The sequence below is a fragment of the Streptomyces sp. NBC_00669 genome (assembly GCF_036226785.1).
GTDB lineage: Bacteria > Actinomycetota > Actinomycetes > Streptomycetales > Streptomycetaceae > Actinacidiphila.
In genome coordinates this window covers 7,417,945-7,472,500 of sequence record NZ_CP109018.1, presented here as the reverse complement: position 1 = coordinate 7,472,500, position 54,556 = coordinate 7,417,945, and the positions used below count along the sequence as shown (strand labels likewise).

55 protein-coding genes, 1 pseudogene and 1 riboswitch (2 of these 57 running past the window's edge) are annotated in these 54,556 nt (G+C 73.3%); of the genes and pseudogenes, 24 read left to right on the top strand and 32 right to left on the bottom strand.

Annotated elements, in window-relative coordinates; translation table 11 throughout:
- Positions 1-612, bottom strand: the 5' portion of a protein-coding gene (locus OG896_RS31515) for a DNA-3-methyladenine glycosylase (protein ID WP_329370768.1). It extends 27 nt beyond the left edge of the window; only the first 612 of its 639 coding nucleotides appear in the window; the start codon lies at positions 610-612; the stop codon falls past the left edge of the window.
- A gap of 206 nt (positions 613-818) precedes the next feature.
- Between OG896_RS31515 and OG896_RS31510 the strand changes: the two genes are divergently transcribed.
- Together OG896_RS31510 and OG896_RS31505 are read left to right on the top strand one after the other, a co-directional pair.
- On the top strand, positions 819-1,361 hold the full coding sequence (locus OG896_RS31510; protein WP_329370766.1) for a YbhB/YbcL family Raf kinase inhibitor-like protein: 543 nt from the start codon (positions 819-821) through the stop codon (positions 1,359-1,361).
- Between the two features lie 113 nt (positions 1,362-1,474).
- On the top strand, positions 1,475-1,978 hold the full coding sequence (locus OG896_RS31505) for an HNH endonuclease (RefSeq protein WP_328462540.1): 504 nt from the start codon (positions 1,475-1,477) through the stop codon (positions 1,976-1,978).
- A gap of 15 nt (positions 1,979-1,993) precedes the next feature.
- On the opposite strand, the gene OG896_RS31500 is transcribed toward OG896_RS31505, so the two are convergent.
- The 4 genes from OG896_RS31500 to OG896_RS31485 form a co-directional block, all read right to left on the bottom strand.
- Positions 1,994-2,761 carry a sulfite exporter TauE/SafE family protein gene (locus OG896_RS31500; protein WP_329370764.1) on the bottom strand — a complete coding sequence of 256 codons (768 nt, stop codon included), beginning with the start codon at positions 2,759-2,761 and terminating at the stop codon, positions 1,994-1,996.
- 146 nt (positions 2,762-2,907) lie between these two features.
- Positions 2,908-3,906 carry an SPFH domain-containing protein gene (locus OG896_RS31495; RefSeq protein WP_328462544.1) on the bottom strand — a complete coding sequence of 333 codons (999 nt, stop codon included), beginning with the start codon at positions 3,904-3,906 and terminating at the stop codon, positions 2,908-2,910.
- A 266-nt stretch (positions 3,907-4,172) separates the two neighbouring features.
- On the bottom strand, positions 4,173-4,604 hold the full coding sequence (locus OG896_RS31490) for an NfeD family protein (RefSeq protein ID WP_328473944.1): 432 nt from the start codon (positions 4,602-4,604) through the stop codon (positions 4,173-4,175).
- A gap of 71 nt (positions 4,605-4,675) precedes the next feature.
- Entirely contained in the window at positions 4,676-5,467 is a 792-nt protein-coding gene (locus OG896_RS31485; protein WP_328462546.1) for an ABC transporter ATP-binding protein, read from the bottom strand.
- A 133-nt stretch (positions 5,468-5,600) separates the two neighbouring features.
- Here OG896_RS31485 and OG896_RS31480 point away from each other — a divergent pair, with 133 nt between their 5' ends.
- On the top strand, positions 5,601-6,389 hold the full coding sequence (locus tag OG896_RS31480) for a hypothetical protein (RefSeq protein ID WP_329370761.1): 789 nt from the start codon (positions 5,601-5,603) through the stop codon (positions 6,387-6,389).
- Positions 6,390-6,550: 161 nt separating this feature from the next.
- On the opposite strand, the gene OG896_RS31475 is transcribed toward OG896_RS31480, so the two are convergent.
- The 3 genes from OG896_RS31475 to OG896_RS31465 all read right to left on the bottom strand — a co-directional run bounded on the left by OG896_RS31475 (position 6,551) and on the right by OG896_RS31465 (position 8,996).
- Positions 6,551-6,790 carry a chaplin family protein gene (locus tag OG896_RS31475; protein WP_328462550.1) on the bottom strand — a complete coding sequence of 80 codons (240 nt, stop codon included), beginning with the start codon at positions 6,788-6,790 and terminating at the stop codon, positions 6,551-6,553.
- Between the two features lie 297 nt (positions 6,791-7,087).
- Positions 7,088-7,732 carry a response regulator transcription factor gene (locus tag OG896_RS31470; RefSeq protein WP_329370756.1) on the bottom strand — a complete coding sequence of 215 codons (645 nt, stop codon included), beginning with the start codon at positions 7,730-7,732 and terminating at the stop codon, positions 7,088-7,090.
- Positions 7,725-8,996 carry a GAF domain-containing sensor histidine kinase gene (locus tag OG896_RS31465; protein ID WP_329370754.1) on the bottom strand — a complete coding sequence of 424 codons (1,272 nt, stop codon included), beginning with the start codon at positions 8,994-8,996 and terminating at the stop codon, positions 7,725-7,727. The genes OG896_RS31470 and OG896_RS31465 overlap by 8 nt, the downstream gene beginning before the upstream one ends.
- A gap of 191 nt (positions 8,997-9,187) precedes the next feature.
- On the opposite strand from OG896_RS31465, the gene OG896_RS31460 reads away from it, so the two are divergent.
- From OG896_RS31460 to OG896_RS31450, 3 genes are all read left to right on the top strand, one after another.
- Entirely contained in the window at positions 9,188-10,018 is an 831-nt protein-coding gene (locus tag OG896_RS31460) for an SDR family NAD(P)-dependent oxidoreductase (protein WP_329370752.1), read from the top strand.
- Complete coding sequence (locus OG896_RS31455; protein ID WP_329370750.1) at positions 10,015-11,163, top strand: S-adenosylmethionine:tRNA ribosyltransferase-isomerase; 1,149 nt, start codon at positions 10,015-10,017, stop codon at positions 11,161-11,163. Before OG896_RS31460 ends, OG896_RS31455 begins: the two co-directional genes overlap by 4 nt.
- A gap of 274 nt (positions 11,164-11,437) precedes the next feature.
- Positions 11,438-12,289: a transglycosylase SLT domain-containing protein gene (locus tag OG896_RS31450; RefSeq protein ID WP_329370748.1), complete on the top strand. Its 852-nt coding sequence runs from the start codon at positions 11,438-11,440 to the stop codon at positions 12,287-12,289.
- Between the two features lie 104 nt (positions 12,290-12,393).
- Here the strand turns inward: OG896_RS31450 and OG896_RS31445 are convergent, their stop codons facing one another.
- Positions 12,394-15,153, bottom strand: a complete 2,760-nt coding sequence (locus OG896_RS31445; RefSeq protein WP_329370746.1) for an FHA domain-containing protein — start codon at positions 15,151-15,153, stop codon at positions 12,394-12,396.
- Positions 15,154-15,543: 390 nt separating this feature from the next.
- Between OG896_RS31445 and serB the strand changes: the two genes are divergently transcribed.
- Entirely contained in the window at positions 15,544-16,812 is a 1,269-nt protein-coding gene (gene serB, locus OG896_RS31440) for a phosphoserine phosphatase SerB (protein WP_328462564.1), read from the top strand.
- Positions 16,813-16,966: 154 nt separating this feature from the next.
- Here serB and OG896_RS31435 read toward each other — a convergent pair whose 3' ends face one another.
- The 4 genes from OG896_RS31435 to OG896_RS31420 form a co-directional block, all read right to left on the bottom strand.
- Positions 16,967-17,488, bottom strand: a complete 522-nt coding sequence (locus OG896_RS31435; RefSeq protein WP_328462566.1) for a SixA phosphatase family protein — start codon at positions 17,486-17,488, stop codon at positions 16,967-16,969.
- 235 nt (positions 17,489-17,723) lie between these two features.
- Positions 17,724-17,984, bottom strand: a complete 261-nt coding sequence (locus OG896_RS31430) for a hypothetical protein (protein WP_329370744.1) — start codon at positions 17,982-17,984, stop codon at positions 17,724-17,726.
- Between the two features lie 197 nt (positions 17,985-18,181).
- The gene (locus tag OG896_RS31425) at positions 18,182-18,304 is read right to left on the bottom strand and encodes an SGM_5486 family transporter-associated protein (RefSeq protein WP_328462570.1); all 123 of its coding nucleotides are present in this window, start codon (positions 18,302-18,304) and stop codon (positions 18,182-18,184) included.
- Positions 18,305-18,347: 43 nt separating this feature from the next.
- Entirely contained in the window at positions 18,348-19,706 is a 1,359-nt protein-coding gene (locus tag OG896_RS31420) for a CynX/NimT family MFS transporter (RefSeq protein WP_329370742.1), read from the bottom strand.
- Between the two features lie 22 nt (positions 19,707-19,728).
- Here OG896_RS31420 and OG896_RS31415 point away from each other — a divergent pair, with 22 nt between their 5' ends.
- Positions 19,729-20,412, top strand: coding sequence for a FadR/GntR family transcriptional regulator (locus OG896_RS31415; protein ID WP_329370740.1), 684 nt, complete (start codon positions 19,729-19,731; stop codon positions 20,410-20,412).
- A gap of 93 nt (positions 20,413-20,505) precedes the next feature.
- Here the strand turns inward: OG896_RS31415 and fabI are convergent, their stop codons facing one another.
- From fabI to OG896_RS31390, 5 genes are all read right to left on the bottom strand, one after another.
- Positions 20,506-21,294, bottom strand: coding sequence for an enoyl-ACP reductase FabI (gene fabI, locus OG896_RS31410; RefSeq protein ID WP_328462576.1), 789 nt, complete (start codon positions 21,292-21,294; stop codon positions 20,506-20,508).
- 5 nt (positions 21,295-21,299) lie between these two features.
- Positions 21,300-22,019, bottom strand: a complete 720-nt coding sequence (fabG, locus tag OG896_RS31405; RefSeq protein WP_328462578.1) for a 3-oxoacyl-[acyl-carrier-protein] reductase — start codon at positions 22,017-22,019, stop codon at positions 21,300-21,302.
- Positions 22,020-22,193: 174 nt separating this feature from the next.
- The gene (locus tag OG896_RS31400) at positions 22,194-22,709 is read right to left on the bottom strand and encodes a DivIVA domain-containing protein (protein ID WP_328462580.1); all 516 of its coding nucleotides are present in this window, start codon (positions 22,707-22,709) and stop codon (positions 22,194-22,196) included.
- 49 nt (positions 22,710-22,758) lie between these two features.
- A complete protein-coding gene (locus tag OG896_RS31395) occupies positions 22,759-23,865 on the bottom strand; it encodes a globin domain-containing protein (protein ID WP_329370737.1) in 1,107 nt (368 codons plus the stop codon).
- A 90-nt stretch (positions 23,866-23,955) separates the two neighbouring features.
- Positions 23,956-24,369, bottom strand: coding sequence for a globin family protein (locus OG896_RS31390; protein ID WP_328462584.1), 414 nt, complete (start codon positions 24,367-24,369; stop codon positions 23,956-23,958).
- 491 nt (positions 24,370-24,860) lie between these two features.
- On the opposite strand from OG896_RS31390, the gene OG896_RS31385 reads away from it, so the two are divergent.
- The 3 genes from OG896_RS31385 to OG896_RS31375 are packed head-to-tail and all read left to right on the top strand — an operon-like array spanning position 24,861 to position 28,391.
- Entirely contained in the window at positions 24,861-26,384 is a 1,524-nt protein-coding gene (locus OG896_RS31385) for a TldD/PmbA family protein (RefSeq protein WP_329374391.1), read from the top strand.
- Positions 26,381-27,787 (top strand): metallopeptidase TldD-related protein, encoded by a 1,407-nt coding sequence (locus OG896_RS31380; protein ID WP_329370735.1) that lies wholly within the window; start codon positions 26,381-26,383, stop codon positions 27,785-27,787. The genes OG896_RS31385 and OG896_RS31380 overlap by 4 nt, the downstream gene beginning before the upstream one ends.
- Positions 27,788-27,839: 52 nt before the next feature.
- Complete coding sequence (locus tag OG896_RS31375) at positions 27,840-28,391, top strand: RNA 2'-phosphotransferase (protein WP_329370733.1); 552 nt, start codon at positions 27,840-27,842, stop codon at positions 28,389-28,391.
- Positions 28,392-28,458: 67 nt separating this feature from the next.
- On the opposite strand, the gene OG896_RS31370 is transcribed toward OG896_RS31375, so the two are convergent.
- Positions 28,459-28,740, bottom strand: coding sequence for a GlsB/YeaQ/YmgE family stress response membrane protein (locus tag OG896_RS31370; protein WP_329370731.1), 282 nt, complete (start codon positions 28,738-28,740; stop codon positions 28,459-28,461).
- A gap of 245 nt (positions 28,741-28,985) precedes the next feature.
- Between OG896_RS31370 and OG896_RS31365 the strand changes: the two genes are divergently transcribed.
- Together OG896_RS31365 and OG896_RS31360 are read left to right on the top strand one after the other, a co-directional pair.
- Positions 28,986-29,360, top strand: coding sequence for a DUF3099 domain-containing protein (locus OG896_RS31365; protein ID WP_329370729.1), 375 nt, complete (start codon positions 28,986-28,988; stop codon positions 29,358-29,360).
- A 213-nt stretch (positions 29,361-29,573) separates the two neighbouring features.
- Complete coding sequence (locus OG896_RS31360; protein ID WP_328462595.1) at positions 29,574-29,798, top strand: hypothetical protein; 225 nt, start codon at positions 29,574-29,576, stop codon at positions 29,796-29,798.
- Here OG896_RS31360 and moaA read toward each other — a convergent pair.
- The gene (moaA, locus tag OG896_RS31355; RefSeq protein WP_329370727.1) at positions 29,781-30,770 is read right to left on the bottom strand and encodes a GTP 3',8-cyclase MoaA; all 990 of its coding nucleotides are present in this window, start codon (positions 30,768-30,770) and stop codon (positions 29,781-29,783) included. The two genes, OG896_RS31360 and moaA, sit on opposite strands and share 18 nt — an antisense overlap.
- Before the next feature lie 108 nt (positions 30,771-30,878).
- Positions 30,879-31,871 carry a sterol desaturase family protein gene (locus OG896_RS31350; protein WP_329370725.1) on the bottom strand — a complete coding sequence of 331 codons (993 nt, stop codon included), beginning with the start codon at positions 31,869-31,871 and terminating at the stop codon, positions 30,879-30,881.
- Positions 31,872-31,990: 119 nt separating this feature from the next.
- Between OG896_RS31350 and OG896_RS31345 the strand changes: the two genes are divergently transcribed.
- The 4 genes and pseudogenes from OG896_RS31345 (at position 31,991) to OG896_RS31330 (ending at position 35,785) form a co-directional block, all read left to right on the top strand.
- The gene (locus OG896_RS31345; RefSeq protein WP_443057182.1) at positions 31,991-33,067 is read left to right on the top strand and encodes a DEDDh family exonuclease; all 1,077 of its coding nucleotides are present in this window, start codon (positions 31,991-31,993) and stop codon (positions 33,065-33,067) included.
- A 106-nt stretch (positions 33,068-33,173) separates the two neighbouring features.
- Positions 33,174-33,425, top strand: coding sequence for a hypothetical protein (locus OG896_RS31340; RefSeq protein WP_328462599.1), 252 nt, complete (start codon positions 33,174-33,176; stop codon positions 33,423-33,425).
- A gap of 245 nt (positions 33,426-33,670) precedes the next feature.
- Positions 33,671-35,473, top strand: a pseudogene (locus OG896_RS31335) (glycoside hydrolase family 15 protein); the annotation flags it as partial.
- A gap of 45 nt (positions 35,474-35,518) precedes the next feature.
- A complete protein-coding gene (locus OG896_RS31330; protein WP_329370722.1) occupies positions 35,519-35,785 on the top strand; it encodes a hypothetical protein in 267 nt (88 codons plus the stop codon).
- A 5-nt stretch (positions 35,786-35,790) separates the two neighbouring features.
- On the opposite strand, the gene amaP is transcribed toward OG896_RS31330, so the two are convergent.
- The 5 genes from amaP to OG896_RS31305 form a co-directional block, all read right to left on the bottom strand.
- The gene (gene amaP, locus OG896_RS31325) at positions 35,791-36,387 is read right to left on the bottom strand and encodes an alkaline shock response membrane anchor protein AmaP (protein ID WP_328462603.1); all 597 of its coding nucleotides are present in this window, start codon (positions 36,385-36,387) and stop codon (positions 35,791-35,793) included.
- Positions 36,388-36,398: 11 nt separating this feature from the next.
- Positions 36,399-37,265 carry a DUF6286 domain-containing protein gene (locus tag OG896_RS31320; RefSeq protein ID WP_443057181.1) on the bottom strand — a complete coding sequence of 289 codons (867 nt, stop codon included), beginning with the start codon at positions 37,263-37,265 and terminating at the stop codon, positions 36,399-36,401.
- On the bottom strand, positions 37,262-37,633 hold the full coding sequence (locus tag OG896_RS31315; RefSeq protein ID WP_329370720.1) for an Asp23/Gls24 family envelope stress response protein: 372 nt from the start codon (positions 37,631-37,633) through the stop codon (positions 37,262-37,264). Before OG896_RS31315 ends, OG896_RS31320 begins: the two co-directional genes overlap by 4 nt.
- Positions 37,633-37,827 carry a hypothetical protein gene (locus OG896_RS31310; RefSeq protein WP_328462609.1) on the bottom strand — a complete coding sequence of 65 codons (195 nt, stop codon included), beginning with the start codon at positions 37,825-37,827 and terminating at the stop codon, positions 37,633-37,635. The genes OG896_RS31315 and OG896_RS31310 overlap by 1 nt, the downstream gene beginning before the upstream one ends.
- Positions 37,828-37,899: 72 nt before the next feature.
- Positions 37,900-38,397 carry an Asp23/Gls24 family envelope stress response protein gene (locus OG896_RS31305; protein WP_329370717.1) on the bottom strand — a complete coding sequence of 166 codons (498 nt, stop codon included), beginning with the start codon at positions 38,395-38,397 and terminating at the stop codon, positions 37,900-37,902.
- A gap of 132 nt (positions 38,398-38,529) precedes the next feature.
- Here OG896_RS31305 and OG896_RS31300 point away from each other — a divergent pair, with 132 nt between their 5' ends.
- A complete protein-coding gene (locus OG896_RS31300; RefSeq protein WP_329370716.1) occupies positions 38,530-39,321 on the top strand; it encodes a nucleopolyhedrovirus P10 family protein in 792 nt (263 codons plus the stop codon).
- Positions 39,322-39,447: 126 nt separating this feature from the next.
- On the opposite strand, the gene OG896_RS31295 is transcribed toward OG896_RS31300, so the two are convergent.
- The 6 genes from OG896_RS31295 to OG896_RS31270 all read right to left on the bottom strand — a co-directional run bounded on the left by OG896_RS31295 (position 39,448) and on the right by OG896_RS31270 (position 46,857).
- Positions 39,448-40,239: an enoyl-CoA hydratase/isomerase family protein gene (locus OG896_RS31295; protein WP_329370714.1), complete on the bottom strand. Its 792-nt coding sequence runs from the start codon at positions 40,237-40,239 to the stop codon at positions 39,448-39,450.
- A gap of 152 nt (positions 40,240-40,391) precedes the next feature.
- Positions 40,392-40,613 carry a helix-turn-helix domain-containing protein gene (locus OG896_RS31290; RefSeq protein WP_202232978.1) on the bottom strand — a complete coding sequence of 74 codons (222 nt, stop codon included), beginning with the start codon at positions 40,611-40,613 and terminating at the stop codon, positions 40,392-40,394.
- A gap of 390 nt (positions 40,614-41,003) precedes the next feature.
- Positions 41,004-42,602: an ABC-F family ATP-binding cassette domain-containing protein gene (locus OG896_RS31285; RefSeq protein WP_328462619.1), complete on the bottom strand. Its 1,599-nt coding sequence runs from the start codon at positions 42,600-42,602 to the stop codon at positions 41,004-41,006.
- Between the two features lie 517 nt (positions 42,603-43,119).
- Positions 43,120-44,559 (bottom strand): hypothetical protein, encoded by a 1,440-nt coding sequence (locus tag OG896_RS31280; RefSeq protein ID WP_329370711.1) that lies wholly within the window; start codon positions 44,557-44,559, stop codon positions 43,120-43,122.
- Positions 44,560-44,613: 54 nt separating this feature from the next.
- Positions 44,614-45,747 (bottom strand): alpha/beta hydrolase, encoded by a 1,134-nt coding sequence (locus tag OG896_RS31275; protein WP_329370709.1) that lies wholly within the window; start codon positions 45,745-45,747, stop codon positions 44,614-44,616.
- A gap of 426 nt (positions 45,748-46,173) precedes the next feature.
- A complete protein-coding gene (locus tag OG896_RS31270) occupies positions 46,174-46,857 on the bottom strand; it encodes a class II aldolase/adducin family protein (protein ID WP_402449793.1) in 684 nt (227 codons plus the stop codon).
- A 136-nt stretch (positions 46,858-46,993) separates the two neighbouring features.
- On the opposite strand from OG896_RS31270, the gene OG896_RS31265 reads away from it, so the two are divergent.
- The 6 genes from OG896_RS31265 to OG896_RS31240 form a co-directional block, all read left to right on the top strand.
- Positions 46,994-48,382 carry an NAD(P)/FAD-dependent oxidoreductase gene (locus OG896_RS31265; RefSeq protein WP_329370705.1) on the top strand — a complete coding sequence of 463 codons (1,389 nt, stop codon included), beginning with the start codon at positions 46,994-46,996 and terminating at the stop codon, positions 48,380-48,382.
- A gap of 201 nt (positions 48,383-48,583) precedes the next feature.
- Positions 48,584-49,915: an inorganic phosphate transporter gene (locus tag OG896_RS31260; RefSeq protein WP_329370702.1), complete on the top strand. Its 1,332-nt coding sequence runs from the start codon at positions 48,584-48,586 to the stop codon at positions 49,913-49,915.
- Positions 49,916-49,926: 11 nt separating this feature from the next.
- Complete coding sequence (locus tag OG896_RS31255; RefSeq protein ID WP_328462631.1) at positions 49,927-50,139, top strand: hypothetical protein; 213 nt, start codon at positions 49,927-49,929, stop codon at positions 50,137-50,139.
- Between the two features lie 444 nt (positions 50,140-50,583).
- A riboswitch (cobalamin riboswitch) is annotated at positions 50,584-50,714 on the top strand.
- Positions 50,715-50,816: 102 nt separating this feature from the next.
- Positions 50,817-51,794, top strand: a complete 978-nt coding sequence (locus OG896_RS31250) for a cobalamin biosynthesis protein (protein WP_329370699.1) — start codon at positions 50,817-50,819, stop codon at positions 51,792-51,794.
- Positions 51,791-53,296 carry a cobyric acid synthase gene (locus tag OG896_RS31245; protein WP_329370697.1) on the top strand — a complete coding sequence of 502 codons (1,506 nt, stop codon included), beginning with the start codon at positions 51,791-51,793 and terminating at the stop codon, positions 53,294-53,296. Before OG896_RS31250 ends, OG896_RS31245 begins: the two co-directional genes overlap by 4 nt.
- A 166-nt stretch (positions 53,297-53,462) precedes the next feature.
- Positions 53,463-54,556, top strand: the 5' portion of a protein-coding gene (locus tag OG896_RS31240; protein WP_329370695.1) for a putative cobaltochelatase. 1,030 nt of this gene lie beyond the right edge of the window; the window shows 1,094 of its 2,124 coding nt (coding positions 1-1,094); its start codon is at positions 53,463-53,465; its stop codon lies beyond the right edge, outside the window.

Sequence of the window (54,556 nt, the reverse complement as noted above, 5' to 3'; positions counted from 1 at the left end):
GCGGTAGGGGCTGACCGTGGGGTCGGCGTCGATCCAGTAGCGCCAGGGGTGGGCCGCCCCGTCGCCGCCGACTCCGGTGCGCGGGCCGCTGCGGATGGCCCCCGCGGCGGGCGGGGTGCCGGTGAGGACGCGGAACGGGCCGCCGTCGGCGGAACAGGCGTCGGCGCCGTTGAGCGTGCGGTCCACGCCGAGTGCGGTGGCGAGCCGGGCCGGGCCCTGGGCGAGGTCGGCGTCCTTGCGGGAGGTGGGGCGGCGGGGGCGGGCGAGGTCGGCGCCCGCGGTGATCCGGCCGGCTCTGAGCAGCACCCCGCTGGCGGTGCCCGCCGGGCCGCAGACCAGGTTCAGGCAGTGCCACATGCCGTAGGTGAAGTAGACGTAGGTGTGGCCGGGCGGGCCGAACATCACGGCGTTGCGGTCGGTGCGGCCGCGGTAGGCGTGGGAGCCGGCGTCGTTGGGGCCGTCGTACGCCTCGACCTCGGTGAGCCGCAGCTCGATCGGGCCGTCGTCGGTGGCGCGGACGAGGGTGCGGCCGAGCAGGTCGGGGGCGATCTCCAGGACCGGCCGGTCGAAGAACGAGCGCTTCAGCGGGGTCCGGTCCGGTGGAGTGGTCACGAGGCAGGAGCGTAGTGGACGAGCCGGAACCGGGTGGGCGGCGCGGACGCCGTGGAGATCCACTCGGCAGGCCCTAGGCTCGGAGCCAGTTCGCTCCGTTCCCGGCGGGGCCCGGTTCCTGGCAGGGGCCCGGTCCCGGCGGGGGCTTCGTTCCAACAGGAGCTTCGTTCCCAACAGGGGCTTCGTTCCCCACAGGAGGTGTCGAGGTGACCGAGCAAGCGCGACGGCCGCTCCCCCATGACTTCCACCCGCCGGTGCCGGCGTTCACGGTGGTCAGCGACGATGTGGCGCCGGGTGCGGCGCTCAAGGACGCCCAGGTGTTCGCGGGCGGGAACACCTCGCCGCAGCTGCGGTGGGAGGGGTTCCCGGCGGGGACCAAGAGCTTCGCGGTGTCCTGCTACGACCCGGACGCGCCGACCGGCAGCGGGTTCTGGCACTGGTCGGTGTTCGACATCCCGGCGTCGGTGACGGAGCTGCCCGCGGGCGCCGGGTCCGGGGACTTCGCCGGGCTGCCGGCGGGCGCGGTGCAGGTACGCAACGACTACGGCACCCGGGACTTCGGTGGCGCCGCGCCGCCGCCCGGGGACGGCCCGCACCGCTATGTGTTCACCGTGTACGCGGTGGACGCGGAGAAGCTGGGGCCGGACGCGGACGCGTCGCCCGCGGTGGTCGGTTTCAACCTCCGGTTCCACGCGCTGGCGCGGGCCCAGCTGATCGGCGTCTACGAGGTGCCGGCCGACGCGGCCTGAGGCGCGTCCCCGGCACCTGCGCAGGCACGTACCCCGGCGGAAAACTCCGTTGTCCGGCGCGGGCGTCGCGGGCACAGTGGTCCCACCTGAAAGACCCCGGGAGGTGGGCGGAAATGCGTGAGACGCTGGTGCTGAATGCGAGTTTCGAGCCGCTGTCGACGGTGTCGCTGCGGCGTGCGGTCGTGCTGGTGATGCAGGACAAGGCGGTCGTCGAGCAGGCCCACCCCGGTCTTCGGGTCCGTGCGGCGCGGGTGGAGATGCCGATGCCGCAGGTGATCAGGCTGTGCCGGTACGTCAGGGTGCCGTTTCGACAACGGGCGCCGTGGTCGCGGCGAGGGGTGCTGGTGCGTGACCGGCACCGCTGCGCGTACTGCGGGCGGCGGGCCACGACCGTGGACCACGTGCAGCCGAAGTCGCGCGGTGGCGGCGACACCTGGCTGAACACGGTGGCGGCGTGCGGTGAGGACAACCAGCGCAAGGCGGACCGTACGCCGGAGCAGGCCGGGATGCGGCTGCTGGTGCGGCCGTTCGAGCCCACTCCGGCCGACGCGCTGCTGCTGGCGCTGGGTGTCCGGGATCGTGCGGACCTGCCGGAGTGGCTGGCGGTGCCGGCCTGAGCCGGTCACCGGCGTTCACTTCAGCAGGAGTTGGACGATCGCCGCGACGCCGACCACGACGATGAGGCCGCGCAGTGCCATCGGCGGGAGGCGGCGCCCCACCCGGGCGCCGATCAGCCCGCCGATGGTGGCGCCGGCCGCGACGAGGGCGACCGCGACCCAGTCCATGTGGGCGATGACGATGAAGAACAGCGCGGCGATGCCGTTGACCATCGCGGCGAGCACGTTCTTCAGGCCGTTGATCCGCTGGAGCGTCTCGTCGAGGAGCAGTCCCATCAGGGACAGGTAGAGGACCCCCTGCGCGGCTCCGAAGTACCCGCCGTACACGCTGGCGAGGAGGATGCCGAGCGGGAGGAAGGGTCCGCCGTTCACGGGGGCGGCGGACCCGCTGCGCTGCCGGCGCGCCTGGATGGCGCGGGTCAGGCGCGGTTGCAGGACCACCAGGACCAGGGCGAGCGCGATGAGCACGGGCACGATCGCGTGGAACGCCTTGGACGGCAGGTTGACCAGGAGGATGGCGCCGGCCGAGCCGCCGATCAGGCAGAAGCCGCCCAGCCGCAGCAGCCGCTCGCGCTGGCCGGCCAGTTCGCGCCGGTAGCCGATGGCGCCGGCCACCGAACCGGGCACCAGGCCGAGGGTGTTGGAGACGTTCGCGGTGACGGGTGGCAGGCCGACGGCCAGCAGGACGGGGAACGTGATCAGGGTGCCCGAGCCGACGATGGTGTTGATGGTGCCGGCCCCGATTCCGGCGGCGAGCACGGCGACGGCTTCCGCTGGCGACATCGGCCCTCCATGATCGGTGCGCGTCCTCCCCGCCGTTGACGGTCGAGGGGTGCGCAGCGATCATGCCACACCGGTGCGCGCGCTTCGAGGGCGTGCCCGGTCCTGGCCGGCGGCGCCCCCGGTGCTTCTCAGCGCTTCTCGCCGGGTCAGTCCTTGTCGAACGGCGGGGCTTCGCGGCGGGGCGCGGGCGTGGCCGCGGGCCGGGTGGCGGGGCTCGCGCCGGTGCCGTTGGCCGGGGCACCGCCGTTGCCCCCGTTGCCTCCGTTGCCGCTCAGGCCGGGGATGTTGACCATGCCGCCGAGGCCCTTGAGGGCGTCGTTGAGCTCGCTGGGGATGATCCAGAGCTTGTTGGCGTCGCCCTCGGCGATCTTCGGGAGCATCTGGAGGTACTGGTAGGCGAGGAGCTTCTGGTCCGGGTCGCCGGCGTGGATCGACTCGAAGACGGTGCGGATCGCCTGCGCCTCACCCTCGGCGCGCAGGGCGGCGGACTTCGCGTCACCCTCGGCGCGCAGGATCGAGGACTGCTTCTCGCCCTCCGCGGTGAGGATCTGGGACTGCCGGATGCCCTCGGCGGTGAGGATCGCGGCGCGCTTGTCACGGTCGGCGCGCATCTGCTTCTCCATCGAGTCCTGGATGGAGGTGGGCGGTTCGATCGCCTTGAGCTCGACGCGGTTGACGCGGATGCCCCATTTGCCGGTCGCCTCGTCGAGGACGCCGCGCAGCGCCGCGTTGATCTCCTCGCGCGAGGTGAGGGTCCGCTCCAGGTCCATGCCGCCGATGATGTTGCGGAGCGTGGTGACGGTGAGCTGCTCGATCGCCTGGATGTAGCTGGCGACTTCGTAGGTGGCGGCCCGGGCGTCGGTGACCTGGTAGTAGATGACCGTGTCGATGTTCACCACCAGGTTGTCCTGGGTGATCACCGGTTGCGGCGGGAACGGCACGACCTGTTCGCGCAGGTCGATGCGGTTGCGGATGGTGTCGATGAACGGGACGACGATGTTCAGCCCGGCGCTGAGGGTGCGTGTGTAGCGGCCGAAGCGCTCGACGATGGCGGCGCTGGCCTGGGGGATGACCTGGACCGTCCTGATCAGCGCGATGAAGACGAGCACCACCAGGATGATGAGGACGATGATGATGGGCTGCATGGTCACTCCGGCGCCGGTTGAGTGCGGATGGAGCATGTACTACGACATGATCAATTGTCGCAGACAGTAGGCGTACCGCGTGCGGGGTTCGGCGAATTCCCGGTCTGCGGCGGCTCGTTGACTGCTGCGGTGGTGCTGTGCGGTGGTGCTCTGCGGTCCAGCTCTGCGGTGCTGCGGTCCCTCGATACTGCGGGTGCTGCGGGTGCTGCGGTCCTTCGGTGCTGCGGGTACTTCCGTGCCGCGGGTTCGCCGCGGGTCCTTCGGGCCTACATCACGACCGCGGTCGCGCCGTCGATCTCCACGACGTCCACCTGCTGGCCGGGGTCGAAGACGCGGTCGTGTTCCAGGGCGCGGGCCGACCAGATCTCCCCGGCGAGCTTGATCCTTCCGCCCGCCCCGTCGTCGACGCGTTCGAGCACGACGGCCCGCTTGCCCTTGAGCGCGTCCACGCCGCTGCGCTGCTCGGGACGCTGGCGGTTGCGGTAGGCGATCGGCCGGACGAAGACGAGCAGCGCCACGGAGACCACGACGAAAACGATGACCTGGGCCACGATGCCGCCGCCGGCTCCCGCGGTGACGGCTCCGCCGACCGCTCCGACCGCGAACATGCCGAATTCGGGCATCGCCGTGATCACCAGCGGGATGCCCAGCCCCACCGCGGCCACCAACCACCACACCCATGCGTCCACGACGCCAATCGTAGGCGTACACGGCCCAGTTGCGGCAGTGCGCAAGCCGGACACCTACGTCGGGGGTTGCTGCCGGGTTCCTACTTCAGCGGCAGACCCGCGGCGGTCCAGCGGTCGCCGCGGCGCTCGACGACGAGCGGGAGCCCGAAGCAGTGCGACAGGTTGCGGGAGCTGAGCTCGGTCTCCAGCGGGCCGGCGGCGACCACCTTGCCCTGGCGGATCATCAGCACGTGGGTGAAGCCGGGGGCGATCTCCTCGACGTGGTGGGTCACCATGATCATGGAGGGCGCGATCGGGTCGCGGGCGAGCCGGCCGAGCCGCCGCACCAGGTCCTCGCGGCCGCCGAGGTCGAGTCCGGCCGCGGGCTCGTCGAGCAGCAGCAGCTCGGGGTCGACCATCATCGCGCGGGCGATCAGGGTCCGCTTGCGCTCGCCCTCGGAGAGGGTGCCGAACTTCCGGTCGAGGAACTCGGTCATGCCGAGCCGGTCGAGGAAGGCGCGGGCCCGCTCCTCGTCGACCTGTTCGTACCCCTCGTTCCAGGTGGCGGTCATGCCGTAGGCGGCGGTGAGCACGGTCTCCAGGACGGTCTGGCGGCGCGGCATCTTCTCCGCCATGGCGGCGCCGGCCACGCCGATCCGCGGCCGCAGCTCGAAGACGTCGACGCTGCCGAGCTTCTCGCCGAGGATCTGCACGGTGCCCGCGCTCGGGAAGAGGTAGCTGGAGGCGACGTTCAGCAGGGTGGTCTTGCCGGCGCCGTTGGGACCGAGGATGACCCAGCGCTCGCCCTCGGCGACCGACCAGGAGACCCCTTCGACCAGAGCGCGTCCGTCGCGGACCACGGATACGTCCACCAGCTCCAGTACATCGCTCATGAGCGCGCTGTCTCCCATTGCATCTCGGCAGTCTCGGCATGTCGGTGTGCCGGGATCGGCACGGGCCGGAAGGAACAACCCCCGAGGAAAACTTACGCCACCACACGAGCGGTCCAGTCCATAGGCTGGGGGCATGCTTGATGAACCTCGTTCAGGACGGCTGGCGGCGTGGGGAAATGCCCTGCTTGCCGGACTTGCCGCCCCTGATGACGTTGCTCAGCGGATCTCGGCCGACGACGCGGTGCACCGCGTCGTCGGGCTGCCGGGCGAACCGGCCCCGGTCGGGCTCACCCTGGGCCTGGGCAGACTCCGCGCCCTGGGCGTCACCGGCCTGCGGCTCGCGCTGCCGGTGGCGGGGCACCCGCTGGGGCTGTCCGGCCCGCCCGAGTTCAACGCCCGCGCGATGGCGGCCGGCGAGGCGGTGCTGACGGTGGGCGCGGTCTCGCTCGGCCTGGTCCCGGAGGTCTACGAGGCCGGGCCGGCCGGTGACCTGCACGTGGACGTGGAGTGGCAGTGCCTGCCGGTACGCGACTCCCCGCCGGCCGACGTGCCCTCGCTCGGCGAGGCGGAGCGGGAGCTGGCCGAGGCACTGCGCGACGCCACCGACGCGCTGGCGCAGCTCGACGTGGCCGGCGCGGGTCCGGCCGCGCAGGCGGCGCTGGAGGCGTACCGGGCGCGGGCGGAGCGCGGCCGCGAGGTGCTCGCGCCGGGCTACCCGCCGCGCGCGGTGCGGGTGTTGGAGCTGGCGCAGCGGGTGGCGGCGCTGGTGTCGATAGCGTCCGACGGGCACGGCGGCGCGGTGAGCGCGTCGCAGATCGCGGCCCGCGCGGAGTTGCTGCGGCCGGTGGAGCGGACCGCGCGGCGCGCGCAGGTGGCGGCGTACAACGCGTACGTGGAGGAGGCGGAGCGGCGCCGGCCGTAGCCCGGGGCCGGCCGCGGGGTTCGCGACCGGGGCCGCGACCCGTACCGACCCGACAGCCGTACCGACCCGACAGCCGTGCGGGCCCGGCGGCGACGTACGGGGACGTCGGCCGCGGGGCCCGCGCGGGTTGGTGCCGCCCGAGGTTCAGGCGGCGGCCGGTGTCACAGGTTGGCGCCGGTGTTGCCGAAGGCCGGGTTGAGCAGGCCGATCACGTTGACGGTGTTGCCGACCACGTTGACCGGGACGTGCACCGGGACCTGCACGAGGTTGCCGGAGGCCACGCCCGGGGACTTCACGGCGGCACCGTGCGCGCCCGAGTCGGCCGAGGCCGCACCGGCGCCGGCGGCGATGAGGCCACCCGCCACGAGGGTGATGGTCGCGGCCTTCTTCAGGTTCTTCACTTCGAACTTCCTCCTTGCGAGACGCGTCGCGGCCAGCCGCCGCGACACGCCATGCAGAACGGATCGCCGCCGCATCGGATGCGCGCCCCGGGAGACATACACCCGACAGTATGAATCTCACTCCGCCAAGCGCGGGTGTGCGGGCGTGGCGCGCCGGCGCCCGAGGGAGCGCGCCGACGGGCCACGCGCGCCAGGTGCCTCGTCGGGCGCGTGCCGGTCGCCGGCGGTCAGTCGCCGACGACCGGTCGCCCACGGCCGGACGTCCACGACCGGACGCCCACGGCCGGATGCCTACGGTCAGTCGCCGACGCCGTTGCGGACCGCCCACAGCGCCGCCTGGGTGCGGTCGGCGAGGTCCAGCTTCATGAGGATGTTCGACACGTGGGTCTTCACGGTCTTCTCGGAGAGCACCAGCGCACGCGCGATCTCGCGGTTGGAGCGGCCGTCGGCGATCAGACCGAGGACCTCGCGCTCGCGTTCGGTCAGCGCGTTGCCGCGCCCGCTGCCCGGGGCGGGCTGGTCCGGGGCGAGCAGCGCCCCGGCCACCTCGGGCTGGAGCAGGACGTGCCCGGCGTGCACCGAGCGGATCGCGTCGGCGAGCGCGACCGGGTCGACGTCCTTGTAGACGTAACCGGCGGCGCCGGCCCGCAGGGCGGGGACCACGGTGCGCTTCTCGGTGAAGCTGGTCACGATGAGGACCCGGGCGGGGCTGTCCGCCTCGTGCAGCAGCCGCAGCGCCTCGATGCCGTCGGTGCCGGGCATCTTGACGTCCATCAGGATCACGTCGGGCCGCAGCTCCAGCGCGCGGGCCACGCCCTCGTCGCCGTCGGCGGCCTCGCCGACCACCTCGATGTCGCCCTGGACCTCCAGGAACGTCCGCAGGCCGCGGCGGACCACCTGGTGGTCGTCCACGAGCAGCACCCGGATCACCTTGTCAGCCACCTGGCACCTCCATCTCGATGACGGTGCCCTTGCCGGGCTCCGATTGCACGCTCAGCGATCCGCCGACGCCGTCGGCGCGGTCCCGCATGGAGACCAGGCCGAGGTGGCGGCCGGCCCGGCGGACGGCGGTGGGGTCGAAGCCGCGGCCGTCGTCGCGGATGCGCAGCCGGGCGCCCCTGCCGTGTCCTTCGAGGGTGACGGCGACCGTGCGGGGGGCCGCGTGCCGCAGCGCGTTGTGGGTGGCCTCCTGGGCGACCCGCAGCAGGGCCTCCTCCTGGGGCGCGGGCAAGGCGCGCGTCCGGAAGGCGCGGAAGGTCACGCTGGCGGAGTGCACCCGGTCCAGGACGTCGGCCTGGGTGCGCAGGGTGGCCACGAGCCCGTCCTCGTCCAGCGCGGCCGGCCGCAACTCCACGACGACGGCCCGCAGCTCGTCGGCGGCCTCGGCGGCGAGCATGGCGACCTGCCGGATCTCCTCCTTGGCGCGGCCGGGGTCGGTGTCGACCAGTGCGGCCGACGCCTGGGCGGTCAGCCGCAGCGAGAAGAGCTTCTGGGAGACCGCGTCGTGCAGTTCGTGGGCGATCCGGGCGCGCTCGCCGGCCAGCGTCAGCTCGCGGCTGCGTTCGTGCAGCCGTGCGTTGGTGAGGGCGATGGCGGCGTGGTCGGCGAGGATGCGCAGCAGGTCCTCGTCGTCCTGGGTGAAACCGGCCGGGCAGGCCCAGTCCGTGGAGTCCTGGGCGGAGCCCGCGCCGGCATCGGTCCCGACGTCGGCGCCGGCATCGGAGTCGGCACCCCTGCCGGGGCCGTCGGCGTTGGCAGAGCCGTCGGCGTTGCCGGAGCGCTCGGCCGGGATCTTCTTGTTCGCGAGGAAGATCGCGCCGAGGATCTCGTCGCCGTCGGCCACCGGCATGCCGATGAAGTCCTTCATCACCGGGTGGGCGCGCGGCCAGCCGGCGAAGCTCTCGAAGTCGCGTACGTCGGTGAGCCGCTGCGGGGTGGCCTCGTGGAGCATCGCGGCGAGCACGCCGTGCTGCCGGGGCAGCGGGCCGATCGCCTTCCACTCCTCGTCGCTGACCCCGTCGACCACGAACTGGGCGAAGCCGCCCTGGTCGTCGGGCACGCCGAGCGCGGCGTACTGCGCGCCCAGCAGTTCCCGGGCCGAGGCCACGATGGTCTGCAGGACCTCGCGCACCTCCAGCCGCCGGTTCATCGCCACGATCGCGGCGCTGACCGCTTCGATGCCGCCTCGCGGCGCCCGTTCGGACATGCCCTCAACGGTACCCGCCGCAGGTGACGGGCCGTATGCGCCGCAGGACGGACTGTCCTGGTCCCTGTGGACTAGGGCCAAGTGCCCGCGCCGGTTGCGGCGGCCGCCCGAGGCGGGCGGCGCGGTCGCGTTCCTACGGTGTGGGCATCGGGTCCGGCGACCGCGCCGGGCCGTGGCGGAAGGCGGGCACCATGCCGGTGGCGATCATCACGGGCGCGTCGCGCGGGTTGGGCCGGGCGCTGGCCGAGGAGCTGGCCGGACGCGGCTGGGACCTGGTGCTGGACGGCCGCGACGCGGACAGGCTGCGGGCGTCGGTACGGGACCTGGAGCGCGACCGGACCGACGATCCGACAACCCTCAAATCGGGCGAATCGCACAATGCCCCCTATATAGGGGACAAAGGTGCACGGGGTCCGCAGGGCGGAAGCACAGCACCGGACCGGCCGGCGCGCGGCCGGGTACGGGCGGTCGCCGGTGACGTGACGCGCCCGGAGCACCGGGCCGAGCTGGTCGCGGCGGCCCGGGAACTGGGTGGCAGCGCGGGCCCGGACCTGCTGGTCAACAACGCGAGCTCGCTGGGCGCGGAGCCGCTGGTGCCGCTGGCCGAGCTGGCCGAGGACGGGCTGCGCGAAGCGCTGGAGACCAACGTCATGGCGCCCTTCGCCCTGGTCAGGGCGGCGCTGCCGGGACTGCGGGCGGCAGGCGGCGCGGTGCTGAACGTCAGCTCGGACGCGGCCGTGGCGGCGTATCCCACCTGGGGCGGGTACGGCGCGAGCAAGGCCGCGCTCGACCACCTGTCGGCGGTGCTCGCCGAGGAGGAACCCGCGGTCCGGGTGTGGTGGGTGGACCCCGGCGACCTGCGGACCGAGCTGTACGCGGCGGCGGTGCCGGACGACCCCGACTTCGCGGAGCGGCTGCTACCGGAGCAGGTGGCGCCCGCGGTGCTGCGGCTGCTCGACGGCCCGGCCGGCAGCGGCCGCTACGTCGCCGCCGAACTGGCCGGCCCGAAGGAGGCGCGATGAGCGCGGCGGCACCGGCCCTGGTCTGCGAGACCTGCGACGCCGAGGCGGCCCGGGTGGACACCGGGGCCCTGGCGGACCTCCGGCTGCCGCCGGAACTGTCGGCCGCGGTGCCCGCGCCGCGCCGGGACGCGGTACGGCTGCTGGTCGGGCGGCGGAGCGGCGGCGAGGTGACCCACCACGGGTTCCGCGAGCTGCCCGGGCTGCTGCGGGCCGGGGACGTCCTGGTGGTCAACACGTCGAGGACGCTGCCGGCGGCGCTGGACGGCTGGGCGGCGGACCCGGGCACCGGCGGGACCGCCGGCGCCCGGGCCGCCTCGAAGGCCGGCCCGCCTGTGGTGGTGCACTTCTCCACCCGGCGTGACGACGGCCGCTGGGTGGTGGAGGTGCGCTCCCCCGACGGGCACGGCTCGACCGTGCGCAGGCCCGGCGGACCGGCCGGAACCGAGGTGCGGCTGGCCGGCGGCGGCCGGCTCGTGCTGGAGCGCCCGCTCGACCCGGCCACCGACCGGCTGTGGGTGGCGTCGGTACGGGTGCCGGACGTGGTGCGGCACCTGCGCCGCCACGGGCGGCCGATCCGCTACGCGTACACCGCGCGCGACCAGCCGCTGTCGGCGTACCAGACGGTCTTCGGCACGCCGTCGGCCGACGGGCGGGGCTCGGCGGAGATGCCGAGCGCGGCCCGGCCGTTCACCGCGTCGCTGGTCACGGAGCTGGTCAGCCGGGGAGTGCAGATCGCACCGATCGAGCTGCACACCGGGGTGGCGTCCGCCGAGGCGCACGAGCCCCCGTACGCGGAGCCGTACACCGTGCCGGCGAGCACCGCGTGGCAGGTGAACGCGGCCCGGGCGGCCGGCGGGCGGGTGGTGGCGGTCGGCACCACGGCCGTGCGCGCGCTGGAGTCGGCGGCCGACGGGCGCGGGGTGGTGCGGGCGGCACACGGCTGGACGGAGCTGGTGATCACCCCGGAGCGCGGGGTGCGCGCGGTGGACGGCCTGCTGACCGGGCTGCACGAGCCGGAGGCGTCCCACCTGCTGATGCTGCGGGCCCTGTCGGGCGACGGGCTGCTCACCCGCGTCTACGCGGAAGCGTTGCGCGGCCGTTATCTCTGGCACGAGTTCGGAGACGTCAACCTGCTGCTGCCATAAGGGCTTTCAGCCCCCGAATAAGCGTCACATAAAGCACCCCCTCCGTCACCTTCCGCGACGCAGGGGGTGCCCCCTTGTGACCTCACCTATAGGACCTGCGTCACATACTAAGGCGCTTAGTGGAATTCAGGTCCCGAAACTCCGGGAGAAAACCCGGGAACTCCGGCGCGGGCGCCAGCCGCATCTACGAGTTCGGCTCGTAGCAGGGCTCATTGACCCCCGATTTCCGACCCTCTAACAATTCTCGGGTCCCAATCGGAAGAGGTAATCCCGCATGCAGCTCCCCACGATCCCGAAGATCGACCGACTGTCCAGGAAGCACAAGATCACGGTGGCCGGTGTCGCCGCCGCCGCGGCCGTTGCCCTGACAGTCACCGGTCTCGAGGCGACCGCTGGTGGGTCGGCTGTCGCCGCAGGCGACCCGACTGGGTTCTCCGTCTCCACCGGCGACCAGGTCAAGAGCATCAGCCCCGAGTCCGGCATGGCCTCCCAGAAGGCCATGTCCGACCAGGCCACTGCTCAGAAGAAGGCCGCCGCGGACGCCGCGGCGAAGAAGAAGGCGGCTGCGGACGCCGTCGCGAAGAAGAAGGCCGCGGACGCGGCTGCCGCGAAGAAGAAGGCGGCCGACGAGGCCGCCGCGCGCGCCAAGGAAGCGGCCAACCGCTCCACCAAGCGCGTCGTGATCAAGAAGACCGCGCCGGTGATCAAGAAGACCGCGCCGGTGGCGAAGAAGGCCGCCCCGGTCGCCAAGGCCGCTCCGGTCGCGAAGGCCACGACCGCGGCGCCGGCCGCGGTGACCTACCCGAACAACCTGGACGGCTGGATTCGCGAGGCCCGGGCCACCCTGGCCGCGCACAACATTCCGGTCCCGACGTACAACGGCATTTACCGCAACATCATTCGGGAGTCGTCCGGCAACCCGAACGCGATCAACCTGTGGGACTCGAACGCCGCGAAGGGCATTCCCTCCAAGGGCCTGCTCCAGACCATCGACCCCACGTTCAACGCGTACCACGTCTCCGGCACCTCGTGGAACGTCTACAACCCGGTCGCGAACATCGCCGCCGCCTGCAACTACGCGTACCACGTGTACGGCGGCATGGACAACGTGAACTCGGCGTACTGATCGAGCGATCCGCCGAATGCGGGAACCCGAAAGGGCGGTGGGACACATGCGTCCCACCGCCCTTTCCGCTGCCCTGAACTGCCCGCGGCCGGGCCGCGGACCGGCTACTTCCGCATGACCTCCGGCTCGTGCCTGCGCAGCAGCCGGGCGACGACGAAGCCGCACAGCACGGACATCGCCAGCAGCACCACGACGTCCAACGTCCAGGCGCCCGCGGTGTGCTGCCACAGCGCGTCATGCGTCCTGCGGGTCGGGTCCCATGGCAGCAGCGTGTTGAGGCTCGCCGTGGCGCCCGCCCCGGCCACCGCCCAGCGGGCCGGCATCAGCCAGGACAGCTGCTCCACCCCGGGCTTGCCGTAGAGCTGGAAGAGCACCCCGGTGAAGACGATCTGCACGATGGCGAACATGACCAGCAGCGGCATGGTCTTCTCCGCCGTCTTCACCAGCGCCGAGATGATCAGGCCGACCATCATCGAGGTGAAGCCGAACACGATGATGACCAGCGTCATCTCCACGCCCGGGTGGCTGTGCAGGACGACGCCCTGGGTGGGCATCTTGCGCGGCGCGAAGCCGATGCCGCAGATGATCGCGCCCTGCAGCGCGGTGATCAGGCCGAGCACGATGACCTTGGACATCAGGTACGCCGACCGGGACAGCCCGACCGCGCGTTCCCGCTCGTAGATCACCCGCTCCTTGATCAGCTCGCGGACCGAGTTCGCCGCGCCCGCGAAGCACGCGCCGACCGCGAGGATCATCAGGATGGTGCCCGCGTCCTTGTTCTGGAAGTACGGCGCCTTGCCGAGGCCGAGGCCGTAGTCGGCGGGGATCAGGATGCTGACCACGCCGAGCACCGCGGGCAGGATCACCATCAGCCCGATGAAGCCCCGGTCGGAGACGATCACCGACAGGTAGCGCCGAACCAGCGTGACCAGCTGCGAGCCCCAGCCCTGCGGCTTGGGCGGCCGCGCCGCCTGGTACGGGATGTAGTGCGCGGCCTGCGGGGCCGCCTGGTCCAGTTCGGCGGCGTACGTCTGGTAGTGCTGCGAACCGCGCCAGCGGCCGGACCAGTCGTAGTCGCGGTAGTTCTCGAACGCGGAGAAGACGTCGGCCCAGTTGTCGTAGCCGAAGAAGGTCAGCGCCTCGTCCGGCGGGCCGAAGTACGCCACCGCGCCGCCCGGCGCCATGACCAGCAGCTTGTCGCACAGCGCCAGTTCCGCCACCGAGTGGGTGACGACCAGGACGGTCCGGCCGTCGTCGGCGAGGCCGCGCAGCAGCTTCATCACGTCGCGGTCCATGCCCGGGTCGAGGCCGGAGGTCGGCTCGTCCAGGAAGATCAGCGACGGCTTCGTCAGCAGTTCCAGGGCGACCGAGACGCGCTTGCGCTGGCCGCCGGAGAGCGAGGTGACCTTCTTGTCGGCGTGGATGTCGAGCTTCAGCTCGCGCAGCACCTCGTCGATCCGCGCCTCGCGCTCCGCGGTCGCGGTGTCGCCGGGGAAGCGGAGCTTGGCGGCGTACCGCAGCGCGGTCCTGACCTGGAGCTCCTTGTGCAGGATGTCGTCCTGCGGGACCAGGCCGATGCGCTGGCGCAGCTCCGCGAACTGCTTGTACAGGTTGCGGTTGTCGTACAGCACCTCGCCCTGGTCGGCCGGCCGGTAGCCGGTCAGCGCGCGCAGCAGGGTCGACTTGCCGGAGCCGGACGGGCCGATCACGCCGATCAGCGACTTCTCCGGCACCCCGAAGGAGACGTCCCGCAGGATCGTCTTCGTGGTCTTGCCGTGCGGCACCGTCACCGACAGGCGGCGCGCGGAGAACGACACGTCGCCGGTGTCGACGAACTCCTCCAGCCGGTCGCCGACCAGCCGGAAGGTGGAGTGGCCCACGCCGACGATGTCGTTGGGGCCCAGCAGATGGCGCTGCACCGGCTGGCCGTTGACATAGGTGCCGTTGTGGCTGCCCAGGTCGGCGATCTCGTAGCGGCCGTCCGGGTGCGCGCGGAACTCCGCGTGGTAGCGGGAGACCTGGAGGTCGGAGACGACCAGCTCGTTCTCCAGCGCACGGCCGATCTTCATCACCCGGCCCAGCGCGAGCTGGTGGAAGGTGGTGGGGCTGCGCACGCCGTAGCCGGGCGCTCCGCCCTGCGGCTGCTGCGGCGGAGACTGCTGCGGCTGCGGTGGTTGCTGCGGGGCTTGCTGCATCTGCGGGCCGGGCGGCTGCGGTTGCTGCTGGGGCGGCCGGCCCCAGCCCTGCTGCGGCGGCTGTTGCGGCGGGACCTGCGCGGGCGGAGCACCCCAACCCCCCGCGCCCTGCTGCCCCTGCTGCCCCTGCTGCGGGACGCCCTGCGGCTGTCCCGCGTACATCTGCGGCTGCTGCTGCGGGGGTTGGTACTGCGGTTGCGGCTGCTGCGGCGGTTGTGGCGGTTGCTGCGGGCGCGCCTGGGGCGGTGCCTGCTGGTAGGCGGCCGCCTGCTGCGGGGCCTGTTGAGGTGCGGACTGCGGCGCGGCCTGGGCCGAGGCGGCCCCCGCGGCCGCCGCGCCCACACCCGCTCCGGCGCTCGCACCCGCGGGACCGGTGAAGTCCAGCCGGGGCCCGTCGGTCGCGTTGCCGAGGTGGACCGCGGCGCCGGGGCCGACGTCGGCGTTCTGGACCCGCCGGCCCTGCACGAAAGTGCCGTTGGTGCTGCCCAAGTCCTCCAGCAGCCAGCCGCGTTCACCGCGGCGGATCGTGGCGTGCCGCCAGGACACCCTCGGATCGTCGAGGACGAGGTCGCCTTGCGGGTCGCGGCCGAGGCTGTAGGACCGGGATGGGTCCAGCGGCCAGGTCTGTCCGTTGAGTTCGAGTACGAGTTCAGGCACCCCATGCCCCATTTGTTGTCCCCCGAAGTCCCCCATGGAGGGGCAGTCTAGGGATTGCGAACATCGGGAGGAACTGTTTCAGGCTCGGATCGGTCACCGATTGCCACCCTCCACGCCCCACGACGCACCCTGCGCACCCCCGGTTCCGCGCCGCGACGCCTTCGGTCCGACCCGGTTCGGCGAGTGCCGGATAAGTAGTACCACCCCGGCAGGGCGCCCCGCGCCGGACCGCACGACCCGCGTCCCGCCGTACCGCCCCGCCCCAGGCCCGGTCGTACGGTCCCTGTCCGGCCGCGCGCCCCGCGTCCCGCCGTACGGCGCCCGCTCCCCCGGCGCCCCGGGTGTCCGCCAGCCGGGACAGCTGGTGCCCGGCCGGCGGACGGCGGATACGGTGGGAGCACCATGAACGACGCCCCGCAGACCCCACCGGCAGCCGCCGCGGACGAGATCGTCCCCACGCTTCCCGCGGCCGACGCGCCGACCCTCCTGGTCAAGATCTTCGGCAAGGACCGGCCCGGGCTCACCGCCGGGCTCTTCGAGACGCTCGCCGGCTACGACGTGGCCGTGGTGGACATCGAGCAGGTGGTGACCCGTGGCCGGATCGTGCTGTGCGCGCTGGTCACCGCCCCCACCGCCCGTGGCGCGGAGAGCGAGCTGCGGGTCACCGTGCACGGCTGGGCCGAGTCGATGAAGATGCAGGCCGAGATCATCTCCGGGATCGGCGACAACAGCCCCCGCGGCGCGGGCCGTTCCCATGTCACGGTGCTCGGCCGGCCGCTGGTACCGGAGTCCATCGCGGCCATAGCGGCTCTGATCACCGAGGTCGGCGGCAACATCGACCGTATCTTCCGGCTGGCGAAGTACCCGGTGACCGCGGTGGAGTTCGCGGTGTCCGGCGCCGAGCACACCGCGCTGCGCTCCGCGCTGGCGCTGGAGTCCGCCGCGCGCGGGGTGGACGTGGCCGTGGTGCCGTCCGGGCTCCAGCGCCGGGCGCAGCGGCTGGTGGTCATGGACGTGGACTCCACCGTCATCCAGGATGAGGTGATCGAGCTGTTCGCCGCGCACGCCGGGTGCGAGGAGCAGGTCGCCGAGGTGACGGCGGCGGCGATGCGCGGCGAGCTGGACTTCGAGCAGTCGCTGCACGCGCGGGTGGCGCTGCTGGCCGGTCTCGACGCGTCCGTGGTGGACAAGGTGCGCGCCGAGGTGCGGCTGACCCCCGGCGCCCGCACCCTGGTGCGTACGCTCAAGCGGCTCGGCTACCAGGTCGGCGTGGTCTCGGGCGGCTTCACCCAGGTGACCGACGACCTCAAGGAGCGGCTGGGGCTGGACTTCGCGGCCGCCAACACCCTGGAGATCGTCGACGGGCGGCTGACCGGCAAGGTGACCGGGCCGATCGTGGACCGCGCCGGGAAGGCACGGCTGCTGCGCTCCTTCGCGCAGCTCGCGGGGGTACCGCTGAGCCAGACGGTGGCCGTCGGCGACGGCGCCAACGACCTGGACATGCTCAACACTGCGGGCCTCGGCGTGGCCTTCAACGCGAAGCCGCTGGTGCGGGAGGCGGCCGACGCCGCGGTGACCGTCCCCTTCCTCGACACCGTGCTGTACCTGCTGGGGATCACCCGCGAGGAGATCGAGGCGGCCGACGCGCTGGACGGCACGGTCACCGACTGAGCCGGGACGGGCCGGGATAGGCCGGAACGGGCCAGGCGCGCGATCCGGCCGCGCGCCGCGCTCCCGCGGGCTCCTCACGGACTCGCCGTTCCGCGGGCTCGCCGTCACCCCCGCGCCCCCGCACTCCCGCGGGCTCCTCGCGCTGTCGCCCGCGCTATCCCTCGTGCGGCGCCCAGAACCCGGTGAGCCGGGCCACGCCGTGCTCGGCGGACTTCCACGGCCCGGTGAAGGTGAGGACGGCGAAGGCCGCGGTGGGGAAGCCGCCACGGTGCATCCGGGACAGCGCGTCGCTGTCCGCCGAGCCGGCCAGCGCCTCGGCGAGGGCGTGCATGCCCGGGTTGTGGCCGACCAGCAGCAGCGAGCCGACGCTGTCGGGGGTCTCCCCGATCAGGGCCAGCAGGTCGCCGAGGCTCGCGTCGTAGAGCCGCTCCTCGTAGACGGTCTTGGGGCGGTGCGTCATCTCGTGCGCGACGAGTTTCCACGTCTCGCGGGTGCGGGTGGCGGTGGAGCACAGCGCGAGGTCGGGGGTGATGCCGTCGTCGGTGAAGCGGCGGCCGGCCGCGGGCGCGTCCAGCCGGCCGCGGTCGGCCAGCGGGCGCTCGTGGTCCGGCACGGACGGCCAGTCGGCCTTGGCGTGCCTGAGCAGGACGATGGTGCGGGTCGAATCGGCGGTCATGTCCTTCAGCTTTCCAGAATTCCGGCCGGCGGGCGCGGGCTGGCCGGTCTCCCGAGGTCGGCGGGCTTCCGCCGCCCCGGGAAAACGCCCCGCCCCGGCGGTGACGGCCGGTGACCGCCGATAACGGCAGGGGCCGGCCGGACGCGCATCGGGCCGGGTCGGGGCCGCTCCAGGCCGCGTCCAGGCCCGATCCAGGCCGCGTCCAGGCCCGATCCACGCCAGCCCCGGGCCCGGGTCAGATCAGGTGGTGCACCAGCGCGCTGAAGACCGCGGCGAGCCGTCCGAACAGGTCGCCGTGCGCCGCGGCCGTCGAGGCGTCCGCGGTCCCGCCGCTGAGCAGCGCCAGCAGCACGGCGAACGCCACCACGGGCAGCGCCACCGCCCACCACGGCACCCGGGTCTGCGCGGTGGACGCCCTTCCCGGGCCGCGGTCGGCACGGGGCGCGGCGGCGGACCGGGGCTGCCGCTCGTACAGGTGCGGGGACTGCGTGGTCACGGTGACCGCCTCCGTGCTGGGTCCGTCGAACTGCCGGATCGCTGTTCTTCCAGGTGCAGTTCGACGCTACGGCGGCGGGGCGCGGCGGCCCATCCGGTCGTCCACCCACTTGACCCTGACCCTGGCCCCCTAGGGAAGGTGGGGTTCTCCCCACCCTCCGCCTCAGGGTCGCGGTCGGGGTCCGGGCCGGAGCCGGTCTAACCCATGCGGGCCGCGATGATGGCGACGACCGCGACGATCGCGGGAACGCCCATCATGAGGCCGAAGACGATGAGCAACCGCCGCTGCGGCTGCGGGGGATTCGGTTCGAGTACGGGCATGACGCTCAGTCTGGCACCGCTTCCTGGAGGGTCCGCACCGGGGTCACAGTTCGTCCTCGATATGGCGGTTGCGGCCGGCCAGCACGCCGCACAGCGCCTGGGGCACCACCAGTGCGATCATCAGCGCCATCGGCAGGCCCCAGCCGCCGCTGACCTGGTTGAGCGTGCCGACCAGGATCGGTCCGGGGATGGAGATCAGATAGCCGCTGCTCTGCGCGAACGCCGACAGCCGTACGACGCCGGCGCCGCTGCGCGCACGCATCCCGATCATCGTCAGCACCAGCGGGAAGGCGCAGTTGGCGAAGCCGAGCAGCAGCGCCCACAGCCAGGGTGCCGCGGCGGGCGCGGCCCACAGCCCGGCGAACCCGGCGAGCTGGAACGCCGCGAGGGTGACGACGATCGGTCCCTGCGACCCCATCCGGGCGGCGAGCGGGGGCAGCACGAACGACAGCGGCACCCCCAGCACCATGGTGAGGGCCAGCAGCAGGCCCGCCTTGTCCGCGGACAGCCCGGCGTCCCGGAAGACCTGCGGCATCCAGCCCATGGTCACGTAGGCGGCGGTGCTCTGGAGCCCAAAGTAGCAGGCGAGCATCCGGGCGGTACGGCTGCGGCTGATCCGGCCGTGCTCGCCGTGTGCGGGCGCGGGTACGGGGGCGGTCGCTGTGGATGCCGACGGGGATGCGGCCCGGTCCCGTACGGTCCTGGTCCGCGTCGCCGGCCGCTGGCCCGACCGGTCCCGTATCAGCGGCAGCCACGGCACGACCGCCACCGCGGCGAGCCCGGCCCACACGCCCAGGCCCCACCGCCAGCTGCCGCCCAGCGCGTCGGTGAGCGGCACGGTGACGGCCGCGGCCACGGCGGTGCCCAGCGACAGGGCCATCGAGTAGACGCCGGTGACGGTGCCGACCCGGTCGGGGAAGTAGCGCTTGACCATCACCGGCATCAGCACGTTGGAGACCGCGATCCCGGCCAGCGCGAGCGCGCTGGTGACCAGGAAGACCGCGGTGTTGCCGGCCAGCGGGCGCAGCAGCAGGCCGCCAGCGATGGCGGCCATCCCGGCGCAGACCACCGCGCCGGGGCCGAAGCGGCGGGCCAGCCGGGGCGCGGTGAAGCCGAACAGCGCGAAGCACGCGGCGGGTACCGAGGTGAGCAGCCCGGCCATGGTGCCGCTCATGCCGAGGTCGTCGCGGACCTCCTTGAGCAGGGGGCCGAGGCTGGTGACGGCGGGGCGCAGGTTGATCGCGGCGAGGATCAGGGCGACGACGACGAGCCGGCGCACCCAGGGGACGGGCAGGGTCGGACGGTCCACGGGGGCGGGTGCGCGGGTGGCGTCGGCCGGGCCCGCGGCGCGCTCCGGTGCGGCCGCGGCGGGGTCGAGGGTCAGGGATTCGTCATCGTGCATGAGCCCATCATAGAATGATGGGATGAATCTCGGACCCGTGTCTCGTCCAGCGCCGCTCGCCGACCAGGTCATCGCGCGGCTGCGCGCGGAGATCGCCGCAGGGAGCTGGCCGGTCGGCTCGCGCATCCCCACCGAGTCCGAGCTGGTCGCGCTGCTCGGCGTCGCCCGCAACACCGTCCGCGAGGCGGTCCGCGCCCTGGCGCACAACGGCCTGCTGGACATCCGCCAGGGCTCGGGCACCTACGTCGTCGCGACCAGCGAACTCGCCGGGGTGATGCACCGCCGCTTCGCCGACGCCGATCCGCTGCACGTCGCCGAGCTGCGCAGCTCCCTGGAGGCCAGCGCGGCCCGGCTGGCCGCCGAGCGCCGTGACGACAAGGACCTGCGCAAGCTCGACACGCTGCTGGAACGGCGCGAGCGGGCCTGGGACTCCGGCAGCACCGAGGACTTCGTCCAGGCCGACGCCACCTGGCACCTCGCGGTGACGGCCGCCTCGCACAACGACGTCATCACCGCGCTGTACGCGGACCTCGGCGAGGTGCTGCGCGACTTCCTGCGTGCCGACGTCGGCACCGAGCTGCGCCCGGAGGACCACGTCGACCACGCCCGGCTGCTGGCCGCCATCCGCGCGCGCGACGCCGACGGCGCCGCCGCCGAGGCCCGCGACCACGCGTTCTCCTGCCGGTTCCTCACGTACCGGTCATGAGCACGGCCTCCTTGCCCGCGCGGGCAAGGAGGCCGGGTGCACCAGCTGGGTACGCGAGGGGCCGGGCGCGGGGCGTGCCGCCGGCCGGTCGGATCAACCGACCGCGTGCAGACCGCCGTCCACGTGGATGATCTCGCCGGTCGTCTTGGGGAACCAGTCCGACAGCAGCGCCACGATGCCGCGGCCGGCCGGCTCCGGGTCGGTCAGGTCCCACGCCAGCGGGGAGCGCGTGTCCCAGGTGGCGGCCAGGTCGCCGAAGCCGGGGATCGACTTGGCGGCCATGGAGGCGAGCGGGCCGGCCGACACCAGGTTGCAGCGCACGTTCTGCTCGCCGAGGTAGCGGGCGAGGTAGCGGGAGGTCGACTCGAGCGCGGCCTTGGCCGGGCCCATCCAGTCGTACTGGCCCCAGGCGAACTGCGCGTCGAAGGTCAGCCCGACCACCGAGCCGCCGCTCACCGCGTCCGGGCCGTCGGCCTCGGTCATCAGCGGCAGCAGCGCCATGGTGAGGGACTTCAGGGAGAACGCCGAGACGTGCATCGCGGTGGACACCGACTCGAAGGGCGTGTCGAGGAAGTTGCCGCCGAGCGCGTCCTGCGGGGCGAAGCCGATGGAGTGCACGACCCCGTCGAGCCCGCCCAGCTCCTTGCGCACGACCTCTTCCAGGCCCGCCAGGTGCTCGGCGTTGGTCACGTCCAGCTCGATGACCTTCGTCGGCTTCGGCAGCTTCTTGGCGATCCGGGCGGTCAGGGTGGGCCGGGGGAACGCGGTGAGGATGATCTCGGCGCCCTGCTCCTGAGCCAGCTTGGCGGCGTGGAAGGCGATGGACGACTCCATCAGCACGCCGGTGATCAGGATGCGCTTGCCTTCGAGGATTCCGCTCATGGTGATCAGTGACCCATGCCCAATCCGCCGTCAACCGGGATGACGGCTCCAGTGATGTACGAGGCGTCGTCCGAGGCGAGGAAGCGCACGGTGGCGGCGATCTCCTCGGGCCGGCCGTACCGGCCGAGCGGCACCTGGGCGACGATCCCGGACCGCTGCTCGTCGGAGAGCGCCCGGGTCATGTCGGTGTCGACGAAGCCGGGGGCGACGACGTTGAACGTGAGGTTGCGCGAGCCCAGTTCACGCGCGAGCGAGCGGGCGAAGCCCACCAGGCCGGCCTTGGACGCGGCGTAGTTGGCCTGTCCACCGCTGCCGAGCAGACCCACCACGGACGAGATCAGCACGACCCGGCCCTTCTTGGCCCGCAGCATGCCGCGGTTGGCGCGCTTGACCACGCGGAAGGTGCCGGTGAGGTTGGTGTCGAGGACCGTGGTGAAGTCCTCCTCGGACATCCGCATCAGGAGCTGGTCACGGGTGATGCCCGCGTTGGCGACCAGCACCTCCACGGTGCCGTGCTTCTCCTCGATCTCCTTGTACGCCTGCTCCACCTGCTCACTGTCGGTGATGTCGCAGCGCACCGCGAGCACGCCCGACTCGACCAGTTCCGCAGGCGGTTCACCCGAGCGGTACGTGATGGCGACCTTGTCGCCCGCGTCGACGAAGACCCGGGCGATGGCGAGGCCGATGCCCCGGTTTCCTCCGGTGACGAGAACCGAGCGGCTCAACGGATCACTCTTTTCCTGCGTCGATGGGTCGTGGCTGTCTGCCTGAAAACTATCGGTACCGGTCGCGTTCCGGGGAATCGCCCCGTACAGGCTGCTCACGAGGTCCCTGTGGGGTTCCTACAGTGCCCGGCGTGCCTGGGGCCTGCGGATACGTCCCATCGACGCGGGAGGCGGTCAGGTGCCGTGCGGGCCGGTGCCGGCCGGCAGGTCGGTGGACGTGTGCTTCGTGGCGTACTGGTCCACGGTGACGGTCAGCGACTGCGCGATCTGCCGCAGGTAGGAGATGAGCCGTTCGGTCTCCTCCTGGTCGGCGCCGCTCGACTTGCCGTCCTGCTCCCGGATCTGCTGCAGGATCGCCTCGGCCTGCACCCGGGCGGCGCGCACCATGGTGCGCGCCTGATCGCGGGCCGCGACGACGGTCTGCTCGGCCGACTGCTGGGCGCGGGCCTGCTGCAGGACCGCGTCCACGGTCGGCACACCGGTGAGGTTGGTGCCGTCGCTGATGTTGTTCGCCCGTATCCAGTCCCGGTGGCGCTGCATGTCCGTCCGCAGCCGGTCGTTCTCCTGCGCCAGCGCGGTCAGTTCCGCCGCGCAGCGGCGCAGCGCGTCGTGCACCGCCTCCTCGTGGTAGCCGCGACGGGTCAGGGGGGCGCGGGGGAACGTCATCGAGCGCAACGTCTCGGGCGTCACCCGGCGCTCCTCCGGGTGGTGTGCTCGTGTCTCGTTCACATGTCTCCGATCACCGAGCGTCTTCGTAGTGCAGCAGGTCGTGGGGGATGCCGCCGGCCGCCAGATCGCGCACCGTCGCGGAGACCATCGCCGGCGAGCCGCAGACGTACACCGAGCGTCCGCGGCAGGCCCCCGAGCGCAGGACGGGACCGGCCAGGCTGCGGTTCTCGAAGCTGCCGAAGTCCGCGCCGACCAGCGGGGTGACGCGCAACCACGGATGGGCTTCGGCCAGTTGCCGCAGCGCGGGCATGTCGTACAGGCCGTTCGCGTCGCGCGCCCCGAAGAACAGGTCCACCCGGCGCGGCGGCCCGTACCAGGCGATCTCCTCGATCAGGGCGCGCATCGGGGCCAGTCCGGTACCGCCGGCGACCAGCACCAGGTCGCGGCCCTGCGACCGCCGCAGCCCGAGCCGGTCGCCGATCGGGGCCCCGAGGCGCAGCACGTCGCCCTGCCGCAGCGAGTGGACCACGGCCGGACTGACCAGTCCGCCGTCGATGGAGCGCACGTGCAACTCGATGCTGCCGTCGGCGCGCACCGCGTTGGCCGGGGTGAAGGACCGCCAGGTGCTCGGCAGCATCGGGGTCTCCACCATCACGGACTGACCGGCGGCGTACGCCATCGGCTGGTCCAACCGCAGGGTGACGACCGCGATGTCGAAGGCGCGTTGCTCGTGCCGCACCACCTCGGCGTTCCACCACGGCGGGTTCACCGCGCTGTCGGCATCGGCGGCCTGGAACATGGTGCGGGCCACCAGCCCGTAGGCGTCGGTCCAGCCGCGCCGCAGCTCCGGGGTCCACGCCTCGCCCAGGAAGTAGCCGAGGGTGGCCAGCAGCGCCTGTCCCACCGCGTCGTAGTGCTCGGCCACCACCTGGAACTTGCGGTGGTCGCGGCCCAGTTGCTGTAGGTACGGGACGAGGCGGTCCGGGTCGTCCACGTCGGAGACGATCCTGCCCAGGGCCGCGACCAGCCGGTCGCGCTGCTGGCCCATGGACACCGGGAACATCGGCCGGACCTGCGGCGCGATGAGGAACAGGTAGGAGTAGAAGTACCGCGGTACCTCGTCCCCGGACTTGCCGACCAGGGCGAAGGAGTCCCGCAACGCCTGGGTATCGCTCACGACCACCCACCGGCATCCGACATCAGGGGTGACCTCCGTGCAGTTGGGGGCCGTTCGGCGGCTCGCCGCGGCGAGCCGCTGACGGCTCGGTCAGCGGGCGGCCGCATCGCCGGCCGCGACCATGGTGTCGCTGATCACGCCGTAGACCCCGGTCCAGGACTCCTCGACGGCGGGCGTCCACGCGTCGCCCGCGTAGTGCTGCAAGGTGGCTATCAGGCTGGCGCCCACGGCCGGGTAGTGCTCGGCCAGCGCGCCGTAACCCACGTGCCGCCGCCCCAGGTTCTGCAGCATGCCGGTCAGCGTCTCGGGGTTCTCGATGTTCGCCACCAGGGCGCCCAGGGCGGCCCACAGGCGATCGCGCTGCTCGTCGATGTGCGGCGCGAACAGCGGGCGCACCTCGGGGTGATTGGCGAACAAGTGCTCGTAGAAATATGCAGTCACCTGCGAGCCGTTCGGCTCGACAACCTTGAAACTGCTACGGATCAGCGAAGGGTCTACGGTCATGGCGGCCGACTCTAGCCAGAGGCAAGGGAATCGAACAAGTTGTGCCGGTGAGAAGAAGAAGCGGACACCGCATTACCATCACCGGCCGATCGGAAATCACGTCGTACGGGAAAACCAGCCATGTCGGCACATCGGAGGAACCGGCCCGAGGAGCAAGCCGAACCGACGGGTCGGCCCCGGCTCACCCGCGAAAGCGGCCGGACGGCGCTCTCCGCAATTCCGCATTCCGGACGGCATCCCCGGGCGGTGTACATCCGGCGGTCCGTCGGAATTCACCGGATGGACCGCGATCGCGGACACCGCCCTGGATTCGGCCGAGCCGCCGGGCGGCAGGCACGGGCGCGAGCACGGGCGCGGCGGTCCGTCCGAACGCGGCGTCCCGGCCGCCGGGAGGGCCGGTCGGCGAGTTATCCACAGGCGGGCGAAAACGTCCGCCCCGGGACGGCGCGGACATGGTTCACTGCGAAGACGCGAAGGAAGGGAAGATCGTCGTGCCGCATGAGGTGGATGAGTCGTTCATGGCGTTGCCGTTGCGCGCGCTTGCCGACGCCGCGCTGGCCAGGGCGCGGGCGTTGGGAGTCGAGCACGCGGACTTCCGGTTGGAGCGGGTGCGCAGTGCGGCGTGGCGGTTGCGGGACGCCCGCCTGGCCGGCGCCTCCGACTCCACGGATCTGGGGTACGCGGTGCGGGTGGTGCACGGCGGGGCGTGGGGCTTCGCCGCCGGCGTGGACCTGACGATGGACGGCGCGGCGAAGGTCGCCTCGCAGGCCGTCGCGATGGCGAAGCTGTCGGCGAAGGTGATCGCCGCCGCCGGCGCGCAGGACCCGGTGGAACTGGCCGCCGAGCCGGTGCACCCGGACCGCACCTGGGTCTCGTCCTACGACGTCAATCCGTTCGACGTGCCCGACGCGGAGAAGACCGCCCTGCTCGCCGAGTGGAGCTCGCGGCTGCTGGCCGCGGAGGGCGTCTCCCATGTGGACGCCTCGCTGCTGACCGTGCAGGAGAACAAGTTCTACGCCGACACCGCCGGCACCAGCACCACCCAGCAGCGGGTCCGGCTGCACCCGTCGCTGACCGCCGTGTCGGTCGACCCGGACAGCGGCGACTTCGACTCGATGCGCACCCTCGCCCCGCCGGTCGGCCGCGGCTGGGAGTACCTGACCGGCGACACCTGGGACTGGGACGGCGAACTGGCCGCGATCCCGGGCCTGCTCGCCGAGAAGATGCGCGCCCCCTCGGTGGAGGCCGGCCGGTACGACCTGGTGGTCGACCCGTCGAACCTCTGGCTGACCATCCACGAGTCGGTCGGCCACGCCACCGAGCTGGACCGCGCGCTGGGATACGAAGCGGCGTACGCGGGCACCTCGTTCGCCACCTTCGACCAGCTCGGCACCTTGAAGTACGGCTCCGCGCACATGAACGTGACCGGGGACCGCACCGCCGAGCACGGCCTGTCCACCATCGGGTTCGACGACGAAGGCGTGGCCGCCCACTCCTGGGACCTGGTGCGCGACGGCGTCCTGGTCGGCTACCAGCTCGACCGGCGGATCGCGAAGCTCACCGGCTTCGAGCGGTCCAACGGCTGCGCGTACGCCGACTCCCCCGGCCACGTCCCGGTGCAGCGCATGGCCAACGTGTCGCTGCAGCCCGCGCCAAACGGCCCCTCCACCGAAGAGCTGATCGGCTCGGTCGACCACGGGATCTACGTGGTCGGCGACCGCTCCTGGTCCATCGACATGCAGCGCTACAACTTCCAGTTCACCGGCCAGCGGTTCTTCCGGATCGAGCACGGCAAGCTCGCCGGCCAGCTCAAGGACGTCGCCTACCAGGCCACCACCACCGACTTCTGGGGCTCCATGGCCGCGGTCGGCGGCCCGCAGACCTACGTGCTCGGCGGCGCGTTCAACTGCGGGAAGGCCCAGCCGGGCCAGGTCGCGGCGGTCAGCCACGGCTGCCCGTCGGCCCTCTTCCAGGACGTCAGCATTCTCAACACCACGCAGGAGGCCGGCCGATGACCAGCAGCGCCAGCAGCGCGGCGACCAAGCCGCACGAGATCGTCGAGCGGGCCCTGGAGCTGTCCCGGGCCGACGGCTGCGTGGTGATCGCGGAGGAGGAGTCCAGCGCCAATCTCCGCTGGGCGGCCAACTCCCTGACCACGAACGGCGTGACCCGCGGCCGTACCCTCACCGTGATCGCCACCGTCGACGGCGCCCAGGGCACCGCCTCCGGCATGGTGTCGCGGTCCGCGGTGACCGCCGACGAGTTGGAGCCGCTGGTGCGGGCCGCGGAGGCGGCGGCCAGGGAGGCCGGGCCCGCGGAGGACGCCCAGCCGCTGGTGGCCGGCCGCGCCCCTTCGGCCGACTTCACCGCGCCGCCCGCCGAGACCTCCTCCGACGTGTTCGCGGCCTTCGCGCCCGCGCTGGGCGAGGCGTTCGGCACCGCCCGGGCCGGCGGGCGGGAGCTCTACGGCTTCGCGCACCACTACGTGACCTCCACCTACCTGGGCACCTCCACCGGGCTGCGGCTTCGCCACGACCAGCCGTCCGGCACCCTTGAGGTGAACGCGAAGTCGCCCGACCGCACCCGCTCCGCGTGGGCGGGCCGTTCCACCCGCGACTTCACCGACGTCGATCCGCTGGCGCTGGACACCGAGTTGGCGCAGCGGCTGGTCTGGGCGGAGCGCAAGGTGGAGCTGCCCGCCGGGCGCTACGAGACGCTGCTGCCGCCCACCGCGGTCGCGGACCTGCTGATCTACCAGCTGTGGTCGTCCGGGGCCCGCGACGCGGCCGAGGGCCGCACGGTCTTCTCCAGCACCGGCGGCGGCACCCGGATCGGCGAGAAGATCGCCGCGCTGCCGCTGACGCTGCGCAGCGACCCGGCCGAACCCGGCCTGGAGGCAGCGCCGTTCGTCATCGCGCACGCGTCGGACGACGACTCGTCGGTCTTCGACAACGGACTGCCGCTCGGCCCGGTGGACTGGGTGCGCGAGGGCACCCTCAACCAGCTGGTCACCACCCGGCACAGCGCCGAGCTGACCGGGGTGCCGCTCGCACCCGCGGTGGACAACATGGTGCTGGACGGCGGCGGCACCCGGTCGCTGGCGGAGATGGTCGCCGACACCGAGCGCGGCCTGCTGCTGACCTGCCTGTGGTACATCCGCGAGGTGGACCCGGCGACGCTGCTGCTGACCGGCCTGACCCGCGACGGCGTGTACCTGGTGGAGGGCGGCGAGGTGACCGGAGCGGTGAACAACTTCCGGTTCAACGAGTCGCCGGTCGACCTGATGGGCCGGGCCACCGAGGCGGGCCGCACCGAGCGCACCCTGCCCCGCGAGTGGGGCGACTACTTCACCCGCGCCGCCACCCCGGCGCTGCGGATTCCCGATTTCAACATGAGTTCGGTCAGCCAAGGGGTCTGACCGGCACGGGCCGGCCGGGGCGGACCCGGCCGGCCCCGGCCGAGGGGGGCACATGCTCGACGAGAAGCAGGCGGTCAAGGTCTCGAAGTTCCTGTCGCTGGTCCTGCGGCACAACCCGCAGGCCGCCGGCATCACCCTCGACGAGGCGGGCTGGGTGGGAGTCGACGAGCTGCTCGCCGGGTGCGCCGCCAGGGGCCGCCGGATCTCGCGCGCCGACCTGGACCACGTGGTCGCGACGAACAACAAGCGCAGGTTCGCCTACTCCGCGGACGGCCGCCGGATACGGGCCAGCCAGGGCCACTCGGTGCCGGTGGAGCTGGGCCTGGCCGCCGCCGATCCCCCGGCGGTGCTCTACCACGGCACCGCGGCGGCCACGCTGCCGCTCATCTGGCGGGACGGGCTGCGGCCGATGTCCCGGCAGGACGTGCACCTGTCGGCGGATACCGAGACGGCCGCGCGGGTGGGTTCGCGGCACGGCCGTCCGGTGGTGCTGGCGGTGGACGCGGCGGGACTGGCCGCGGAGGGCGGCGAGTTCCGGCTCAGCGCGAACGGAGTGTGGCTCACCGACCGGGTACCGCCGCAGTGGCTGCGGCAGTTGCCGTAAGGCGCTGCCGTCCACCGCCGTGGCTACGGCAGTTGCCGTAGGGCGCCGCCGTCCGGGCCGCCCCGCGTCACACCGACGTGGTGCGCTTGCGCCGCCTGTGCGCGGCCCACAGCGCGTCGCCGAGCGCCACCAGCACGATCGCGCCGATCAGTTGGAGGACGTGCCGGGTCCAGTCGATGCCCTTGGTGTCGCGGACGCCGAGCCACCGGGACACGCCGTTGCCGAGCGCGCTGCCGCCCATACCGCAGATCACGGTGAGCCACAGAGGCAGGCTCTGCTTGCCCGGGATGATCGCTTTCGCGATCAGACCGAGCACCAGGCCGACGATGATCGCCCACAACCAACCCATGCCGCTCGCCTCCTCCGGCCGGACGGCGAATGCCCGGCAGCCGTTCCGCAAGTGTCCGTCCGGGTGGTCTACGCCGCATGTCGGGCGGCTGCCTACCGACCGGGACGCAGACCCGGCACCGCACACCCGCACCCGCCCCGCCCTGCTGCGCGGTGGCCCGGCGGCGTACCTTGGACCTACCGGGCAGCAGGTGTCGTGACCCGTGATCGGCACAACCCGGTGTATGGAGCAGGCGGTGGAGCGGGATGGGGAAGCAGGGCGGGTCGGAGATCTTCCAGATCACCGGTGCACGGACCGGGCTCACCGACGACGTACGCGGGCGCCAGCGGCGGTACATCATCTCGATGTCGATCCGCACCGTCTCGGTGATCCTCACGGTGGTGCTGTGGAACATCGAGCGACCGCTCGCCTGGGCGACGCTCATCGTGGGTGTGCTGCTGCCGTACGTGGCCGTGGTGTTCGCCAACGGCGGGCGGGAGAACGCCCCGAACCTGCCGACCTCCTCCTATGTCCCGCCGCTGGCCCGGCCGGCCCTGGAGCCGTCGAGGGTCGAGGCGGCCGCCGAGCGGGTCCCGGAACGGGTGGAGGAGCCGGTCGGCGAACACCCGGAAGCGGGCTGACCCGGCCACCTCGTCCATGACTGGTCCAGACCTATGACGGTCGGCCGGGGAAGCTCAAGAAAAGCTCAGATCAATCATCGGGTTCCCCCTCCACGCGCGGCAGACCGCGTGACATACTGCGGTACGCGCTCCGTATCCCCCGTCGGAGCGATGGACCGACGCCGGGCGGCTCCCCCCGTGGCTGCCCGGCGTCGCCATGTTTACATGGGTGCCATGAGCGACGAGAGGCCGACCTGCTCGGCGAAGGGCTGCCGGACGGCCGCCGTGTGGGTCCTGGCCTGGAACAACCCCAAGCTGCACACGCCGGAGCGGCGCAAGACCTGGCTGGCCTGCGAGGAGCACCGCGAGCAGCTCTCCCAGTTCCTCGGGGTGCGCGGCTTCCTGAAGGACGTGGTGACGCTGACCCAGTGGGAGGCCCGGTCAGCCGCCGATGGCTGACATCGGCCGGTCCGGCTGGAGGAAGGCCGGATCGTCCAGGCCCGAGCCCGCCTTCTTGCCCCACATCGCCGCCTTCCACAACGCGGCGACCTCACCGTCGGCCGCGCCCGAGCGCAGCGCGCCGCGCAGGTCGGACTCCTCGCGGGCGAACAGGCAGTTGCGCACCTGACCGTCGGCGGTCAGCCGGGTCCGGTCGCAGGCGCGGCAGAACGGCCGGGTGACGGAGCCGATCACCCCGACCCGGGCCGGGCCGCCGTCCACCAGCCAGCGCTCGGCCGGCGCGTGGCCGCGGACCGACTCGCCCTCGGCGGTGAGCGCGAAGCGGGTCCGGAGCGCGGCCAGGATCGCGTCGGCGGTGACCATGTCGGAACGCTGCCAGCCGTGCTGGGCGTCGAGCGGCATCTGCTCGATGAACCGCAGTTCGTAGCCCTCGGCGAGCGCCCAGCCCAGCAGGTCGGGCGCCTCGTCGTCGTTGACCCCGCGCATCAGCACGGTGTTGACCTTGACCGGTGTGAGCCCGGCGGCCCGGGCTGCGGCGAGGCCGGCGAGCACGTCGTGGTGCCGGTCGCGGCGGGTCAGGGTGCGGAAGACGTCCGGGCGCAGGGTGTCGAGCGACACGTTGACCCGGTCCAGGCCGGCGGCGCGCAGGGCGGCGGCGGTACGGCCGAGCCCGATCCCGTTGGTGGTCAGCGAGAGCCGGGGGCGTGGCCGCAGGGCGGCGCAGCGCTCCACGATGCCGACCAGGCCGGGGCGCAGCAGCGGTTCGCCGCCGGTGAAGCGCACGTCGGTGACGCCGAGTTCGGTGACGGCGACGCGGATCAGCCGGACGATCTCGTCATCGGTGAGCAGGTCGGGCTTGGCCAGCCACTGCATGCCCTCCTCGGGCATGCAGTACGTGCAGCGCAGGTTGCAGCGGTCGGTGAGCGAGACCCGGAGGTCCGTGGCCACCCGACCGTAGGTGTCGACGAGCACGGCTCCTCCTCTCCCGCCGGGGCGCCCGCGTGGCGCCCGCTGCCGTTTCCCCACCCCCACACTAGATCGCGCCGGGGGCGATACGGCGGCTCGCGGGTGTGGAAGCTGTTACCGCGGCAGCGTACGCGACTCCACGCCCTTTGCAACAGTTTGTTGAAGGAGCTGGTTCGGCGCCCCTCCCCCGACGCCCCCGCCTTCTCCGACGCCCCCGCCTCCCCCGACGCCCCCGCCTCCTCCGATGCCCCCGCCCGACCCGGCGCCCGCCTGCGCGTCCGCCGGCTGCCAGCCCGGGCCGAGGCACAGGTGCCGCAGCCGGTCGCGCCAGGTCCGGGCCGCCGCGAGATCGCGGGCGATGGCCGCGTACTCGTGCGTGGCGACCCGCAGCGGGTTGTACGTGGCGATGTTCTTGGTCAGCCCGTAGACCGGCCGCTCCGTCTCCGCGGTGAAGGAGCCGAACAGGCGGTCCCAGACGATGAGGATGCCGCCGAAGTTGCGGTCGAGGTAGCCGCCCTGCGAGGCGTGGTGCACCCGGTGGTGCGAGGGGGTGTTGAGCACGAACTCGGGCGCGCGCGGCAGCTTGTCGACCCGTTCGGTGTGAATCCAGAACTGGTAGACGAGGTTGACCGACGTGCAGAACGCGAGCACCGCCGGGTGCACGCCGAGCGCGACCATCGGCAGGTAGAACGGCCAGGAGGTGAGGCTGGTCCAGGGCTGGCGCAGCGCCGTGGAGAGGTTGAAGTTCCGGCTGGAGTGGTGCACGACGTGGCAGGCCCACAGCACGCGGATCACGTGGTGCCCGCGGTGCGACCAGTAGTAGCAGAAGTCCTGGGCCAGCAGCGCCAGGAGCAGGGTCCACCAGTGCAGCGGCACCCGCAGCGGGGTCAGTGCGTAGAGCGCGGAGTAGACCGCCACGATCGGGATCTTCCACATCGCGTCGGTGAACAGGCTGCCCGCGCCCATGGACAGGCTGGTGACGGTGTCCTTCCCGGTGTACCCGGCGGCGTCCTCGTCGGGGTGGAACCGGTAGCTCGCCAACTCCACGACGGTGAGCAGCACGAAGGCCGGCACCGACCACAGCACGACGTTCGGCAGATCTGGCATGAACGCACCATAGGTGCTGTTACCCGTGGTACGCCAGACGTTGTTACCCACTGGTAGAGCCGGCTTGCGCGGAGGCGGGTGGGAAACGCTGTCGGCGACGGCCCTTATCCTCAATGACCATGCTGGACAACCGGACCGAGCCGCCTCCTGCCCCCCGCGGGCCGACGCAGATGCCGATGCCGAGCCCGTCACCGACGCCGACGCCGTGGCCCTCCGGTTATCCCGGTGGATACGCCGTGGTCGACGTGGAGACCACCGGACTCAGCAGGGACGACCGGATAGTGTCCGCCGCCGTCTACCGGCTGGACGCGTACGGCGAGGTGCAGGACCACTGGTACTCGCCGGTGAACCCGCAGCGCGACCCCGGCCCGGTGTGGATTCACGGCCTCACCGGCGCGATGCTCGCGAAGGCGCCGCTCTTCCCCGAGATCGCCGACGATCTCGCCGAACGGCTGGCCGGACGCGTGCTCGTCGCGCACAACGCGGTCTTCGACTGGTCCATGCTGGCAAGGGAGTTCGCCCGCGCGCAGGCCACCGCCCCGGTCGAGCACCGGCTGTGCACGATCGTGCTGGCCAAGGAGCTGCGACTGCCGCTGGCCAACCACAAGCTGGAGACGCTCGCCGCGCACTACGGCGTGCAGCAGCGCCGGGCGCACCACGCGCTGGACGACGCCCGGGTGCTCGCGGAGGCGTTCCGGCCGAGCCTGCACCTGGCGGCGGCCGCCGAGTTGCCGCTTCCGCTGCACGCCTGCCGCCCCCTGACCGAGTGGAAGGACACCGCGGCCGCCGCCGCCCACCCCGGCCAGGACGGACCGGTGCCGGCCCCGCGCTACGGCCGCATCCACGGCTCCGGTTACGGCAACTCCGGCTGGCGCCCGGCCCGCAAGCGGCCGGCCTGCCCGTATCCGAACCCCGGGCGGCTGGCGCCGGACGGGCCGCTGGTGCAGGGCATGCGGGTGGCGTTCTCCGGCGACACCGGCATCGACCGCGAACTGCTGGAGGACCGGGCCACCGACGCCGGCCTGCACGTCGCCTCCTCGGTGAGCCGCCTCACCAGCCTGCTGGTCACCAACGACCCCGACTCCCCCACCACCAAGGCGATCAAGGCACGGCAGGTGGGCACCCCGATCATCGACGAGGAGCGCTTCGCCGAGCTGCTCAAGGCGGTCAGGCCCGCCGAGGGTGTACACGGCTGACACCTGGGTGCCGTACACCGCCGTACGGGTGAAAGCGGCACCGTGGCACGCCGCCGTGCCGCGAGCTGTGTTGCCCACCGGCGGGCCGTTCCGCACCCTGTGCTCCATGGCCCGTTGCGAGGTTTGCGGAAACGACTACGAGTTGAGCTTCGAGGTGCACGCCCAGGGGGTGGTGCACGTCTTCGACAGCTTCGAGTGCGCGATCCACCGGATGGCGCCGATCTGCGAGCACTGCCGCGTGCAGATCGTCGGCCACGGGGTGGCGGTCGACGGCCGCTTCTACTGCTGCGCGCACTGCGCCAAGGCGGAGGGCGCGGCCGGCATCGTCGACCGGGTGGGAACGGCGGCGCCCGCCTAGGCTCCGCACCCGCCCAGGCCCCGCACCCGCCCGGGCCCCGCACCCACCGAGGCGCTCTCCTCGCCCCTGCGCGCGCCGGCGCGGTCGCCCCCGCGCCGTCGCCCACCCGCGTCCCGCCGGCCGCCGGCCGCGCCGGGGTCGCCGCCGCCCGCCGTCCCACCCGGCCACCGGCCCCCCGCCGCCGAGTTGTACGGTCAAGGGGCGACTGCACCAGGTGACGGCCGACGACGGCCAGAAGAAGGCGGCGAGGCGGACACGTGGCAGCACCCATCGAGGACTACGCGATCATCGGGGACCTCCAGACCGCCGCACTCGTCGGCCGGGACGGCTCGATCGACTGGCTGTGCCTGCCCCGCTTCGACTCGGCGGCCTGCTTCGCCGCGCTGCTCGGCGACCGCGACAACGGCCGCTGGCGGATAGCCCCGGTCAACTCCTCGCACTGCGCCACCCGTTCCTACCGCGGCGACACCCTGGTCCTCGACACGGTGTGGGAGACCCCGAACGGCACCGTGAAGGTCACCGACTTCATGCCGCAGCGCGACAAGGCGCCCGACGTGATCCGCGTCGTGGAGGGCATATCCGGCGAGGTCGCCATGCACGCCGAACTGGTGCTGCGCTTCGACTACGGCAACGTGGTGCCCTGGATGCGCCGCATCGACGGCCACCGCGTGGCCACCGCCGGCCCCGACTCCGTATGGCTGCGCAGCACCCCCAACGTGCCGATGTACGGCAAGGACATGCGCACCTACGCCGACTTCACCGTCTCCGCGGGCGAGCGGGTCGGCTTCGTGCTCACCTGGAACGCCTCGCACGCCCGGCACCTGCGCAAGGTCGACCCGTTCGCGGCCCTCGACAACTGCCTCAAGGACTGGGAGTCCTGGTCCTCGCAGTGCCGCTACGAAGGCCCATGGCGCGACGCCGTCCTGCGCTCCCTGATCACCCTCAAGGCGCTCACCTACGCCCCCAGCGGCGGCATAGCGGCCGCCGCGACCACCTCGCTGCCCGAGGAGATCGGCGGCGTCCGCAACTGGGACTACCGCTACTGCTGGCTGCGCGACGCGGCCCTGACCCTCAACGCGCTCATCGCCGGCGGCTACCTGGACGAGGCGCACGCCTGGCGGGACTGGCTGCTGCGCGCGGTCGCCGGCGACCCCGCCGACCTCCAGATCATGTACGGCATCGCCGGCGAGCGCCGGCTGCCGGAGTACGAAGTGCCCTGGCTGGCCGGCTACCAGGGCTCGGCCCCGGTCCGGATCGGCAACGCCGCCGCGGGACAGCTCCAACTCGACGTCTACGGCGAGGTGATGGACTCCCTCTTCCTCGCCGGCGAGCGCGGCCTGGCCGCCGAGTCGCACGCCTGGAACCTCCAGCGCTCCCTGATGGACTTCCTGGAGTCCAAGTGGCGCGAGCCCGACGAGGGCCTGTGGGAGGTACGCGGCCCGCGCCGGCACTTCGTGCACTCCAAGGTGATGGCCTGGGTCGCCGCCGACCGCGCGGTGCGCACCATGGAGGCCCAGCCCAAACTGCGCGGCAACGTGGACAGCTGGCGGGCCATGCGCGCCCAGGTGCACGCCGAGGTGTGCGCGAAGGGCTACGACGCCGACCGCAACACCTTCACCCAGTCCTACGGCTCGCGGGAACTGGACGCGGCCACCCTGCTGATCCCGCAGGTCGGCTTCCTGCCGCCGGACGACCCCCGGGTGGTCGGCACGGTGGAGGCGGTCCGCGCCGAGCTGGACCTCGGCGGCTTCGTCCGCCGCTACAGCCCGGAGGCCGCCGGGGTGGACGGCCTGCCCGGCACCGAGGGCGCCTTCCTGGCCTGCTCGTTCTGGATGGTGGACGCCCTGCACACCACCGGGCGGCCGCAGGAGGCGAAGGAGCTGTTCGAGAAGCTGCTCTCGCTGCGCAACGACGTCGGGCTGCTCGCCGAGGAGTGGGACCCGGTCGCGGGGCGGCAGTTGGGCAACTTCCCGCAGGCGTTCAGCCACATCGGCCTGGTCAACAGCGCGCTGGCGCTGACCGGCCGGCGGGCGGACACCACCGCCTGACCGAAGGGGCGCCGGAGCGGCATCCCAGGGGTAGGCTCGGCCGCCGTGACGGGGATATGGGTGGGACTGTGGTGGGCCGCCGACCTGGGCGTGATGACGTGGCTGATGGTTCGCTGGGCCGTCCGCGGGCAGCGGGCCCGGCGGAGGTTCATGGTCGAGTACCCGGAGAAGTACGCCGCCATGAACCGCAAGGAGCAGTCGTGGGCCGGCCCCGAGTCCTCCCGCTACATGCTCTGGATGGCGCTGGCGTTCACGGCCGCGGTGGTGCTGGTCGGGCCGATCGGCAACATGGCGATCGTCGGACGGCTGTGAGCGCGTCAGCTCACCCGGCGGGCCCGGTGGCGCACCGCGCGCAGCCGGGCTTCGGCGGGCAGCTCTTCCAGCCCGGCTGAGGTGCGGGCCCGCTCCAGCACCGAGGAGTCCAGCCCCGCCACGACCTCCTTCGGGTTGGCGTGCGGCTCCAGTCCGAGCACCAGCCGCGCCGAGGGGTTGCCGCGCTTGCCCACCAGCCGGGCGCCGGACCACGCCACCCCGTCGTACGCCTCCGCCTCCGAGCGCAGCACGTCCTCCACCGCCCGGCCGCGCAGCAGCGCGCCCTGGCCGTCGCCGCTGTCCACCCGGACCTGCCGCACCCGCCGCCTGCGCGCCTGCGCGAACAGCCACCACAGGCCGATCAGCAGCAGGACCGCGAGCACCGCGATCACCACCGGCCACCACCAGCCGTCCGAGCGGTAACGGGTCCGGTCGTGCGTGCTGAGCAGCACGTCCTTCGGCCCGCTCCACGGCCACCAGTGCGGCATCGTGAAGTTCCAGTGCTTCTCCAGGTTCAGGCCGCCGACCAGGACCGACAGGCCGACCACCAGCAGCAGCAGACCGAGCAGGCCGAGCATGACCCGGTTGAGTGTGGTGCGCATGCGCCCTCTCCTCACGCCTTCTTGTCGGCCCGCTGGACGTGCACGCGCATCCCGAGCGCCTTGGCGAGCCCGAGCTGCCCGGCCGCCGTGTCCAGAGCGGCGGTCAGATCGCGCCGTACGTCGTCCAGTTCGCGGAAGTGCGAGGTGGCGCGCGCCTTGACCTTGCGGCGGCTCACCTTCACCCGTGACCAGCGCACTCCGGCGACCTCCATCGCCCGGTCGCGCAGCACCAGTTCGGCCGCGTGCCGGTCGAGTCCCGCGCGCACGCCCTGCGAGCCGCGGCGCGCCATCGGCAGCACCCCGCGCTCGCCCGGGGTGGCCGCGAGCAGCAGCAGCCACAGGCCGACCACGGCGGCCACCGCGGCGCCGACGATGATCCACACGTTGTCCAGGTGACGGGTGGCCAGTTCCCGCGCCAGCGTCTTGCGCCAGGCCATCGCCTTGCGGTCGGTGCGCACCGCGGCGATGTCGTAGAGGAACAGGCCGGTCAGCGCGGTGCAGAGGGCGGCGGTGATGGCCGCGGGGACACGGCGGCCGGACCAGAAGCGCTTGGCGCGCACCGCGCCGGGTTCACCGGCCGCCGGGGCGTACTGGATCGCGCCGGTGTCCGGCTCGGGCTCGCGCGTGTCGAGGGTGGGCAGCTTGACGGTCGGCTCGGGTTCGTCGGACCGGCCGAAGCCGCCGTCCGAGCCGGGCCGGTACGACGGGCCGGAGCCGCTGTCCGGGCCGCCCCGGTACGACGGGCCGGAGCCGCTGTCCGGGCCGGGGCCGTAGGACGGGCCGCCGCCCTCGCCGCCGGGGCCGCGACCGCCGTCCGCTCCGCCGGCGTCGCCGTGCCGGTCCGCGGGCCGGTCGGGGCCGGAGCCGTAGTCGCTCACCTCACCCTCCCTTCGTCCTTGCGGCGGCCGGCGGCCGAGTGCAGGCGTTCGACCTCGACCGCCACCTCGGGTACCGCCATGCCGGTCAGCTCCTCGACCCTGCCGGTCACATGGCGCCGCACGTTGCCGCAGACCGCGCCGATGTCGGTGGGATAGCCGAGTTCGAGGGCCAGCCGCAGCCGGGCGGTCTCCTTGCGCACCGACACGGTGGCGTGCGGCCGCGCGATGTCGGGCACCAGGTCGCCGCCGGGTGCGCCGACGAGCGCCTCACCAGCCGCCTGCGCGGCGATCTTCGCGATCACCCGGTCCGCGATCCGCAGCGCGCCGCGCTCCGCGGCCGGCATCCGGGCGGGTACGGCTCCCGCCATCAGCGCCGCCGGTCACGGTCGCGGTCACGTGTCCTGAAGAACTCGCCCGGTTCGATGTCACCGTCCAGGAACTTGCCCGCCACGAATCCGACCACTCCGAGCGCCGCCACCAGCAGGAATGCCCCGAACCCGCCGAACCATCCGGCGAATCCGAGCGCCATTCCCACGGCCAGGCCGATCACCGCCATACTCATTCCGCGCTCTCCGTCCCCTCAGCCATGACCGCCTCCGCCTGTGCTGGAACCGGGTCCGTCCCTGCGGGCCCGCTACTGGACCCGCTGCTCGCGATCGTCGTCATCGTCCTCGTCGGGCAACTTCACGTCGCCGACGGCGACATTGACCTCGACGACCTCGAGGCCGGTCATCCGCTCGACCGCCGCGATCACGTTCTCCCGTACGGCGCGGGCGACTTCGACGATCGACACGCCGTATTCGACCACGATGTCGAGGTCGAGCGCGGTCTGCACCTCGCCGACCTCGGCCTTGACCCCGCGCGACACCGAACGGCCGCCGCCGGGCACCCGGTCGCGTACCGCGCCGAACGTGCGGGACAGGCCGGTGCCCATCGCGTGCACGCCCAGGACGTCGCGAGCGGCGAGGCCGGCGATCTTCTCGACCACGCCGTCGGCGATCGTGGTACGCCCTCGGGTGGCGGGGTCTCCAAGCGCCTTGCGGCCGCCCGAACTTCCCTTGTCCAGTGTCCTGCCCTCGGACAGCGAGGAGCCGTTCGGCTCCGGGGTGCCTTGCTGTGCGGTGTCGGTCATCGCGAGTCGTCCCTCCGTCTGGGCTGCTCCGTGCTCCACACTATGTGCGCATGCCCCCTTACGCGTGGGGGATGCGGCGAGTGGGTTGTCGCCGACCCCCCATCCGAGTGGTCGGCCCGCGGGAGGCGAGGCGTGGTGTCCATGGACCGGCTGGCTCGAACGGTACGGGAGCAGGTCGCGCTGGGTCGGCTGCTGCCGCTCGGCGGGCCCGAGGACGCGGCGTGGATCACCGAGCGGACGGCCGTGGCGGCTCTGCGGACGGTCTGCGCGGCGCTGCCGGGAGTACGGCTCGGCCGGGTGGACGTCCTGCCGGCCGCGGACGGCGACGGCGGCCCCGACGAGCCGGACCTGCCCGCGGCCGCCCCGCTCGGCGCGCTGCCGCACCGACCGCTGCGGATCAAGGCCGGGTTCGAGGCCGTGGTGGGCGAGCCGCTGCCGGTCATGGCCGAGCGGCTGCGGACCGCGCTGTTCGCTGCCGCGGGCGAGGACGGGTTGGGGTTGCCGGTGCGGGTCGTGGACCTCGCCGTCACCGGGCTGATCGACGATCCCGAGGAGCCGTCCGCCGCGGTCGGGTCCGGCCGCGGCCGGACGGAGTTGGAGGGTGACAGCGCGGACGACGAGGAGAGCGGGCAGAGCGGCGTCCAGGGCACCGCGGAAGCGGCGCGGGCCGCGGAGGCCGCGGTGCGGGCGGTGCCGGGGGTTGCCCGCCTGACGCGGCGGCTGACCGGGCGGGGCGGGGTGCGTGTCCGCGACACCGAGGCGCCGGCCGGGCCGGCCCGGCACGTTCAGCTCCAGATCGCCACGGCGCGGTCCTTCCGGCCGCTCGCCGTCGCCCGCGAAGCCGCCACCGCGGCCACCACCGCCACCACCCCGGGCGCCCCCGGCCCTGTCTCCACAGCCGTCATCATCACCGACATCACGTAGACGGTGCCCCTGGTGGTGTGCGGCTCCTTTCGCGGAACGCACCCACCCAGGGGCGCGAGGAACGGCGCGAGCGACCCCTCACCGGCAGGTGGTCCCTCAGCCGACAGGACCGGGGCACCCGGGGGTTCAGTCACCCGCCCCCGCGAGGTCGCGGAGGCGGCGCCCTTGAGCCGCGCGCTCGGCCGCGCGCTGGGCGGCCTCCGGCTCGCTCAGCGCGGAGCGCAACAGCGCCTTGGTCTCGATCACCGCGTCCCGCGGCGCCGCCAACACCGCCGCGACCAGATCCGCCACCGTCCCGTCCAGCTCCGCCGCGGGCACCACCACGTTCGCGAGCCCACACCGCACGGCCTCCTCGGCGCGCACGAACCGCCCGGTCAGACAGATCTCGATGGCCCGCCCGTACCCGACCAGCTGGACCAGCGGCTTCGTGCCGGTGAGGTCGGGCACCAGCCCGAGCGAGGTCTCCCGCATGGCGAACTGCACGTCATCCGCGCAGACCCGCATGTCGCAGGCGAGGGCGAGCTGGAAACCGGCGCCGATCGCATGCCCCTGAACAGCGGCGACCGTGACGAGATCGGCGCGCCGCCACCAGGTGAACGCCTCCTGGAACCCCGCGACGGCCTCGTCGAGCTGCTGCTCGGTGCCGCGCGCGAGGTCGAGGAAGGACGGCTCGCCGTCGAAGCCCTCCAGGGTGAACGCGCGCCGGTCGAGTCCGGCGGAGAAGGACACGCCCTCGCCACGCAGTACCGCGACCCGTACGCTCCCCGGCAGCAGCCGGCCCGCCTCGGCCAGGGCCCGCCAGAGGGCGGGCGTCTGGGCGTTGCGCTTGGCCGGGTTGCAGAGGGTGATGTGTGCGACGGCGCCGTCCAGGGTGAGCCGGACTCCGTCGCGTTCGAGCAGGACGTGGGCATCGGGCATCGGGCACCTCCGAGCGGACCGCTGACATGATTACCGAAGGGTAACCACTCGGTCGGCTCGCCGGACGGACGGGTGCCCGTTCATGCCCCGGGGCGATGGGGGACGCTGCTCGCGTCCGCTCCGCCCCCGCCCGCGGGAATTCCCCGCGGGGATCAGGCCGCGGTGGCCTTCTTGCCCCGCGTGGCGCCGCCGCGACCGCGCAGGGCCACGCCCGACTCGCTCAGCATCCGGTGCACGAACCCGTAGGAACGGCCGGTCTCCTCGGCCAGGGCTCGAATACTCGCACCGGAGTCGTACTTCTTCTTCAGGTCTGCCGCGAGCTTCTCGCGCGCGGCGCCGGTCACCCGGCTGCCCTTCTTCAGAGTCTCGGCCACCCGTGCCTCCTCCAGGGAAGTGCGCTATGGACTCTCATGATCACCCCTAACCACGTTCCTGGCCACCCATTCGACAAGGTCCATCCCCGTACATTCAGCGTCTGAATGCCCTGATAGCCCCGGCAGAACCCGGTGCGCGCGCTATTTCCGGGTCGCCAATTCCGTACCGAGATCACAGCCTCGGGAATACCGGCAGGTCAGCCGGGTCCGTAAGGAGTTTCCCGACGTCACGGCACTGAACGCCGGGCCGGGCCGGCCGTCGGCCGGGGCGAGGGGGCGGTACGAGACCGACTCATACAGATGAAGGATCAACGATGGGCCGAATGATCGATTCGGCATGATCATCCGGCCCAACGGCGCAGTACGGGGCCGCGTCGCCCCGCGGCCGGCTCAGGCCAGCGCGACCAGGTCGGCGTACTCCTGGCTCCACAGGTCCTCGACCCCGTCGGGCAGCATGATGATCCGCTCGGGTTCGAGCGCGTGGACCGCGCCCTCGTCGTGGGTGACCAGCACGACCGCGCCGGAGAAGGTGTGCAGCGCGCCCAGGATCTCCTCGCGGCTGGCCGGGTCGAGGTTGTTGGTGGGCTCGTCGAGCAGCAGGACGTTCGCGCTGGAGACGACGAGCGCGGCCAGCGCCAGCCGGGTCTTCTCGCCGCCGGACAGCACCCGGGCGGGCTTGTCCACGTCGTCGCCGGAGAAGAGGAAGGAGCCGAGGATCTTGCGGATCTCGACCAGGTCGGTGTCGGGCGCGGAGGACCGCATGTTCTCCAGCACGGTGCGGTCCGGGTCGAGGGTCTCGTGCTCCTGGGCGTAGTAGCCGAGCTTGAGGCCGTGGCCGGGGGTGACGTCGCCGGTGTCGGGTTTCTCCACACCGGCCAGCAGCCGCAGCAGGGTGGTCTTGCCGGCGCCGTTCAGCCCGAGGATGACCACCCGCGATCCGCGGTCGATGGCCAGGTCGACGTCGGTGAAGATCTCCAGCGAGCCGTAGGACTTGGACAGCCCGGCGGCCATCAGCGGGGTCTTGCCGCACGGCGCGGGGTCGGGGAAGCGCAGTTTCGCGACCTTGTCGGCCTGCCGGACCTCTTCCAGGCCGGAGAGCAGCTTCTCCGCGCGGCGCGCCATGTTCTGCGCGGCGACGGTCTTGGTGGCCTTGGCGCGCATCTTGTCGGCCTGTGAATTCAGCGCGGCCGCCTTCTTCTCGGCATTCGCGCGCTCGCGGTGGCGGCGCTTCTCGTCGGCTTCGCGCTGCTGCTGGTAGAGCTTCCAGCCCATGTTGTAGACGTCGATACGGGAGCGGTTGGCGTCGAGATAGAACACCTTGTTGACGACGGTCTCGATGAGGTCCGCGTCGTGGGAGATGACGATGAATCCGCCGCGGTAGGTCCTGAGGTAGTCCCGCAGCCAGGTGATGGAGTCGGCGTCGAGGTGGTTGGTGGGCTCGTCGAGCAGGAGCGTGTCCGCGTCGGAGAAGAGGATGCGGGCCAGCTCCACCCGGCGCCGCTGACCGCCGGACAGGGTGCGCAGCGGCTGGCCGAGCACCCGGTCGGGCAGGCCCAGCGCGGCGGCGATGGTGGCGGCCTCGGCCTCGGCGGCGTATCCGCCCTTGGTGAGGAATTCGGTTTCCAGCCGCGCGTATTTCTTCATCGCGTTCTCGCGGGTGGCGCCTTTCCCGCTGGCCATCCGCTCCTCGTTCTCGCGCATTTTGCGCAGCACGACGTCGAGGCCGCGGGCGGACAGCACCCGGTCGCTGGCGAGGATGTCGAGGTCGCCGCTGCGCGGGTCCTGCGGGAGGTAGCCGACCTCGCCGGAGTTGGTGACGCTTCCGGCGGCGGGCTGGCCCTCGCCGGCCAGCACCTTGGTGAGGGTGGTCTTGCCCGCGCCGTTCCGGCCGACCAGGCCGATGCGGTCGCCCTTGGCGACACGGAAGGAGGCGGACTCGATGAGGACGCGGGCGCCGGCGCGCAACTCGATGCCGGTGGCAGTGATCACGTGGAAAAGCTCCAGAGCGATGGGCGCCGCGAGGAGCGGCAGCGGAGGACGAGATACCCGGGGCGCGGCGGCGCGAAGGCGTCGGAAGCCGGCCCGCGGACGGCGGTCGGAGCGGGCGTCGGAACCGATGGGCCCGGACGGATGGGTCAGGACCGATGGCTCAGGACCGATGGGTCGACGCCGCGGCTGGTCGACGCGGCTAATCGAGGAGCAGAACTGCCATGGGTCCATTCTACGGGTGCTCCGCAACCGCTTTTCCCGGCTCCGCGCCCGCCGCGCCGCTCCCGCGCGGCCACCTCGCACATCGCCCGTGATCGAACGTGTGCCAGTGCGCGGCACTGGCCGGCGTCAGGAAGGGAGACCCCTCACGGCGGACCGGCTCAGCGTGTACCCCGCCCTGCGGTACCAGGACGCGAAGGGCGCCATCGGCCTGCTGATCTCCGGCGACGCGGAGGGGAACCTGTGGTGCTTCGGCACCTACGCCCCCGAACTCCCCTCGCCCTGACGCCTGTTCCCCTCACGACTCCCCGGTGTGCACCTGGAACGCGGCCTTGCGCACCGCCTTGGCGAGCGCGGGGTCGGGGTGCGCGGCGGCGAGCGCGACCAGGACCTGCACGGTGCGCGGGTGGCCGGCCAGCCGGACCTCCTGGAGCAGCCCGGGCACCGAGCCCTGTACGGCCGTCTCCAGATGGCTGACGAGCAGGTGGTCGTCGCCGTGGTCGGCGACCGCGGCCGCGGTGTCCACCCACAGCCAGGTGGCCTCCTCGCGGGTCAGCAGCGCGGTCGCGGTGTCCGGGTCGCCGCCGTCCAACTCCGCGAGCCACAGCACCGCGTAGGGGCGCAGCGTCGGCTCGTTGACGACCGCGCGCACCGCCGCCTCGGCCGGGTCGCCGACCACCCGCAGCGCCTCGAAGGCCAGCCCGCGCAGCAGCGCGTCCTCGCCGCGGGCGGTCTCCAGCAGTTCGGCGACGGCCGGCGCGACCGGGCGGGCGGCCAGCCAGGCGCGGTACTCGGTGCGGGCCGGCCCCGGGGAGAGCCGGGCGCAGGCGCGCAGCATCGTGTCGGCGGACTGCTCCATGTTCCCGGCCGGGCCCTGGGCGGCCACGCAGATCTGCTCCAGCTTGACCCACACCGCCCAGCTGCCGAGCGGGGTCAGCGCCGCCTCGTCGGGGCGCTTCGGGTCGCGCGGGCGCAGCGCCCCCACGTCGGTGGCGGCGTCCAGCACCCACTCCAGCAGCGCGGGCAGCGGGTCGCCCGCGGCGGGCGGTTCGTGCCGCTCGGTGCGCAGTTCGGCGACGCGCTGCCGCAGCAGGTCCAGCAGGGTGTCGAGCGGCACCGGGCCCTGCGACAGGTGCAGGAAGGAGAGCAACTGGGGTGCGGCCTCGATGACTTCGGCGACCAGCGCGGGGTCGGCGCCGAGCGAGCCGCCACCGGTGCCGGCCGTGCCGTCGGTGCCTTCCGTGCCGTTCGACCCCGCCCCGCCGCCCGCCTCCGTGTCGGGCGGCGGGAGGAACGGGTGGGCGAGCGACCACGCGTCGAACAGCGCGACCCAGCCGCGCAGGACCGCGGTGTCGTCGGTGTCCCAGGCCCGCAGCCGCCAGCCGGGACGGGCGGCGCCGCGGTGCAGTTCGATCAGGCCGGAGAGCCGGGCCCGGTCCCAGGCGGCACGGATCTGGCCGGGCGTCAGGCCGAGGACCGCGGCGGCCTCGCGCACGGTGGCGTCCGGCAGTATCCCGGTCGGTCCCGCGGTGCCGGGGCCGGTGCCGGCCCAGCGTGCGAGGCGTACGGCGGCGGCGAGTTCGGTCCTGGCGAAGCGGGCGAGTTCGGGGATCGAGGGGGTGCCCTCGGGGGGGCGCGCCGGTCGCGACCTGCGCGTCGTGGCGGTCCTGCGGGCCGCGGTGAGCGGCCGGCGGGGGACGAGGCGGAGCGGAGTGTCTCGCGGGATACGGGACGTCACCTGATCAGTCTCGCCGCTCGGCGCCCATAATCCCAAACCCGACTGTGAACGCGCTCACATGAGCGGGGTGAGAAAGCGGCGCAGCGTCTCCTCGTAGACCGCCGGGTCGGCGTTCCACATCGCGGTGTGCGCGGCCCCCGGCACCGGGTGCAGGGCCACCTTGCCGGGGTAGCGGTCGGCGAGCGCCCGGGACGCGGACCAGGGCGCGAAGGTGTCGTCGGGGCCGTGCACGATCAGCGTCGGTACGGTGAGCCCGGCCGGCACGGCCGGTTCCGCGGCCGCCTCCGTATGCCGCGTGCCGCGCAGCCCCGTACGGCCCTCCGCGGCGCGCACGGCGAGCGGGGTCAGCACGCGGGGCAGGCGGCGCGAGCGCACCGCGGCGGTGACCGTGGCGCGCCAGTCGAGCACCGGCGAGTCGAGGACCAGGCCGACGACCTTGCCGGCCACCGGCGAGCGGTGCAGGGCGCGCAGCGCCATCGCGGCGCCGCTCGACCAGCCGTAGAGCACGAGTCCCCGGGCGCCGTGCTCCACCGCGAACCGCATCGCCGCGTCCAGGTCGCGCCACTCGGTGGCGCCGAGGTGCCCGATGCGGTCCGGGGACGCGGGGGCGCCGGGGTCGTTGCGGTACGACGGGACCAGGACCGGCAGCCGGAAGCGGTGCAGGGCGGGCAGCACGGATAGGGCCTGCTCGCGGGTGGCGCCGACGCCGTGCACCGCGATCACCCAGGTGGAGCGGGCGCCGGGCAGGTACCAGGCCGGCATCGGGCCCAGCTCCCCCGGGATCTGCGGCTCGGCGAAGTCCAATCCGCGCGCGCCGCGCGGGTCGCCGGTGTACGCCTGCGGGGTCATCCGGACGAACGCGCCCGCGGCCAGCGAGCCCTTGTCCACGCGGGTCAGGGTGCGGGTGACGGAGTGGCCGCGGTCGCCGACCGCGACCACCGGTCCGACGGTGGCGTGCACGCCCGCGCCGGTCAGGCCGTACACGCCCGGGCGCTCCGAGGCGGGGGTGCGGGTCAGGACGACCTCGTCCGGGGTCACGCTGCGTACCGTGATCAGGCTTTCCGGGGCGGGGCCCGCGACCGCCGGGTTCAGGGCGAACCCGGAGCCGTACCGGCCCGCCGCCAATGCGGCTGCGCCGGCACCCACCACCGTTGTGGCCGCCGCGGCCACCGCGTATCGAAGGCGCATCGCCCCCAGTCTCAGCCCCCCGCGGTCGGGGCGCCACCGGACCCACCCGGGTGCCCCCGTCCCGTCCGGCCCGGGACCACCCCTCGGTGGGTGCTTCTCCCGGCTACGCGCCGCTGCGGTCCCGCTCTCCTCCCCGACCACCGGCCGGTGGCGGGCTTGTCGCGCAGTTCCCCGCGCCCCTGGGGGACTGCCCCTTGCGGTCGTGCCTTCACCACCGGCCGGTGGCCGGTTGCCCGCGCAGTTCTCCCCCAGAGCTTCGCCTGGGAGGTACCCCCACGCGCCCCTGGGGGACTGCCCCTTGCGGTCGTGCCTTCACCACCGGCCGGTGGCCGGTCCATGGAGGGTGAGCGTCCTTCCGGGGAAGGGGCCGCAGGTGCTCGGGGGGAGAACGGCGCGGGGGCCCTTCGAGGAGGGGGGTCCCGGGGGTCAGGGCTGACCGTAGCCCGTGAACTTGGTGGCCGCGGCGGAGAGTTCGGCGGGGGAAAGGGTCGCGGGGGTGCCGCCGGTGGAGGCGGCGGCGAGCCACACCCGGCACATCCACTCCAGCTGCGCCCCGCGGTCGTACGCGCGGTCGAGGGTGTCGCCGAGACTGATCATCCCGTGGTTGCGCATGATGCAGGCCCCGCGGTCGCCGCGCAGCGCGTGGAGAACGGCGTCGGCCAGCTCGGGAGTGCCGTAGAGGGCGTAGTCCGCGACCCGCACCGGCCCCCCGAGCTCCGCGGCCATGTAGTGGATCGCGGGCAGCTCGGCGACCAGCGTGGAGACCGCGGTGGCGTGCGGCGCGTGCGTGTGCACGATCGCCCGCGCGGAGGTGCCGCGGTAGACCGCGAGGTGCAGCGGGAGTTCGCTGGTGGGCCGGAGCAGCCCGCGCACCTGCCGCCCGGTGGCGAGGTCGACGCCGACCACGTCGTCGGGGCCGAGCCGGTGGTAGGGCACACCGGTCGGGGTGACGAGCACCAGGTCGTCGCCGACGAGGGCGGAGACGTTGCCGGAGGTGCCGACCACCAGGCCGTCGGCGACGGTGCGGCGGGCCGCGTCGACCACGTCCGACCAGGTCTTCTGTTCCGCGTTGTGCACAGGGTGCCCCTTACTGCCGTTGGTGCCGCGCATGACGGTTCGAGGGTGCCGCGGACCGTTGCCGAGCCCCCCGGACCGGCAGTAGCGTCCCCACACCACCCACGGCGTGCCCGGGCGGCGCGACGGGCACACGTGAGCCGACACGGAATCACGGAATCGCGGGAACCTCATGGGCACGGTCAACGGCGGCATCTCGTTCTGGTACGCGGACACGGGCGTTCCGGTGCCGCGCGAGCCGCTTCCCGGCGACGCGGACGCCGACGTGGTGATCGTGGGCGGCGGCTACACCGGGCTGTGGACGGCCTACTACCTGAAGCAGGCGGCGCCCTCCTTGCGGATCACCGTGCTGGAGGCCCGGTTCTGCGGGTACGGCGCCTCGGGACGCAACGGCGGGTGGCTCTACAACGGCGTGGCGGGCCGGGACCGCTACGCGGCGCTGCACGGCCACCAGGCCGCGCTGTCGCTCCAGCAGGCGATGAACGACACCGTCGGCGAGGTGGTCCGGGTCGCCGGGCGGGAGGGGATCGAGGCCGACATCCACCACGGTGGAGTGCTCGAAGTGGCCTACTCCCCCGCCCAGTCGGCGCGTCTGAAGGCGTACCACGAGGCGGAGGTCTCGTTCGGGGAGAAGGACCGGCTGCTGCTGGGGGCGGCCGAGACGGCAGAGCGGGTGCGGGTGGCCGGCGCGGTCGGCGGCACCTGGACCCCGTACGGCGCGCGGGTGCACCCGGCGAAGCTGGTGCGGGGGCTGACCGCCGTGGTGGAGCGGCTGGGCGTGACCGTGCACGAGGGCACCGCGGTGACCGCGATCCACCCGGGGCGGGTGGCCACCCCGTACGGGACGGTCCGGGCGCGGTACGTGCTGCGCTGCACCGAGGGCTTCACCGCGGGCCTGCGCGGGCAGCGGCGGACCTGGCTGCCGATGAACTCCTCGATGATCGCGACCGAGCCGCTGCCCGAGCCGGTGTGGGCGACGATCGGCTGGGAGGGCCGGGAGGTGCTCGGCGACATGGCGCACGCGTACGTGTACGCGCAGCGCACCGCCGACGGCCGGATCGCGCTGGGCGGGCGCGGGGTGCCGTACCGGTTCGGGTCGCGGACCGACACCGACGGGAGCACGTCGGCGGCGACGGTGGCGGCGCTGCGGGAGATCCTGGTCCGGATGTTCCCGGCGGCGGCCGGGGTCGCGGTCGATCACGCCTGGTCGGGCGTGCTGGGGGTGCCGCGGGACTGGTGCGCGAGCGTGCACCTGGACCGTAGGACGGGGACCGGCTGGGCGGGCGGGTACGTCGGCAGCGGGGTGGCGACGTCGAACCTGGCCGCGCGCACCCTGCGGGACCTGGTGCTGCTGGACTGCGGGCAGGGCGGGCCCACCGGGCTGACCGCGCTGCCGTGGGTGGGGCACCGGGTGCGGCGCTGGGAGCCGGAGCCGCTCAGATGGGCGGCGGTGCGCGGGATCTACGCGGCCTACCGTGGTGCGGACCGGCGCGAGGCGCGGGGGCGCAGCGCCGCCACGGACCCGGTGGCGCGCTGGGCGGACCGGCTGTCCGGGCACTGATCGAGGCTCGCTTCGCTGCGGTAAGGGATCGCGGGACGAGCTGGGGTGAAGCTGTGCGTATCTGCGCCGACCCCTTCCCGATCCCCCTCCGTTCACCGATGATTCATGTCGGCACCGCGAGTCCGCCGTGAGTTCACCTTCCGTTCATGAATGATCCGTACGTTCGCCTCGCCCCTGCCCGACCGAACGATTGCTGGGCCCATGGAACACATCACGCTCCTGATCGGACTCGTGATCGCCACCGCTCTCGTCTTCGACTTCACCAACGGCTTCCACGACACCGCCAACGCGATGGCCACCACCATCTCGACCGGTGCGCTCGGCCCCCGCGTCGCGGTGGGAATGTCAGCCGTACTCAACCTGGTCGGCGCCTTCCTGTCGGTGGAGGTCGCCAAGACGATCTCCGGCGGGATCGTCGACGAGTCGGCCGGAATCAGACCCGCGATGATCTTCGCCGCACTGGTCGGCGCGATCGTGTGGAACCTGGTGACCTGGCTGGCCGGGCTCCCCTCCAGCTCCTCGCACGCCCTCTTCGGCGGACTGATCGGCGCCACCCTCGTCTCGGTCGGCGCCCACGGCGTCAATGGTGACGCGGTCGTCACCAAGGTGATCATCCCGGCGGTCGCCGCGCCCATCGTGGCCGGACTCGCCTCGATGCTCGCCACCCGGCTCACCTACCGGCTCGGCCGTAACGCCGATCCCGCGGCCACCTCGCGCGGCTACCGGGCCGGGCAGATCGCCTCCGCCGGGCTCGTCTCGCTCGCGCACGGCACCAACGACGCCCAGAAGACCATGGGCGTCATCACCCTCGCGCTCATCGCCGGCGGCTCGCTGGCCCCCGGCTCCAACCCGCCGCTGTGGGTCATCTGCTCGGCCGGCACCGCCATAGCGCTCGGCACCTACATCGGCGGCTGGCGGATCATCCGCACCGTCGGCCGCGGCATCACCGACATCCAGCCGCAGCAGGGTTTCGCGGCGCAGACCGGCGCCGCGGCGACCATCCTCGCCTCCTCCCACCTCGGCTTCGCGCTGTCCACCACCCAGGTCTGCACCGGGTCGGTGCTGGGCGCCGGGCTCGGCCGCACCGGGGCGGTGGTCCGCTGGGGCACCGCCGGGCGGATGGTCGCCGCCTGGGGGCTGACCCTGCCGGCGGCGGGCCTGGTCGCGGGCGGCGCCGCCTACCTCGCCGACCGCGGCACCTGGGGTGTCACCACGGTCGGGGTGCTCGGCCTCGCGGTGTGCGTGGCGGTCCGGACGGCGGCCCGCCGCAAGCCGGTCACGCACGCGAACGTCAACGAGCCCGTGGGTGCGGTGGCCGCGACGCAGGAGACCGCGGCCGCGGAGGCGCCCGCCCCCATATCCGCCCCGGCCGTACCGGCCGTCCAGATCGTCCCGGTGACCGTCGCCGACACCACGGCGGCTCCCACCGTTCCCGCGCCTCCCGCGCACACCCCCTCCCCCGACGTGCCGCCCGCCGGCCCGGTGATCCCCGCCGTCGTGCCGCCTGCCGCCTCCACTCCCACCACGGTCTGAAAGGGCACGTCATGAGCATCGACTGGCACGCGCTCGGCACGGTCTTCGCTGTCACCCTCCTCTCCACGGTCGGCCTCGTGGGCGTCTTCACGCTCGGAATCGTCGGGTTGTCCCGGCGGGGCGGTACCGGCGGCACCGCGGTGCTCACCCGCACCGGTGCGTATGTCTGTTTCGCCGCATGTGCTGCCGCCGTCGCCTACGGAATCCACCTCATCGCCGGGTAGTCCTGCGGGGGGCCGCGCCCTACGTGAGTGCGGCTCCCTCCCCGGGCGCCCCCGGGCCCTGCCCCTTTCGGTCGACGTTCCTCACGCGGTGCGCGGTGGCCCGTCGGCAAGTGCCCCGCGCCCTTGGGTGGGTGCGGCTGCTTTCGCGAAAAGAGGGTCACCAACCAGGGGGCGCGGCAAACGGCGCGCTCAGCAGGCCACCGGCCCCCCGGCCGGGAACGAGACGGGCACCACAGTGGCGCACGCCCGAAGGGGCGCGGGGAACGGCGCTCCCCCGGCGCTTCGCCTGGGCGGGGGTGTCCCCGGCGGAGCCAGGGGGAGTACCCCCGTTCGCCCACCACCGGGAGGTGGTCCCTGAATCCGCAGGCCGGGGGCACCCCGGGGGGTCGGTTGACGGGCTTTCCGCGGGCGTGGTGAACTGCCGGGAGCCATACGGCGGCAGGAGAGGAAGTCGGTGCGAATCCGACGCGGTCCCGCCACTGTCACCGGGGAGTGCACTCCCGACCCTGTAGGTCACGGCCGGTCCGCCCGGCTGGAAGGCCCGGGAGTGCGTAGATCCGGGAGCCAGGAGACTCTCACCGCCGGTCACGTCGAGCCAGGGCGCGGACCCTGAGTGAGGACTTCGCGATGCCCTGCACGCAGGCCGCCGGCCGTTCGGCCGCCGAGATGACCCGGACATGACCCGTGCCGACCGCGCCTTCGCGTACGGCGCCGCGCTCGGCTTCCTCGGCGACCTCCTGATCGGCGACCCGCGCCGCGGCCACCCGGTGGCCGGGTTCGGGCGGGCCGCGGGGGCCCTGGAGAAGCGGCTGTGGCGCGACGACCGGGGCACCGGAACCGCGTACGCGGCGCTGTGCGTCGGCGGCGCCGTGGCCGCCGCCGCGCTGACGGAGCGGGCGGTGCGCGGCCGCCCGGCGCTGTCCGTCGCGCTGACCGCCGCCACCACCTGGTCCGTACTCGGCGGCACCTCGCTCGCACGGGAGGCCCGCACCATCGGCGCGGCGCTGGAGGCGGGGGACGTGGCCGCCGCCCGCGCCCGGCTGCCGCACCTGTGCGGGCGGGACCCGGCCGCGCTGGACGCCGACGCGATCGCCCGCGCCGTGGTGGAGTCGGTCGCGGAGAACACCTCGGACGCGGTGGTCGGCGCGCTCGTGTGGGGCGGCCTGGCCGGTGTGCCCGGGCTGGTCGGCTTCCGCGCCGCCAACACCCTGGACGCGATGGTCGGCCACCGCTCCCCGCGCCACCTGCGGTTCGGGTGGGCCGCCGCGCGGCTGGACGACGCCGTCGGCTACCCGGGCGCCCGGCTCACCGCCGGGCTCGCCGCGCTGGCCGGACCGTATCCGCGGACCGCGCTGGCCACCGCCAGGCGGGACGGGCCGCGCCACCCCTCGCCCAACGCGGGCCCGGTCGAGGCCGCGTTCGCGGGGGCGCTGCGGCTGCGGCTGGGCGGCACCCTGTCGTACGGCGGCCGCACCGAGCACCGCCCGGTGCTGGGCGCCGGGTTCCGTCCGCCCGCGCCGGCCGACATCCGGCGCGCGGTCCGCCTCTCCCGCCGGGTCGGCGCGCTGGCGCTGGGCGCGTCGGTGCTGCTGTCGGCGGCACGCGGCGCGCGCCGGGCGGCGCCCGCGGCCACGACCGAGAGAGGCACGGCGTGAAGGGGCTGCTGGTCGCCGGGACCGGCTCGGACACCGGCAAGAGCGTGGTGACCGCCGGGATCTGCCGGTGGCTGACCCGGCGGGGCCTGCGGGTCGCGCCGTTCAAGGGCCAGAACATGTCGCTCAACTCGTACGTCACCCGGGAGGGCGCCGAGATCGGCCGGGCGCAGGCGATGCAGGCGCAGGCCGCCCGGGTGGAGCCGTCGGCGCTGATGAACCCGGTGCTGCTCAAGCCCGGCGGCGACCACAGCAGCCAGGTGGTGGTCCTGGGCAAGCCGGTCGGCGAGCTGAGCGCCCGCGGCTACCACGGCGGCCGGCAGGCCGAGTTGCTGGGCACCGTGGTGGAGTGCCTGGAGGAGCTGGGCCGCGGCCATGACGCCGTGATCTGCGAGGGCGCGGGCAGCCCCGCCGAGATCAACCTGCGCCGCACCGACATCGTCAACATGGCCGTGGCCAGGAGCGCCGGGCTGCCGGTGATGGTGGTCGGCGACATCGACCGCGGCGGCGTCTTCGCGTCGTTCTACGGCACGACGGCGCTGCTCGCACCGGAGGACCAGCGGCTGGTCGCGGGGTACCTAGTGAACAAGTTCCGCGGCGACGTGTCCCTGCTCCAGCCGGGCCTGGACATGCTGCGCGGCCTCACCGGCCGCCCCACCCTCGGCGTGCTCCCCTTCGCCCACGGCCTGGGCATCGACGAGGAGGACGGGCTGCGGGTGTCGCTGCGCGGCGCCGTGCGCGAGTCCGCGGTCGAAGCGCCGTACGGCGACGAGGTGTTGCGGGTGGCGGTGGCCGCGCTTCCGCTGATGTCGAACTTCACCGACCTCGACGCGCTCGCCGCCGAGCCCGGTGTGGTGGTGCGGTTCGTGGACCGCCCGGACGAACTCGCCGACGCCGACCTGGTGGTGCTGCCCGGCACCCGCGGCACCGTCCGCGCGCTGGCCTGGCTGCGCGAGCGCGGCCTGGCCGACGCGGTCCGCCGGCGTGCCGCCGAGGGCCGCCCCGTGCTCGGCATCTGCGGCGGCTTCCAACTCCTCGCCGAACGCATCGAGGACGACGTGGAGTCGAAGGCCGGTACGGTCGCGGGCCTCGGCCTGCTGCCGGTCCGGGTCCGCTTCGCCCGCGAGAAGACCCTCGCCCGCCCGGAGGGCACGCAGTACGGCGAGCCGGTGCGCGGCTACGAGATCCACCACGGGGTGGCCGAACTCCTGGGCGGCGACGAACCGTTCCTCGACGGCTGCCGGGTCGGCGCGGTGTGGGGCACGCACTGGCACGGCTCGCTGGAGAGCGACGGCTTCCGGCGGGCGTTCCTCACGCGGGTGGCCGCGGCGGCCGGGCGGCGGTTCGCGCCGGCCCCGGACACCCGCTTCGAGGCCCTGCGGGAGGGCCAGTTGGAGCGGCTGGCCGATCTGATCGAGGAGCACGCCGACACCGGCGCGCTGCTGCGGCTGATCGAGCAGGGTCCGCCGGACGGCCTGCCGTTCCTGCCGCCGGGGGCGCCGTGACCGCGTTCACCCCCGCCCGTGCGGGGAGCGGAGAGCCCGAACGGCGGGGCGGTTCGCCGTGCCCGGATCACCTCCTCGGCAGCGGAGACCACGCGTCACAGCAGGGTGGGTGCGAGTCCACCTCCGACCGATCGAACGTCTTCTCACTCGAAGGAGTGGCCACTTCATGAGCATTCCCTATCCGTTCTCGGCGATCGTCGGCCAGGAGGATCTACGGTTGGGGCTGCTGCTCAACGCGATCAACCCATCGGTGGGTGGCATCCTCGTGCGAGGCGAGAAGGGGACGGCCAAGACCACGACCGTCCGCGCGCTCGCCTCGCTGCTGCCCGATCTCGCGGTGGTTCCCGGCTGCCGGTTCAGCTGCGCCCCCGCCGCCCCGGACCCGGACTGCCCGGACGGGCCGCACCCGGTGGACGAGGCAGGGGTACAGCGCCCCGCGCGGCTGGTCGAGTTGCCGGTGGGCGCCTCGGAGGACCGGCTGGTCGGCGCGCTCGACATCGAACGGGCCCTCGCCGAGGGGGTGAAGGCGTTCGAGCCCGGGCTGCTGGCTGACGCGCACCGGGGGATTCTCTACGTCGACGAGGTCAATCTGCTCCATGACCACCTCGTGGATGTCCTGCTGGACGCCGCCGCGACGGGGGCGAGTTACGTGGAGCGCGAGGGCGTGTCGGTGCGGCACGCGGCACGCTTCCTGCTGGTGGGCACGATGAACCCGGAAGAGGGCGAGCTGCGGCCGCAGTTGCTCGACCGGTTCGGGCTGACCGTGGAGGTCACCGCCTCGCGCGAGACCGACCAGCGGGTGGAGGTCGTACGGCGGCGGCTGGCGTACGACGCGGACCCGGCGCGGTTCGCGGCACGGTGGGCGGCCGACGAGCAGGAGATGCGCGAACGGATATCGGCCGCGCGGGAGTTGCTGCCGTCGGTGGTGCTCGGGGACGCGGCGCTGCGGCAGATCGCGGCGACCTGTGCGGCGTTCGAGGTGGACGGGATGCGCGCGGACATCGTGATGGCGCGGACCGCGACCGCGCTGGCGGCGTGGGCGGGCCGCACGGCGGTGACGGACCCGGACGTACGGCAGGCCGCGCTGCTGGCGCTGCCGCACCGTCGGCGCCGCAATCCGTTCGACGCGCCCGGCCTCGACGAGGAGAAGCTGGACGAGACGCTGGAGCGGGCGCGGCAGGAGGCGGAGCGGGCCGAGGCCGAGGGCCGGGACCCGCAGGACGAGCCGGAGCCCGACCCCGATCCCGATCCGGACGGCGG

Coding starts and splice junctions, on each gene's coding strand:
- OG896_RS31265 (WP_329370705.1), top strand. CDS start 46,994: ATGGGCACGGTCAACGGCGGCATCTCGTTCTGGTACGCGGACACGGGC.
- OG896_RS31340 (WP_328462599.1), top strand. CDS start 33,174: ATGGCCCGTTGCGAGGTTTGCGGAAACGACTACGAGTTGAGCTTCGAG.
- OG896_RS31425 (WP_328462570.1), bottom strand. CDS start 18,304: ATGCCCGTACTCGAACCGAATCCCCCGCAGCCGCAGCGGCGGTTGCTC.
- OG896_RS31505 (WP_328462540.1), top strand. CDS start 1,475: ATGCGTGAGACGCTGGTGCTGAATGCGAGTTTCGAGCCGCTGTCGACG.
- OG896_RS31435 (WP_328462566.1), bottom strand. CDS start 17,488: ATGACCGCCGATTCGACCCGCACCATCGTCCTGCTCAGGCACGCCAAG.
- OG896_RS31445 (WP_329370746.1), bottom strand. CDS start 15,153: ATGGGGCATGGGGTGCCTGAACTCGTACTCGAACTCAACGGACAGACC.
- serB (WP_328462564.1), top strand. CDS start 15,544: ATGAACGACGCCCCGCAGACCCCACCGGCAGCCGCCGCGGACGAGATC.
- OG896_RS31260 (WP_329370702.1), top strand. CDS start 48,584: ATGGAACACATCACGCTCCTGATCGGACTCGTGATCGCCACCGCTCTC.
- OG896_RS31370 (WP_329370731.1), bottom strand. CDS start 28,740: ATGGGTTGGTTGTGGGCGATCATCGTCGGCCTGGTGCTCGGTCTGATC.
- amaP (WP_328462603.1), bottom strand. CDS start 36,387: ATGCGCACCACACTCAACCGGGTCATGCTCGGCCTGCTCGGTCTGCTG.
- OG896_RS31360 (WP_328462595.1), top strand. CDS start 29,574: ATGAGCGACGAGAGGCCGACCTGCTCGGCGAAGGGCTGCCGGACGGCC.
- OG896_RS31295 (WP_329370714.1), bottom strand. CDS start 40,239: ATGCCCGATGCCCACGTCCTGCTCGAACGCGACGGAGTCCGGCTCACC.
- OG896_RS31305 (WP_329370717.1), bottom strand. CDS start 38,397: ATGACCGACACCGCACAGCAAGGCACCCCGGAGCCGAACGGCTCCTCG.
- OG896_RS31315 (WP_329370720.1), bottom strand. CDS start 37,633: ATGGCGGGAGCCGTACCCGCCCGGATGCCGGCCGCGGAGCGCGGCGCG.
- OG896_RS31275 (WP_329370709.1), bottom strand. CDS start 45,747: ATGCGCCTTCGATACGCGGTGGCCGCGGCGGCCACAACGGTGGTGGGT.
- OG896_RS31420 (WP_329370742.1), bottom strand. CDS start 19,706: ATGCACGATGACGAATCCCTGACCCTCGACCCCGCCGCGGCCGCACCG.
- OG896_RS31495 (WP_328462544.1), bottom strand. CDS start 3,906: ATGCAGCCCATCATCATCGTCCTCATCATCCTGGTGGTGCTCGTCTTC.
- OG896_RS31500 (WP_329370764.1), bottom strand. CDS start 2,761: ATGTCGCCAGCGGAAGCCGTCGCCGTGCTCGCCGCCGGAATCGGGGCC.
- OG896_RS31450 (WP_329370748.1), top strand. CDS start 11,438: ATGCAGCTCCCCACGATCCCGAAGATCGACCGACTGTCCAGGAAGCAC.
- OG896_RS31250 (WP_329370699.1), top strand. CDS start 50,817: ATGACCCGTGCCGACCGCGCCTTCGCGTACGGCGCCGCGCTCGGCTTC.
- OG896_RS31270 (WP_402449793.1), bottom strand. CDS start 46,857: ATGCGCGGCACCAACGGCAGTAAGGGGCACCCTGTGCACAACGCGGAA.
- OG896_RS31255 (WP_328462631.1), top strand. CDS start 49,927: ATGAGCATCGACTGGCACGCGCTCGGCACGGTCTTCGCTGTCACCCTC.
- OG896_RS31415 (WP_329370740.1), top strand. CDS start 19,729: ATGAATCTCGGACCCGTGTCTCGTCCAGCGCCGCTCGCCGACCAGGTC.
- OG896_RS31480 (WP_329370761.1), top strand. CDS start 5,601: ATGCTTGATGAACCTCGTTCAGGACGGCTGGCGGCGTGGGGAAATGCC.
- OG896_RS31460 (WP_329370752.1), top strand. CDS start 9,188: ATGCCGGTGGCGATCATCACGGGCGCGTCGCGCGGGTTGGGCCGGGCG.
- fabI (WP_328462576.1), bottom strand. CDS start 21,294: ATGAGCGGAATCCTCGAAGGCAAGCGCATCCTGATCACCGGCGTGCTG.
- OG896_RS31310 (WP_328462609.1), bottom strand. CDS start 37,827: ATGAGTATGGCGGTGATCGGCCTGGCCGTGGGAATGGCGCTCGGATTC.
- OG896_RS31380 (WP_329370735.1), top strand. CDS start 26,381: ATGACCAGCAGCGCCAGCAGCGCGGCGACCAAGCCGCACGAGATCGTC.
- OG896_RS31365 (WP_329370729.1), top strand. CDS start 28,986: ATGGGGAAGCAGGGCGGGTCGGAGATCTTCCAGATCACCGGTGCACGG.
- OG896_RS31390 (WP_328462584.1), bottom strand. CDS start 24,369: ATGACCGTAGACCCTTCGCTGATCCGTAGCAGTTTCAAGGTTGTCGAG.
- OG896_RS31345 (WP_443057182.1), top strand. CDS start 31,991: ATGCTGGACAACCGGACCGAGCCGCCTCCTGCCCCCCGCGGGCCGACG.
- OG896_RS31350 (WP_329370725.1), bottom strand. CDS start 31,871: ATGCCAGATCTGCCGAACGTCGTGCTGTGGTCGGTGCCGGCCTTCGTG.
- OG896_RS31485 (WP_328462546.1), bottom strand. CDS start 5,467: ATGAGCGATGTACTGGAGCTGGTGGACGTATCCGTGGTCCGCGACGGA.
- OG896_RS31455 (WP_329370750.1), top strand. CDS start 10,015: ATGAGCGCGGCGGCACCGGCCCTGGTCTGCGAGACCTGCGACGCCGAG.
- OG896_RS31465 (WP_329370754.1), bottom strand. CDS start 8,996: ATGTCCGAACGGGCGCCGCGAGGCGGCATCGAAGCGGTCAGCGCCGCG.
- OG896_RS31375 (WP_329370733.1), top strand. CDS start 27,840: ATGCTCGACGAGAAGCAGGCGGTCAAGGTCTCGAAGTTCCTGTCGCTG.